The sequence below is a fragment of the Amycolatopsis coloradensis genome, from assembly GCF_037997115.1.
GTDB classification, from domain to species: domain Bacteria; phylum Actinomycetota; class Actinomycetes; order Mycobacteriales; family Pseudonocardiaceae; genus Amycolatopsis; species Amycolatopsis coloradensis_A.
In genome coordinates, this window is the sequence record NZ_CP150484.1 from 6,245,761 (window position 1) to 6,303,431 (window position 57,671).

Genomic DNA, 57,671 nt, shown 5'->3' on the forward strand with positions numbered 1-57,671 from the left:
TCCGATCTCCTTCCCTACTCTCAAGGTAGGGAAGGAGGCCTTCACGGACACGCCGTGGTCGACTTACCCGTCAAGGAGCGGGCTCACCCGTCGGCCGGTCCGCGACCACGCCGTGCTCCTCCACACTTCACAAAAGAAAGGACTTACGCCAGAAGTACATGCCGGGTTTGCCGACCAGACCCGAATCCAGCAGGAACGGCATGACCTTCTCCCCCGCCCAGCGGATGGTCTCGTGCCAGTTCGGGTTGCTCCATGCCGCTTTGGCTCCGTCACGGGGCCGGATCCCGACGGCCGCGAAGAAGTTCGGGTTGACCAACGCGCGAACCACGAGGAACGAAATCTGTGCGGCCATGGCCTGCTGGTAGAGCAATTCCGCCTTGGACAGCTGGGCCATCCCGCGGGTGAGCTCTTCGCGGGCGAAGGTGACGTGACGGGCTTCTTCGAGCACGTGGATCCGGTTGACCATCCGCACCAGGGGCTGGATGTCCGGGTTGTTCATCTGTTCACGCCCGATGCGGTCGAGTACCTCCTCCGCGACCAGGATCGCGGCATAACGCGCGGGCCCGTAGCTGAGGGTGGGCAGGAGCTTCCCCAGCTGGCGCATCCACGGTACGGGGCCGTAGACCGGGCAATCCATCCAGACGGTCAGCCGCGCGAACATGGTCGAGTGGCGGCATTCGTCCGCGATCTCGGTCAGCGCGTATTGGGCGTGCGAGCTGATCGGATCCCCCGTGTAGAGCTCTTTGAGGAGCATCTGCATCACGAGGTTTTCGAACCATAATCCCAAACCCGCGACGTTGGCCATCTCGTGTTTGCTGAGCTCGATGCGTTGCTCATTCGAAAGCGTGTCCCACAGCTTCGTGCCGTAGAGCGAAGAGCGGTGAGGAAGCATGAAGGACTTCCCCTCGACCAGTGGAGCGTTCCAGTCGATGTCGACTTCGGGGTCGTAGAATTTCCCGGCGGACGACTTGAGCAGCCGCTCGGCGGTCTTCTCACGGTTCGTTTCCTTTGTCACAGGCGACATGGCACCTTCATCTCCACTAGTTCGGCGAATAGAGCCAAGCGGGATCGTCACGTCCGGCGAAGGCATACCGGCAGGCTTTGCACCCCGTACATCTGCAGCCCCGGGTGATAGGGCAGTTCGCTTTCCGGAACGGCGAGGCTGAGTTCGGGCAGCAGCGGCAGCAGTTCCCGCACCGCCACCTCCGCCTCCAGTTGTGCCAGCTGCGCACCGATGCAGAAGTGGATGCCGAGACCGAAACCGAGGTGACCGGCGGTGTCCCGGGCCGGGAGGAATTCGTCCGCCTGCTCGAACTTCGCCGGATCACGGTTGGCCGAGAGCAACGAGACCAGCACCGCGTCCCCGCGGCGAATCACCACGTCGCCCATCTCGATGTCTTCGGCGGCGAAGCGGACCAGCGAGGTCAGCGCCGGGCTGTCGAATCGGATGATCTCTCTGATGGTGGCGGGGATCAGCGACGGGTCCTCGCGCAGTTCCCGGACCAGTTCGGGCCTGTGCAGCAGGCTGAACAGGATGTTGCCGATCAGCCGGACGGCGGGCTCGTGCCCGGTGAGCAGCAGCGACGACGCCATCGAGATCAGTTCATGGCCGTCGAGTTTGTCGTCTCCGGTGTCCTTGATCAGGGCGCTCAGGAGATCGTCCTGCGGATCGTCGCGCTTGCGGGCGATGAGCCTGGCGAAGTACTTGGTGATCGAGACGAACAGGTCGTTGTCCGCCTGCCCCGGCACGGTGACGGTGAAGAACGTGTCCGCCCACCCTTGGAAGGTGTCCCGGTCGGCAGCGGGTATGCCGAGCAGATCGCAGATCGTGGCGGTGGTCAGACCGCCGGCGAACTCGGTGACCAGATCGAAGGTTTCGTGCCGCACCATGGTCTCGCGCAGTTCCCGGGCGGCCTTCTCGATGCCCGGCCGCATCGCCTCGACGCGGCGCTTCGTGAACGGACGGGCCACGAGCTTGCGCAGCCGGGTGTGGTTCGGCGGGTCGTTGCTGGCCAGATCCTTCGACCAGAGCTGGGACGTTTCCGTCCCGGGCTGCCAGCCCGCGGGCAGACCGACCGCGGTCGGATCCTTCACCAGCCGAGGGTCGGTGAGCGCGGCGGCCCCCTCCGCGTGCCGGGTGATCAGCCAGATCGGGGCCGCGCCGGGCGGTTCGCACCGGTGCACCGGCCCGCTCTCCCGCAGTTCGCCGAGCAGGTCGAACGGATTCGCCGCGAACTCCGGTGTCCTGAGCTTGCTGTGCAAAGAGGTGTCGACGGGGCACCGTCGCTCTTGGACGGTGTGGGCGGTCGAAAGGTCATCCACCGAAGTTCCTCCGCTAATCCCGCTGGCTTCGTTGGGGGGTCGAGAGAAGCATCTCGACCACGAGGTTCACGGTCGGGTACTTCCACAGCGTGTCGACGCCAAGCACGATCCCGAATTCGTCCTCGAGGTCGACGGCGAGGGCGACCGCGCTCACCGAATCCAAGCCGTACTGGGACAGCGGCGTGTCGGCGTCGATCTCGGCGTCGTCCAACTTCGCGTACTTGGCGGCCCGGGAGACCAGCCACTCACGCAGCTTTTCTTCGTCGATCTGCTGCAGACCGTTCTGCTCGATGCTCATTTCCTGCTCTCCTGTCCTCGAGTTCAGCGGGTGTACTGATAGACCGGCTGCAGCGAGCCGGCCAGATAGCGTTCGCGCATTTCGACGCGTTTCACCTTCCCGCTGGTGGTCCGCTGTACGCCGCCCGGGCGGAGGAACGACACCCCGGCGACCTGGGCACCGAACTCGCGAGCCACCAGGTGCACGACCTTCTGCGCCAGTTCCGCCAGGTGTTCGGCCGATGCTTCGCGGACCTCGTGCGTGATGACGACCCGGTCCGGTTCGTCCTCGGGTCCAGGAAGGCGGAAGGCCGCGGTGATCCCCGGCAGTTCCGGGAATTCCGCCCGCAAGGCGGACTCGATGTCCTGCGGGTAGATCTTCAGCCCCCGCACGACGATGACCTCCTTGATCCGCCCGGTCACATAAAGCTCACCGTCGTGGCGGAACCCGAGATCGCCGGTCCGGAGATACGGTCCGTCGCCCTGGGCCGTGGTCGCGTGGAACAACTGCCTGGTCTGTTCGTCCTTGCCCCAGTACCCCTTGGCGACGCTGCGTCCGCGCAGCCAGATCTCACCGACCTGGTCCTCGCCGAGAGGCTCCAGAGTGTCCGGATCGACGAGTTCCAGATCGATCTCGTGCGGGAACCCGCAGCTGATGATCTGCTTGCCGGTCTCGGGCGGATCCGCGACCTCGAAGGCCCCGCCGTCGAGCGCGTTCCGGTCCGCGTCGAGGACCCGCAGGGTGGACGAACGACGGCTCGCCACGATCAGCGTGGCCTCCGCCAGGCCGTAAGCCGGGCACATTTCGGCCTTGAACCCGGCGGGGGCGAACTTGTCCGCGAAGCCGCGCATGGTGGACAGGTTGAGCCAGTCGGCACCATTGGTCGCCATCTTCCAGGTCGACAGGTCGAGCCGGGAGACCTCCTCGTCGGAGATCCGGTCGACACAAAGGCCGAAGGCGAAGTCGGGGGCCGCCGAAACCGTGGCGCGGTACCGGTCGATGGTGCGCAGCCAGGAATAGGGACGCCGGACGAAGGTGCCGGGATCGAGGAGATACGAGGTTCCACCGAACAACAGCGGGCTCAGCAGCTGGCCGATCAACCCCATGTCGTGGTAGAGCGGGAGCCAGCAGACCAGGCGGATCTCTTCCGGCGGCAGATCAGTGATCTCGAACAGGATCCGGGAGTTGGTCAGGATGTTGTCGTGGGTCAGCACGACACCTTTGGCGTCACCCGTGGATCCGGAGGTGTACTGCAGGAAGGCGGCGGCGTCGGGTCCGCGCTCCCGCGCGGAGAAGTCCGCCGCCGGAGCGGGGTCCACGGTGTCGGTGAACACGGGAACCAGATCGTCGAGCCCTTCCGAGGACACCCAGTCCAGTACGACGCCGCGGTCGCCCGAGTGGGCCAGCACCACCGAGACACCGGCGTCCTCCGCGATGGCCGTCAATCGCCGCTTCTGTTGTTTCGAGCGCACGGGCAACGGCGCCGGAACAGCGATCAGTCCACTGTAGAGACAGCCGAGGAAGGCCGCGGCGAAATGCGGTCCGGACGGATAGGTCAGCAGGATCCGGTCTCCCGGCCGGGCCAGTCGTTCGAGATGTGCCGCGACGGCGCTCGCCTCGTCGTGCAGCCGTCGATAACTCCAGGACACGGTGGAGTCCGGGTCGTCCGGGTCTCGAACGAAGGCCACGGCCTCCCGCTCACCGTGCTCCCGGACCCGCTCCTGGAAGACCCGCGCCACACCTGGGGCTGTGGTCACACCGGTCACGTCCCCCTCCTTTCCTGGCCGACTCCGTGGTCGGCTGTCGCTCTGCTGAGCACCGGTGGCGCAGCACGGACACCGCTGAACGCGACTACGAGACTTTCCGGCCCACGCAAACTCGGGGTCGCCTTGTAGGTGAGCCGATCGGTCAGCACCTTCGGCTCGATCACGCGGCAGGCGAACGCCGCGAACGCGGCGGCTCCTTCGATCCGGGCGAGCCCGCTGCCGAGGCAGAAATGCGGACCCGACGCGAAAGCGAGGTGCTGCCCGGCTCCCGTCCGGCCGATGTCGAACTCGTCCGGCCCGGTGAAGACGGCGGGATCGCGATTGGCCGCACCCAGCAGGAGGACCAGGAGATCCCCTGCCGCGATCCGCAGTCCACCGACGGTCAGGTCGGCGACGGCCACTCTCGTGGTGATCTGTGCGGGCGAGTCGTATCGCAGCACCTCGTCCACCACCGCGGGCGCCAGGTCCGGATCCCCGGCGAGACGCCGCAACTGTTCCGGATGCTCCAGCAGTGCCCGGACGCCGTTTCCGACGAGATCGACCGTCGTCTCGTAGCCGGCGTTGATCAGCAGCGCGCAGATACCGAGGACTTCGCTTTCACTCAGCCCGCTTCCCTCGTCTCCGGTGTTCAGCAGGGCGTCGAGGACGGGACCGTGCGGCGCCGAACGTGGTTCCGCGAGCAGCTTCTTGAAGTAGACGAGCAGGCGCCCGCCCGCCCGCGCCGCGTCGCCGGTCGCCTCCTGGTCCACCGATCCCAGCGGAAGCGGGTACAGCCCGCGGGAAAGCGTCCTGGACCAGTCGCCGACCCGTTCGTGGTCCGCGGCGGGAACACCCAGCTGGATACAGACCGTCGACAATGCCAGCGGCGAAGCGAAGTCCTTGATGACATCGAAAGGACCGTCCGGGGGTACCGCGTCGAGGAGGTCGTGCACCGTCGCGCTGATCCGCGGCAGCAGCGGCGCGAGGGCGCGCCCGGTGAAGGCCTTGGACACCAGGCGGCGGAGGCGGGTGTGGTCCGGCGGATCGAGGTCGACGAGCTTCCGGCTCGCCGGGCGGACGTCCTCGTGGAAGATGCGGGCCCGGCTCCTGTCGCTACTGACGCGTGGGTCGCGCAGGATCGCCGAACAGTGTTCGTGTTTCGCCACCACGACGACGCCGTCCGAAGCGGGATACGGCGAGGATTCCCGCAGGTGGGCGAGAACCGGGTAGGGCTCCCGCTCACGCAGGACCTCCGGTAAGCGGGTGAAGACCTCTCCGAGGTCGGTGGTCATCGGCCGGCCTCGGAGCGATAGAGCGCGCCCTCCGACCAGATGTAGCGGACCTTTCCCCAGCGGGCGGCGGAGGCGACGTCCGGGAAGAACCCGGAGCCGTTGAAGTTCGCGCTGGTGTTGCACAACACCGGTACCCCGGTCCGGCGCCGGTAGGCGGTCAGCAGTTCGTACGTCACCGGGTTCTCCGCACCGACGGTCTGCAGCCGGGCGCTGCCGTCGACGTGCACCACGGCCGGGACCCGCGCACGCCATTCCGGACGGACCTGGTGCTCGAACAACATGTACGGATCCCGGGTGCCCGGCGAGAACACGTCGGGAGCCGCGTCCTCCAGGCAGATCGGTGCCACCGGCCGGTAGGACGCGCGCTGCTTGAGCTCGTTCAGCCGGTCCAGCATCCCGGCGTCGATCGCCGGGGCGATGATGCTCCGGTGCCCGAGCGCGCGGGGACCGATCTCGGCCCGGCCGGTCAGTACGATCACCGGTTCGCCTTCGACGGCGAGCAGTTCGGCCAGTTCGTCCAGCGTGCACGGCGTCGACGTCCAGCCCTCCGGCACTTCGGTGCCGGGAACGACCTCCGGCCCCGCGAAGGCGGACCAGTGCAGGGCACTCTTCCCGGTGCGGTCGATCATCTCCGCACAGGCCGCGCCGATGGCCGAACCCGCGTCGTTGGGGAACGGCGGTACCCACACCTCGGAGAACAGGCCGGAGTCACGCACGCGGGCGTTCCACTTGATGTTCAAGGCACATCCACCGGACAACGCGAGCGGCGTGCCGCGGAACTCTTCGTGCTCGGTCACGAACCGGCGGAGCGCCTCGACCAGCAGTCCCCCAAGGTATTCCTGCATCGACGCCATCAGGGTGGCGTCGGAAAGCTTCTTCGGCGCCAGGTCGCGCAGGACGGAGCGGCTCCACAGATACATGGGCACGACGTCGTTGGGCCGGTGCCTGCTCGAAGCGGCCGCCATGGCGGCCAGGGCGTCGTCGTCCGGTCTCCCCAATGCCGCGTAGGCCATCGCTTTGCCGGAGACCGGCAGGATCACCGTCTCCAGTTTCCGGGCATCGGTGTCGAGGGCGCCGTCCCCGGTACGGAAGGGTTCGAGGTGGGTGGCGAAGATGGGGTACAGGCCACCCAAGACGTCCAACAGCCAGCGCAGCGGCCGCAAGGACCGGCGGACCGGGTCGTAGTGATACAGACAGGGCGCCATGCCGCCGTCCCACACCACGATGAGCGCGGATTCACCTCGCTGGGCGAACGGACTGCTGCAGTAGCCCGCCAGCGCGTGGCCGGTCGCGTGGCTGAAACTGCGAAACTTCACCAGGCCGTCACCGAACAGTTCGGCCGTTTCGAACGGACGGCTGAGCGGGTCGATGCCGGTGCCGGGCGAGTCACGATAGGAGGCGACCGGTACCGGGCGCCGGACGCCCGCGTCGTCGATCACGTGGACCTGGTGGGTGTCCTCCCCCGCGGTTCGTCCCCAGCCGTCCACCGCGATCGAAGTCAGCTCTTCCGGGCGCAGCCCCCGCCCGTCGAGCACGGCGACGAGGTCGCGCCACTTGTTCAGCGCCGAGTACCGGGCCCGGTTCTCCAGTTTCTCGGCCTCGATCGAGAAGAGCAGTCGATCGTCTTCGATCGCGGCCAGGGAGCCGTCGTGGGTGAGCTTCAATCCGCAGAAGATCTCGCTCATGGTGGTGCCCCTTACCCGGAGTCGATTTCCCGCTTCGCGGAAGTCAGCTGAACAGAAGAATTCCGGCCCCATCTTCGGTATGTGGAATAAAAATGTCCAACACGACCGGACGGACCTGGACTTCCCGCATAGGATCGTTGCCTCTTCGGACACTTTCCGGATGCGACCGCCCGACCTCGGTGTACGCGGTGTAAGCCGAGGGGGAATCAGGGCAACCCGGGCCGATATTCGGGCAGTTCGGGTCGCATCTCATAGAATGCCTGCTCGCCGGACAACGCCAGCACAGGCCGGACCTCCACGCGATCCGGACGCAGCTAGACGCGAGGTCGTGGTCGACTTCGGCCAGTTCCGCAACCGGCGACGCGCCTGAGTTCGTTCGTGCCGTCTCTACGCGGGTGCCCCCATGGTCGCTGCGGGCACAGCTTCGGTTGGGTCTGTCCCGTGATCGGTGTTTCCGGCGTTGTCGATCAGTAGGTTTCGGCTCCCGGCCAGCGGTCACCGAACGTGATGGCGAAGGCGTTGATCACTGGTTTCCAGCGCATCGTCCATCGGGCGCGGCCTGCCCCGGTCGGGTCCAGGCTGCGGGTCACAAGATACAGGCATTTCATCGCCGCCTGCTCGGTCGGGAAATGCCAGCGAGCGCGGATCGCCCGTCGGTAGCGGGCGTTCAGCGATTCGATCGCGTTCGTGGAGCAGATCATGCGCCTGATCTCGATGTCGTAGTCCAGGAACGGCACGAACTCGTCCCAGGCGTTGCGCCGGACACTGCCTGCGGCGGCAAGTCCCGAAGAGTCCACGACGAGCGGGCCAGCTGCTGCGGCAGGTACTCACCTCTGGTCAACAGGTCCCGGGTGCCCGCGGGACAGCGGCGTAGTCGTCGCGCCTCCAGGCGGGGCCGGGCAAATGGTCGCCTATTCCTTTTGAGTCCCGGCTCGCATACTCATCACCAGTCAAGCACTGGGAAAGCGAGACGAGTACCGCAGTCTTTCGAAGAAAAGTTGAAGGAGATTCAGCCCCGATCTCGTGCCGCAGGCAATGGGCGGGCCCTCCGGCTGTCACGCTTTGCCTGTTCCTCGACTGCCTGGTCGCCGGTTCGCGAGGAACGAGAAGGGAAGCTGTGAAGGAGAACGCAAAAGGGAAGAGCGAACTCGACCCGACACTCACCGAATTCGATATCAGGCCGGCACAGGAAAACCAGCTGCCCGAGATCAGCGTCATCATTACGGCCGCCACCCAGGCCGACAATGTCGCCTTCATCGTGCGGCGGCTTTCCCAGAAGCAACCAGGGCCGTCAATGGAGATCCTCCTCGTCGATGAGAGCGACGACGGAGCCGGACATGCCGTGCTTTCCCTTGACGGGCGGTCACGCGTCCCGGTGCGACTGTTCCACCGTGCGCCCGGCGAGCGGCATGGCGGGCTCGGTGGCGCGGTGCTCGCCTGCCTGACGCAGGCGCGTGGCGCGTGGGCCGTGTTGATGGACGGCGACCGTCGCTATCCGCCGGCGCTGGCGCCATGGCTCACGGAGATCGGCCGAGCACGAGACATGGACGTGGTGATCGCCAGCAGGTTCGCCGGACAGGACGGCGTCTCACGGCACTGGGCGTCCTTGCTGTCCACGACGGCCGCCAAGGCCTTCTTCCCACACCTGCTCGGCCGGCCGAGTGACCCGCTGAGCGGCTTCTTCGCCGTCCGTCGCGCGGCGCTCAACCTCGACCGGTTGCGGCTGGACGGGTTCAAGCCCCTGCTGGAAATCCTCGTCCGGCATCCGGGCCTGCGAGTGGCCGAGGTCCCGCTGAGGACGCAGCCACGGTCGGCTGGGCGCAGGCAGGTCTCACCGCGTGCGGGCGTGACGCTCGTGCGGCAATTGGTGCGGCTGCGGACCGCACCCCCGGGCCGGCATGCCCTTTCGCCGAACAACCGGCTGATGCGGGCCGGCGCGTTCGGGCTGGTCGGACTGTCCGGGCTGGTGGTCAACACGGCCGTGTTGTGGCTGCTGCACGGCCACTTGCTTGGCCTGCACTATCTGCTGGCCGCCATTCTGGCCACCGAGGCGTCCACGACGTGGCTGTTCGTCCTCACCGAAATGCTCGTCTACCGCGGCGCGAAATCGAGTTCGACGGTATCTCGCGCCGTTCGGTTCTTCCTGCTCAACCACGCGTTGCTGGTGCTGCGGTTGCCGATGCTCGCCCTGCTGGTCGACGCGATCGGGCTGGGCGTGCTGTCGGCCAACGCCTTCACTCTCGGCCTGTTGTTCCTGGTGCGGTTCGGGGTGACTGACATGGCGATCTACGGTCGCGGCGAACCGTCGGCGACCACGCCCACGCGCGATCCGATCAGGCTCATCGTCGATGCCACTCCCACCCGGAGCCCGGCGGGAGGCGCCCCGAACCGGTCCCCCGGCTTGGCGCGGTACCTGCCGTATCGGTACTGCATCCCGAATGTCGCGACGATCGGCTCGCAGGTTCGGCTGGCGGAACTCGATTATTTCCGTGCGCAGTGGCTCGGCCAGGACACCGAGATCCAGATCCGCGTCGGCCCGGTCGGCAGCCGCCGCCCACTGCCACGCGCGGTCGTCACCCAGTTCGCCTGGCCGCCCGCGATCGAATACTCCGAGCATCTCGGCCGGTTCGGGGCGAACTTCCGGGTCTCTCTCGGCAGCCCGATCGAGGTGATCGTCTCCCCCGGTCTCGGCCGGTCACCCCATGTGGTCTACACGAACATCCTCGAGGCACTGTTGCGGTTCGTCGCGGTATCGCGCGGCGTGATGCTGCTGCATTCGGCCTGTGTGGAGCTCGACGGCTTCGGCGTGCTGATCTCCGCGCGAACCGACACGGGCAAGACCGGCACGGTGCTGCGACTGGTCCGCGAACGCGGTGCGAAGTTCCTCTCCGACGACATGATCGTGCTGTGTGGTGACGGCAGGGTGGGCTGCTTTCCCAAGCCGCTGACGATCAGCCACCACACGCTGCGGGCGGCGCGGTCCGAGGAACTGAGCCGCCGGGAGTGGCGACGCCTGTGGCTGCAGAGTCTGCTGCACTCCCGGCAAGGCCGTCAGCTGGGACTGTCCCTCAGCCACCTCAACGTGCCGATCATGGCCACGAACGCGCTCACCCAGCGGATCGTGCCGCCGCCCAAGTACGCGGTGGACCGGCTGCTGCCGTGCGAGATCGCAGCGGAGGCCAGGGTGACCGAGCTGTTCGTGATCGAGCGGGGCCCCTATGCCGTCGCCGATATGCGCCCGGAGGACACGGCGAGCACGCTCCTGGCCAACACCGAGGACGCCTACCAGTTCCCGCCGTTCAGCCACTTCACACCGTCCATTGTGATCGGCGAAGACGACCATCGGGCGTTGCGGGAGAAGGAACGCGACATCCTGTCCGCCGCCGTCCGCGGGATGAGGGCGCGCTCGCTGGCCGTGCCCGACTTCAGCTGGGCGGACGAGATCCCCAAACTGCTGATCACCGGCACGACTGGCGAGCGGCCCGCGCCCCGCCGGTCTGCGTGATGGGTGTACCGGCGGCGCCGGACATGACGGCCGGTACCGCCACCGGTGCGCGGCACCGATGGACGGCGCGGGTGTTCGCGCGCGGCGGCGTGGTGCCGGCGATGACGCTCATCGTGGGAGCCGGTGGTTTCCTGCGGGTGTGGGCCCTGGGCGAGATCGGCTTCAACAGCGACGAGGCGGTCTACGCCGGGCAAGCCGCCGCGCTGGCTGGAGATCCCGCGCTGTCCGGGCTGTTCCCGATCTTCCGGGCACACCCCTTGCTGTTTCAGGCGATCCTGTCGCTCGGGTTCTCCGGCGGCATGGGCGACACCGGCGCGCGGCTGATGTCCGTCACTTTCGGACTGTCCACAGTGGTGGCCGTGTACTTGCTCGGCAAGCTGCTGTACGGCCCGAAAACCGGGCTGGTGGCGGCGTTCTTCATCGCGATCATGCCCTACCACGTCGTGGTCACCCGCCAGGTACTGCTCGATGGGCCGGAGACCTTCTTCGCGGTTGTCACCCTGTACTGCGTCGCGCGGTTCTGCTCCGAGCGGACCCCCGGGTGGCTCTACTCCGCGGCCGGTGTCATGGGACTCACCTTGCTGACCAAGGAGAGCGCGGCCATCCTGGTGCTCGCGGTGTTCATGTTCTTCGTGCTCCACCGCGAGTTCCGTATCCGGCCGCGTGACCTGCTGGTCGTGCTCGCGATCACGAGCGCGGTCTTCGTCGCGTACCCGCTGTCACTCAGCCTGTCCGATCGAGCCAGCACGGGGCAGAACTACCTGGTCTGGCAACTGTTCCGGCGCGCGAACCATGAGATCACATTCTACGGCGAGACGGCGGCCCCGGCGGTCGGGCCGGCGGTGCTCCTGCTCGCAGCCGGTGGCTTCTGGCTGCTACGTGAGCAGAACACGTGGCGGGAATGGCTACTGGTGTGCTGGATGTGCGTACCGCTGGTGTTCTTCCATCTATGGCCGGTAAAAGGATACCAGTACCTGTTGCCGATCGTGCCCGCCGTCGCGGCCCTGGCCGCACGAACCGGGGTTCACGCCGCGGTGCCCTGGTTGTCGGGCCGCCGTCCCGCAGTGGCCCGATGGGTCCGGGCCCTGTTGGTTCTCACCGTCGGCGCAAGCCTGCTGGCACCGGCCTGGAAGGCCGTGAACCCGGACCCGGACACCACATTCCTTGCCGGTTCCGGTGGCGTGCCAGGAGGCAGGGAGGCGGGCAGATGGATCAAGGCCGGCCTGCCCGAGGGCAGCCGGTTGATGACGATCGGGCCGTCGATGGCGAACCTGGTGCGGTTCTACGGGCACCGTAGCGCATTCGCGCTTTCCGTGAGCCCCAACCCGCTGTCCCGCAACCCATCCTATGAACCGATCGACAACCCGGACCGGGAACTGCGCAGCGGCAACCTCCAGTACGTGGTGTGGGACGCGTTCTCGGCTGCCCGCGCGCCGTTCTTCGGCGAGCGGGTGATGCGTTACGTGCACAAGTACGGCGGCGTGGCCATCCACACCGAAGCAGTCGAGGTGACCACACCCGACGGCCGGACCGCACCGGTACCCGTGATCATCATCTACGAGGTGCGGTCATGACCATGCGCCTGACAAGCGTGCTGATGGTCCTCCTCGTTCTCGCCGCGCTGGTGCCCTTGCCCGCCGGCGCCGAGCCGGCGCGCACCACGAGCACGCCGATCAAGCACTTCGTGACGCTCATGCAGGCCAACCACTCCTTCGACAACTACTTCGGTACTTATCCCGGCGCGGACGGCATCCCCGCCGACACATGCATGCCGCTTCGCAAAGACAAACCGGCCGACTGCGTCCGTCCGTTCCGGCTGGGTGATCAGTCGCCGGACCACCTCGATCACGGCCCGGCCACTCACCGGGCCCAGTACGCGGACGGAAGGATGGACGGTTTCGTCTCCACGTACCGGGAAAGAGGCCTCGACGGCGCCAAGGCAATGGGCTACTACGACGCGAACGACCTTCCCTACTACTGGAACGTCGCCGAAAAGTACACGCTGTTCGACCGGTTCTTCAGCTCCGCGACCACCGGCAACCGCCGCAACCGTTTCTACTGGATCGCCGGTGTGCCCACGCCCGGCGGCGGTGAACGCGTGCCCCCGGGCGGCTACGGCGACATCCCGACGATCTTCGACCGGCTCGAACAGGCCGGTGTCCCCTGGAAGTTCTACGTCGAAAACTACGACCCGAAGATCACCTTCCGCACGCCGGGCACCGGTCCGCGGGCGGGGCAGACGACCAGGGTCCCGCTGCTGAACTTCGCCCGGTTCCTCGACGATCCCACACTGTCCGGCAAAATCGTCGACCTGAACCAGTACTACAAGGACCTGCGCGCCGGCACGCTGCCGGCGGTAGCCTACGTCGCGGCATCGGGGTCGAGTGAAAACCCACCGAGCCGCGTCCAGACAGGACAAGCCTTCGTTCGCGAGATGATCGCGGGACTGGCGAAGAGCCGTTACTGGTCGAGTTCGGCGTTCATGTGGGCCTACGACACCTGGGGCGGCTGGTTCGATCACGTCCCACCGCCGAAATCAGACGGTGGTGGTCTCGGATTCCGGGTGCCCGCCCTGCTGGTCAGCGCCTACTCCCGGCGTGGGCACATCGAGCACACGCGACTCGATCACACCGCCGTGCTGAAATTCGTCGAGGACAACTGGCGCGTGGCACCGCTGGGCGAACGGGACGCCCGTTCGCCTGGGATCACCGGAGCGTTCGACTTCACCGCGCCACCCAGGCCACCCGAGCTGCTGGGCACCGGTCGCGCCACCGCCCCGGCGCCGCCCCACCTCGCATCGATCGTCTACCTCACGTATGGCGGCGCGGTGGTTCTCGCGATCCTGAGCTGCTTCGGCGCCACTCCGATCGGCCGGCGGCTCAAGAACTGGCGACACACCACGGGAAAGGCTGTCCGATGAGGAGGTTCAGGTGGATCGGTGTCGCCGTGCTCGCGGTCGTCCTCATGGCCGGATTCCCGTCGACTGTCTCAGCGGCGCGACCGCCGGGGCAGAACGTTCTCAAAGTGGTCACCGTGCCGCCGTTGCCGTCCGCGAAATTCGCTGTGGACGGCAAGCCACTCGTGACCGACGGCAAAGGTGTGGCGTACGCCGCTGTGGAGCGCAGCAGGGAGAAGCACCGGTTGCAAGTTCTCACGCCGCACCTGGACCTGCCCGGCGGATCCGCCGACTTCGTCCGGTGGGCGGGGCGCGGTGATACCGTTCAAGGATTCACCCCGGAGCTGCTCAGCCTCGTGATCGGGCGCACCACCCGGATCCAGGCGACGTTCCAGACCACTCGGACCGTTCGTTACGACTTCGTCGACCAGGCACGCAGACCGGTCACGCCGGACCGGATCACCTCGATGAGCATCCGCAGCGACTCCGGTCGCCAGCTGACACTGGAAGGTGTCAAACCGGTCCGCCTGACCGCCGTGCGGCCGGTGCTGGAAGCCGGTTCCGCGGTCGCCAAAGAGGTGACGTACTCCCTGCAGAGTGTCGTGATCGACGGCACGAACGTCGTCAACGCCGGGGAGCAGCGGTTGATCCCCAACCGGACCGGTGACGTCAAGTTCGTCGTCCTGTTGCGCTCAGTGCGGTTCCAGATCCGTGACTGGTTGTCGCGCGACCCGGTCGCCGGAGGCATCGAACTGACCTATCCGGACGGCCGTACCGAAAGGATGACAGCCGGTCCGGACGGTGACGTGCCGGTGGAGAACCTGGCCCGGGGCACCTACCGGGTAAAGGTCACCGGGGCCGGCTACTCACCGGCCCAGCAGATCATGTTGTCGCGTAGCCGGTATGCCGAGCTTCCCGTGATGACCTATGCGGACATCGCCATTTTCGCCGTCGCCGCACTGGCTACGCTGATCGTGCTTGTCGTGGTAGGCAGACGACGACTCCGCAAACGGCCGGGGACGGTCACGTGAGGCGAACGTTCACCGTCCTGATCGCGGCCCTGATCGCGATCCTGCCGGTCTCCCCGGCAGTAGCCGGTCCGCGGGCCGGGCTTCCGGTGCTGGCGTACTACTACATCTGGTACACCGAGGGTTCCTGGGATCGGGCGAAGACGGATTACCCAAGCCTGGGCCGCTATTCCAGCGACGACTCCGGCGTGATGCGCCGGCACATACGGGCGGCCAAGCGTTCCGGCATCACCGGGTTCATCGTCAGTTGGAAGTCCACTCCCGTCCTGGATCGTCGGCTGGCGACGTTGGCCGACGTGGCCCGGGAGGAGGGCTTCACACTCTCCATCATCTATCAGGGGCTGGACTTCCACCGCAACCCCTTGCCTGTCGATCGGGTGGCGGCCGACCTGGCGCGATTCGAGGAGCGCTACGCGGCTGACCCGGCGTTCTCCGTGTTCAGCAAGCCGCTCGTGATCTGGTCGGGGACGTGGAAGTTCTCGCTCGAGAACATCGCTCGTGCCGCCGGCCCCGTACGCGAGCGGCTACTTGTCCTCGGATCGGAGAAGAACACCGCCGGCTACGAGCGCATCGCTTCCGCTGTGGACGGTAACGCATACTACTGGTCCTCCGTCGATCCCCACCGTGACAAGGGTACGGCGGCCAAACTGGCGGCCATGGGCACTGCGGTGCATCGGCACAAGGGGCTATGGATCGCGCCGTTCGCGCCGGGCTTCAACGCACGGAAGATCGGGGGCAGGCGGGTGGTCGACCGGAGAGACGGTGAAACGCTGCGGCGCCAGCACACGGCCGCGATCACCTCGTCTCCGGACGCTCTCGGTCTGATCAGCTGGAACGAGTTCAGCGAGAACTCCCATGTCGAGCCCAGCGTCCGGTATGGCGACCGCTACCTGGCCGTACTGCGAGACATCACAGGCACACCCGCGCCACGCCTGAGCCCACTGGCGGAAGACTCCAGCGGTACGGGCGCTTCAGGCAGGTCCCCGACCGGACCGGCCGTAGCGGGCGGAACGATGCTGCTGCTCTGCGTCCTGCTCGTCCTGACGGTCCGGCGGCGGCGCCGACCCGAGTGATCATTTCAGATCTGCTAAACCAGCGCCGAACCTGAAGCGGTCAAGCCGCTCGACGTTCCCTTCCCGGAAATCGACTGGCCGATTTCCGTACATCTCCACGGTCATCTTGATCTGCGAAAAATACCTGTCGCACGCGGCAGCACAAGCACGACCATATGCTCGAGCCCACGACACGTTCACCCGGTCAGCCAACGAATTTCAGGCTGAGGACGCTGGAGGTGCCGGTTCGTTGAAGAGCAAGCTCATAGATCTGGCCGTGTTCACCGGCACGCTGCTGGGCAGCGGCTTCTTGCTGGTGTCGGGCGCGCCACCACGAGAGACACCCCCCGAAGATCTCAGCACCCATCAATGGCTCAGCGGCCGGGAGCCGCTCCAGATCGAGCTCAACAACACGCTCGTCGAAGCACGGCAACTGGTCACCCCCTTCACCCGGGCGACGACCATCTGCCAGAAACTGGAGCGGGTGTCGCGGCAGTTACTGCATGGCAGGCGCGCGCCGAGCCCACAGCTGGGCACAGCCGCCAACATAGGCATCGCACAGTTCGCCCAGGCCGCCCAGGCATGCCTGGCAGGCGAACTTCCCCTCATGCGGCGTCACATCGACGCCGGAACGACACTACGCGCGGACGCCCAGAACACCCTCGACCAGATCCTGCACGGAGGTCTCAGTGGCCACTAAATCCCGGATCGCGGCCATCTACGGTTCCCTTCTCATATTGGTCCTGGCGACCGTCGTAGCCACACCGAACGCGGCCGCGACCACCCCGTCCCCAGGCGACCCGGTGGTCGTCGCGGTGGGCGACATCGCCTGCGCACCAACCGATCCGGAATTCAACAACGGCCTCGGCACACCAGGACACTGCCGTATGAAGACCACATCGGACCTCGCCACCCAGATCTCCCCGACGTCCGTGTTCATGCTCGGGGACGCCCAGTACAACAGCGGTTCCCTCGCCGACTTCAACACCAGCTACGCGCGGTCGTGGGGACGGTTGAAGCCGATCACGCGCCCGGCGATCGGCAACCACGAGTACGGCACGCACGGCGGCGGAGGGTACTTCAGCTACTTCGGTGACGCGGGAACCCCGCAGCAACCAGGATGTGTGAAGCAGTGCAACGGCTGGTACAGCTTCAACGTAGGCGACTGGCACGTGGTCGTGCTGAACTCCGAATGCACAAGGATCAGCGGCGGCACCGGATGCGCCGTCGGATCACCGCAGCAGCAATGGCTGGCCGCCGACCTCGCCGCGTATCCGGCCAAGTGCACCGCGGTACTGCAACACCGGCCACGGTGGAGTTCCAACAGCTTCGCCTACGCGGACGTGGCGCCCCTGGTGGACACCATGTATCGCGGCGGTGTGGATCTCCTGCTGGCCGGGCACTCCCACAGCTATGAGCGATTCGCGCCGCAGAACCCGTCCGGGGCCCGGGATGACGCCAACGGGATCCGCCAGATCGTGGTCGGCACCGGCGGCTCGTTCTACAGTGGATTCTCCACAGTCATGCCGAACAGCCTGGTCCGCAAGTCCCAGATCTTCGGCGTCCTCAAGCTCACCCTGCGACCCACCAGCTACGACTGGGCCTTCGTGGCGGCGCCGGAGACACCGTTCACCGACTCCGGCACGGGGACCTGCCATTGAGCCAGGCTTGGTCGTAGCATTCGCGTGATCTGACGGAGAAGGCCCGCGCCGCACGGTCAAGGGCCTTCTCCGTCACCTGGCTTCATTCTTATGCCGGTGTCAGCCCAGCGCCGCTGGGGAATCGCCCTCGGCGATCACCAGCCGTGGCGTTCCGGAGCCGTCGGCGGGTACCGACCAGATATCGGAATGACCTACGCCGCGAGGGATCGCATAGGCGACAGTGTGATCATCGAGCCACGCCGCCTGGTCGTCGACACTGCGTGTTTCCGCAAGCTGGGTCACGGCGGATGTGGACAGGTCGAGCGCCGACAGTCGCCACCCCTTGTCCGGGTCACCGTCTACTGGGGACTTGAACGCGATACGGGTTCCGTCGGGCGAAAGCGACGGACATTCGACGTCGTCACGCACTGCGCGGACGGAGCGCGTGACGAAGTCACCCTCGACGAGATACCGGTGACCGCCGGTCGACATGGTGGCGAAGAACCGGTTGTCGTCCTTGGCGAAGGTAACACCCCAGAAATTCGAGTCGGCCGCCACCTGGGGCCGGCCGTTCACCGTCACCGTGTAGTCCTCCAGCGTGCTCGTGAGCTCGCCGGTCGCGGTGTCCAGGATGCCCACGCGGGTCGAGAATCCACCCACGTTGTAGGAATCCCCGGTGACGAACACCGTCCAGGTGACCATCCGGCCGCTCGGCGAAACCCTGGCACGGCTGGCCACCCCGAACAGTGGAACCGCTCGCCGCTCCTTGAGCTGCTCGTCGAGGACGCTCAGATGTGTCGTGAAATCATTGTCGGGCTGCAGGCAAATCCCTGTGCCACCCGCGGCATAGACCCGTGTACAGGACATCTGCGACACTGCGCGTGGACCATCGAGGTCGGCCGTGGAAACGGTGAACAAATGCCCGCGATCGGTGTCCGCGGTGCTCCGGACGAGCAGTCTCGGACCGGGGATGAGGTTCACCGTGCCGGCAGAGCCGGCCGCGGCCATGTCCCGGTTGCCTGCGGCAGCCAGTCCCACATAGACGATGGCGGCCGCCGCAAGCCCCACGACGCCGGCGACGGCGATCAGTATCCGAGTGCGGATCTTCATCGGCGTGCTTCTTTCTCTGATGCGAGCGGAACCAAGAGCACCAGGGTGATGGCTATCGCGAGCAGGGCCGCCCCTGCGGCCAATCCAGTCGCCATGCCAGCGCCCCAGACCTGCCAGGCAAGACCGAAGAGGACCGACGAGAAGAGATAGGCGAGCGCTTGTCCGGTTTGGATGAGCGAGATCCCGGTGGCGAGCAACGGCTCCGGGAGCATCCGGCTCGCCAACGCCATCAGCACACCGTCAGTGGCGGCGTAGAAGGCGCCGTACAATCCGAGCGTGATCACCAGCAATGGCCAGCCCGTCACCGGGCTCGCGAGCAGCAGGTAGACGACGGCCAGGGCGCCGTACCCGCAGAGCGTGACCGTGAGCCGGCCGACCCGATCGGCCACCGCACCGAGTGGCGCGCCCAGCAAAAGGTAAGCCAGGTTGCCACCCACGGCGAGCAGCGGAAACCACCCGGTCGCTATGTCTTCCCGACGCTGCAACAACAAGTACACGAACCCGTCACCGATGGTCGCGATGCCGAGCACACAGGCGGCGAGAAACAGCCGACGCACCTCGGCGGCGCGCACGAGAGAAAGGGCCGCGCTCAGTGACACGCTGCCGGCGACCGGGCGTACTTCCCCGTGGTCGCGCACGAACAGCACGAGCAAGAGCACGCCGACCGCGGCGATGCAGAAACCGGTGAAGAACACCGCGTTGAACGCGTCGGCGCCGGCGGACGAGCCGACCACAGCGAGCACCCCAAGTGCGACAAGGGGGCCGGTGAACGCACCCGCGCTGTCCATCGTGCGATGCACGCCGAAGGCGTGGCCGCGCATGGATTCCGGCACCGACAGGGTGATCAGCGCGTCACGCGGCGCCGTCCGCAGTCCTTTCCCGATCCGATCGACAGCGATGACGACGCCGATCGCGGCGGCAGATGCACCGGCCACGACCAAGCCCAGCTTCGCGGCCGCGGAGAGCGCGTAGCCGATGCCCGCGACGGTCTTGCGCTTACCCACACGGTCGGCAAGATAGCCACCGGCCAACCGGAGCAGCGCGGTTGCTCCGGCGTATGAACCGTCGACCAGCCCATAGACCACGGGGCTCAGGTGCAGGCCGAGAACCAGGTACACCGGCAGGATCGCGGAGACCATCTCAGCAGAGATATCAGTGACCAGGCTGACGGTTCCCAGCGCGACGACATTCGAACCGACCGTACCGAAGGTGTACCTGGACACCGTGCCGCTGCGCCCTCGACGACCGACACCGGACAGATACACGTGACTCCTCCTCGTGTGTCAGGCGGTCTCGAGAACGGGCACAATTCGATGCCGGACCATGGATCCTCCTGACACTGGATACGCCGCGTCAGCCCCCGGAACCGGAGGTGAACAGGAAAGCACCTCATGATGACCACAAAAAATAGATGTCGCGTGCATCGTTCACGTCCAGCCCGTGAGCTGAACGTAAACAACAGGGACGGGAATACCAATCTCGAGGCAAATTTCTGCCATTGGCCAGTATTGGCCACGGCAAGAATATCGCCCGCCCGCGCTCGACGAATATACTGAACCGATTTCTTGACCGACTGGCTTTACTGGCGCTGCTCGACGCAGGAGAGGGCGACTTCGATGACCGATGCGCACACGATCGGCGACATCTCATCCGGCCAACTCGAAGGCCGCCTGGCCGCTCTGACCGACAGGCTGGCCCGTAGCTATCCGGCAGTGCCGCCCGACACAGTGATCCGGCTGGTGCTGAACGAGTCCGGCCGTTTCACTTACGCGCGCGTGCGTTCGTTCGTTCACATCCTGGTCGAACGGGCAGCACGGAAACAGCTCGATCAGCGGCTGACCCGTTCATGATGTTGTTCACCAGTGGCGTGGCCGTCTGACACCGACACAAACGGCAGCCATCGGACAGCTCCGCCCCGGGCCGTGAATCCAGCGGACGACGTGGTCGTCTACCAAACCCTTCTCGCCGTACCCTGCGCACCAGCCCAGCAGGTCGGTCATTCGCCGCACACGTGGAGACGCGAGCGGTATCGCGCGCCAACGCTATCGCTACTTGCCGACGTGCGGGCCGCACCCATTGACAGGCACAGGTCGCGACGGTCAACTCAGCCAATCCGGCTCACGACCATGGGGCGGCATCACTGAGGCGATCAAACAACGCGTCGCGGAGCCGCTTTCCTGTCCACCTGACTCTCGGGGCCGCATCAACGGCCCCTTTTCCGGAGAGGTGTCCTCAAGGCACAGTTTACTGCAGGATCCCTCGGCGGCAAGAAATACAAGGCTCCGCGTTCGAGTCGCCGAGGGAATCCACCACTCTCCGACTGGGTTTCCATTCATTGAAGTTGTTGAAACCCGACAAAGTTGTTGTAACCTGACAAAGGAGAACCTTGTGAAACGCATTATTTCCGCTCTTGCCGTGGCGGCCAGTTCCGGCGCGCTGATGCTGGGGGCTTCCACCACCGCGACCGCGGCGGAGACAGCGGTCCAGCAGCAGGTGCCCGTCGTCTACATCAGCGAGGTCGCCACCCGCGGCACCGGTCCCGCCGGGGCTTCGCAGGACTTCATCGAGATCGCGAATCCCAGCTTCGCACGGGTGCCCATCGGAGGCCTGCAACTGCAGGCGATGGTCGGGCAGCAGGTCGTGACGATCCCGATCCCCACGGGCGTCGTCTTGGGGCCGCGGCAGGTGTACACGATCGCCAACGCCGCGTTCACCGGCTGCGTGCCTGACCAGGTCTTCACCGAGAACCTCTCCGGCAACAGGCCTCTCAAGCTGGTACTGGGCACGCCAGGAGGTGCTCGGGTGGACGCCGCGACGACACGTCCGCACCCGGCCAGGTTGTCGCTTCACCGGGTCGCGTTCACCGGAACTCCCAACGACTTCACCCCGGCGCCGCGGACTCCGTGCGTCCTCGACGCGAACACACCCTCCGCCCAGTGACGGACGGGTTGACCAACATCGTGAAGATCTTCATCGCCGCTTCATAATCACTCCGGGTCGCTTGACGACCGGTGAAGCTCGGGGTCGCCAACGNCACGTCGGGCCTGAGCGGGCCGGCGATGACGAACGTGCAGGCGCTGGCGAGCCGAGCTTTGCTCATTGAGACCCGACGCCCACCGGCAACCTTGTCGCGTTCGCTTCCCTCCACCTTGCCGCCCGTTGGTCCCCCCGTTACCTTTTTCGTGACTCCTGGTTGAGGGGCTCGTGGTCGCCAGGCCCGGCATGACTTATGCCCCCAGTCGCGTTCATGATCCGGGGGTGGTGTCACTGGGTTTGGTGGCATCGAGGGACCGCTGATAGGGACACGGCCGCCTCAAGGTAGGTCTCGTCGCAGGCGTGGCCGCCGGCCTTTGATGCTCGACTGGTGACCGTGCTCGACGGACGGAAGATACCTTCGATGACGGCCCCCATGACCGCGCACTGCTGGCCGCGGACAGATGATTCTTGCATTCTGATGTCAGGTTGCCGACGAAGGAGTTCGCAATGTCTCTGTCGCGTCGAACACTGCTCGGCTCAGCCCTCGCCGCACCCGCTTTCGGCTTGCTGCCCGCCACCGCCCAAACCGCCTATCCACTCGGTGACGTCGTCGGCAAGGTTACTGTCGGCTATCAGGGTTGGTTCGCCTGCCGGGGTGATCACTCTCCCATCGATGGCTGGTGGCATTGGAGCGACGACTGGAGTCGACCGCCATCTCCATCCCTCAGTTCGGTCAAGTCGTGGCCCGACGTGCGCGACTACGTCGACACCTATCAGACCGCGTTCCCGAACCTGGGCGATGGCCGGCCCGCCACGCTGTTCTCCAACTATGACAGCCAAACCGTGGATATCCACTTCCAATGGATGCGTGAAAACGGCTGCGACACGGCGGCTCTTCAACGCTTCAACCCGACCGGAGGTGAGGGCCCCATCCGGGATGCCGTCACCGCGCACGTACGGTCGGCCGCCGAGACCACGGGTCGAATGTTCTACATCATGTATGACGTGACCAACTGGACGAACATGCAGTCGGAGATCAAGACCGACTGGCTGACGAAGATGTCGGCCTACACCTCGTCCTCGGCTTACGCGCAGCAGAACGGCAAGCCGGTCGTCGGCATCTGGGGATTCGGGTTCAACGATCCCGCCCGCCCGTGGGGGCCTGAACCCTGCCAGGACGTCGTGAACTGGTTCAGGGCGCGAGGCTGCTACGTGATGGGCGGTGTACCGACACACTGGCGCACCGAGATCGAGGATTCCCGGCCCGGTTTCGGCGGTGTCTACCGGTCGTTCGACATGCTGTCGCCGTGGATGGTCGGCCGGATCGGCACAGTCGCCGATTCGGACCGTTTCCACACCGCCGTGAACGTGCCTGACCAGGCCGAATGCGATGCCCACGGCATCGACTACCAGCCGTGTGTGCTGCCCGGCGATCTCAATCAGCGCCAGCGCGTACACGGTGACTTCATGTGGCGCCAGTTCTACAACATGGTCCGGCTCGGAGCGCAAGGCATCTACATCTCGATGTTCGACGAGTACAACGAGGGCAACCAAATCGCCAAGACCGCGGAGACTTCGGCTGACGTTCCCGCGGGTTCGGGTTATCTCGCTCTCGACGAAGACGGGACTCGCTGCTCCGCCGACTACTACCTGCGGCTCACCGCGGACGGCGGCCGCATGCTCAAGGGACAACACCCCTTGAGCCCCACCAGGCCGACACTTCCGACGGCCGAGTCGCAATCGTCGTTCGGCCCGGCGTAGATCAGCATCGACGGCACTACCCTCCGCCCGGTTTGTTCGCCGCTACACGGCGCGCGCCTCGTCCCGGAGAGCACGGCGCAAGCAAGCACGGCGATCCCGGAGGGCTGCTGTCGTCGATCACCTAGATGTTGCGGCCTGCGTGGTCCACGGGACATTCGGCAGCGCCTCTAGTACCCCAAACACGAAGAAGCCCAGGCAGCGTGGCCTGGGCTTCTGCTCCCCTAATTGGATTCGAACCGAGAACCCGCCACCAGAACCCAACGACAAGGATCACGAGACGACGCTGGGCCGGCCAGCGCTGGTGGCGCGAACAGCCCCAGGCCCGCTGACAGACCGGGGCATCGGGAAGGTCCCGGAGGGGGCGTTTAGGCTCATGGGAGCGTCGAACGCCCCCTTCGCCATACCAGCTGTTTGTGCTGGTGAGGACCGGTTGCGACCGAACGTCCAGCGGTCCGGGAGCGGCCCAGAAAATCCACGATGGACAGTCCGACGGCCGGTTGACGACCCGAGCTGAACTGCTCAAACGAGAGTCTGGCTCTCACCAACTGCCGGTCATGGCGATGCGATGGTTTACCTGCGGCAGATGTGGGGCGGAGAACCCTCGCTGGGACAGCGGTGGCGTTTCCACGCTTCCACGGCCGTCGCATCGGTGTAGTCGATGTCGACCGGGGCCGGATCCGTGAACACAGTGCGCAACCGAGCGATCGTCGACCTGTCGGGCGCGAGTGAAATACCGATTCGGAAGTGGTTCGCAAACGAAGCCGCGAGAGCGGGACCGGCGTGAAGCGCACCCCCAGCGCGTTTCACGCCGCCCTCGCCCTCCCTGCCGGTCGGCGGCACCGGCCGAGGAGTTCAGGATGCCTGTCGACGTGAACGAGAGACATCCGGAGCACTGCCTACATCGCCACCGGCCATGACCAACGCGTCGGCGACGCCTGCTCGGGATGTGACGCCGAGCTTGGCGATGATGTGCTCGACATGGTGCTCGACGGTCCGGGTACTCAGGTACAGATTCGCGGCGATCTGCCTGCTGGTCATCCCCGTGACCAGCAGGTTGGCGACCTCTTTCTCCCGGGGGGTCAGCGCGGCCGGCCCGACGGCATCGCGAGGATTACGTTGTCCGGTAACGCCGCGTGGCACCCGACGACCCAGCCTGCGCAGTTCGCGAACGGCTCGCTCCCGCAGTCCGCCTGCGCCGCAGCGGGCGAACAAGACGCGAGCCTGTTCCAGTTCGTCCAGGGCGCGGGACCGTTCTCCAGCGGCGGCGGTCGCTGTGCCGGCGACCAGCCAGGCTCGGCCCGCGTCGAGCGGATTACCGCCCTTGGTGAATTCCGCGGCAGCCGTCCGGGCCGTCGTGCTGGCGCGTGCCGGGTCGCTGCAGGCGTACAGCACTCTGGCGCGGGCCAGTCGCGCGAACGCCCTGCGACCCGGCAGCGCTACCAGGCTGGTGGCCGCTGCTTCGGCGCGCTCCGCCCATTGTCCGCCCTCCGCCGTACGCCCCAAGGCCAGGGCGGCGGTTGTGAAGAACTCGAACCAGGCTGGCCGACGCGCCGGATCCACCAACGATAGCTCCGGGCTGCTACCGGCGATGTCCAGAATGGACGAACACCCGCCGGGGTCGCCGGCCATCAAGTGGGCGTGTGCGAGGAACTTGGCAGTCCACAGTGACAGCCAGTCGCCAGGTGGTTCGGCGAGGCGGCACGCTTCGCGCCCCGAACGCAGGGCCTGCTCGACCTCTCCAGTCAACGCCATCACCCGGCACCGCATCGCGAGCGCGAACGCGCGCAACCACGGGCTACGCACCAACAATGCCGCTTCTTCAGCGTCGACGAAACAGTCTTTCGCCTGCGTCAACAGCCCCTGCGATAGCAACACATTGCCACAACCGACGAGCAGCCCGGTCAGCAGAGAGTTTTGACCGGTGGCCCGGGCCAGCGCGAGGCCGCGTTCGATATGCCGCCTTGCCGTGTCACAGCGTTCCAGATCGCACTCCGCCCAACCGAGCCATGCCACGCTGTCCAGCCGCTGCGCCAGCTCGCCGTCGGTCAGTCCGTCGACCAGCAGAGCCGCATAGTCAAGATGCTCCAGCGCAGCTGGAATGTCCTCAGCGAGATAGTCGGCATAGGCCCCGAAACTGGCGGCGGTCGCCCGTGCGGGGCGATCTTCATGGCGACAGGCGAGCATGTGAGCGGTGCCCGCCCACCTACGAGCATCGGCGACGTCGCCACGGCGGAGGCTCGCCTCCGCCAGTCCGAGCTTCAGCGCCGTCGCGGCGCCATCCTCTACCTGTGGCAACCCGCGAAGCTCCGCCAGCAGCAGAGCTCGTGCCTCGGCGTGCCGACCCAGGAGGTGTTCGAGCGCGGCGCAGAACGAGACCGCCCGGACCCGCCGATCCGCCGCCGTGCGCGGCAGCAGCCGCAACACCTCATGCAGGACATCCCGAGCCGCCAGCAACTGGCCGCTGATCCCCAGGAACCTCGCCATGTCCATGGTCAACTCCAGGCGACGCATGTCGCCCTCGCCCTCATCGGGCAACAACCTCAGCGCCACGGACAGCCAATGCGCGGCATCGGCCGGTGCCCGGCCGGCTACCGCCGTGGCGGCAGCCACCAACACCGCGATCGCCTTGTCATTCCCGGGAAGCGCCGCATGCTCGACATGGGGCGCACGCCGTACCACCGAAGCCGCCCGCTCCTCCAGGGTGTTCCACACCCTGGCATGAGCTTGTACCAGCCAACCAGCGCCGGCGTCCTCGTATGCGGCAGCGCGCACTATCGGATGGCGGTATGAAAAACGGCCCGGGTCAGCCGATTGGACGAGATCACGGGCGACCAGTTCGTCTAGAGCCAGGCCGGCCTCCTGACGACTCAGTCCCGCGACCGCGGCCACGAGATCAGGCTCGAAGGGATCACCGGCCACAGCGGACGCGTGGGCCATCAAGCGGACCCGTTCAGGCAACATCGCCAGTTCGGCTTGCAGACTCGCGCGAACGACGGAGGGAACACCATCGAGCGACAACACACTGCTTCGTGATCGGGCAGTCGGCGGAGCACTCGGCCGCTGCTTCGTCCCCGCCACCGAAGGCAACCACTCCTTGGGCGCACGGGCCAGCGCTTCCAAGTAGAACGGGTTGCCGCCACTGGCCTGGTGCAGGACCTGGCACCGGGCCAGGTCGACATCGGGACCGAGGAAGTCGACGACTTCGTCAAGGCTGAGCGGACGGACCTCGATCCGGCGAACCACCCCACCCCGCGTGGCTTGAGTGAGCACGGCGGCGAGCCGGGCAGGTCGTTGTCGGGGACGGTAGGCAAGTACCAGCACTACGGGCCCGCATGGCGGGTGGCGCAGCAGATATCCCAGCAGCTCGAACGATGCGGCATCTCCCCAATGCAGATCGTCGAGGGCGAGGACCAGCCCGGACGGAGACGCCAGATGCTCCAGCAGGGCCCGTATCGCCAAGTGCAACCTGTGACGCTCGACCCCGAGGACCATGCGCTCGTGCCCGGCCTCCCCGCAGTCCCGCGGCACTGAAACATCCGGAAACACCATCGCGAGTTCACGCACCAGTTCCGTCCCGAGCCCAGCGAGCTCCGATGGGTCAAGCGAGGCCACACGGTCACCCAACGCATCCAGAAATACCCCGAAGGAATTGTGGCGTTCCAGTTCCGTGGCATGACCGGCCAGCACCATCCAACCCTGACGCCCCGCCTCCGCCCGCACCTCACCCAACAGCCTGGACTTGCCGATACCCGGCTCGCCCACGAGCTCGATCACTCGGGCCACCTTGTCGCGCGAACGATCAAGCACGTGCTCGAGCAGCCTTAGCTCTCGCTCCCGCCCCACCAGACGACGGGCACTGTCCCCGGGTACTACGCCATAACCACGCATGCCCTTCCCCGATTCTTTGTCGAGAGCGATCCTTGCTCGCTCCAGCTGTGATCGCCTCGCAGTTCAATCCCCCTGAGCTGTGGCTCGGCTGCACGACGGCTGCGAGCCGTGCAACCGAGCCACAGCCAGTTGCTGTTCCCATGACGGCAAACAGCTCGGACCACTCCTCCGAGTCCTGCCTGTGAAGGACCATTCCCGCAAAAGGAACACGATCGTGTCTGCTGTCACCGCGCCGACTCTGGCGCTTTCCCATCGCGAACTGGCCATGCTCCGCGCCGTCGCCGCAGGCCGCGCCGAAATGACCGCCAGCCGGGAACCCGATCTCTTCGTCGACGGACTGTCGTGCTGCGATCAGAGCGCATCCCGTCAACTCGCGCATACCGGCCTCATACGCGCCGCCACACCGACCGGACCGGGCCGCCGTGTTCCGGCCGAACTCACCGAGCCAGGTCGCATTCTCCTGATCGGAATGAACGACACTCGAAGCAACCACCTGGCAGCTCATGATCAGTGACACTGCGAAGTGAGCTCAGCATGGAATAGCGTCTGTTCAGGGCGACGCGGGCATTTCGCCCCTACCAGACGGTATTGGAGATTGGCATGGAGTCCCGGTAGATGAGTTCTCGCCCGCAAGATCCATGACCTGCGCGGATGACATTTTCGGCAAGCGCAGGCCTCCAACATAGAGACATCATCGGCGCCTCCGGCAACGCAAAAGCCTGCGCCATTGGCGAGTTTGTGCCATTGTCGGCGACTTCACGACATCTTGCCTCGCTATTGAATCGACTTTCAGTTCATCTTGACCCAAGAATTTCCGATAGTGTGGAGATCTCCGGGACAGCTGGACTGCCGGATTCTGGGGCTAGCCGTGTGGAGCGCGTGATGTCAGCGAATATTGATATTCGGCTGTTGGGGCCGCTGGAGATGGCTGCGTCGCGTGTTCCGGTGGTGCTGCACGGGCCTGTTCAACGCACCCTGGTGGCTCGGCTGGGGATACGGCCTGGTGAGACTGTGTCGCGGGAGGCGCTGGTCGACGCCCTGTGGGGGGAGTCGCCTCCGCCGACGTCCACGAAGACACTGCACAGCCACCTCGCACGCTTGCGGCATCAGTTGCAGAACGCGGGTTTGGCCGGGTTGATCGCCGCCCGGGGGCCTGGCTATGCGCTGCTCGCCCCGGCCGAGGCGGCCGACGTGGTTCGTTTCGAGGCTATGGTCTATCGGGGTCGGGATACGCTGGCAAGGGGTGCGACGGAGACCGCCGTGGAGTTGCTGCGCCAGGCGTTGGCGCTGTGGCGGGGTGACCCGTTGGTCGAGTGTCGGCAGGGAGAGTGGGTGCGTGCCGAAACGGCCCACCTGACCGAGGCCCGGCTGGGCGCCACCGAATACTTGATCAGTGCCCGGCTGACACTGGGTGAGCATGTCCAACTCGTTGGCGAGTTGGAGCCGTTAGTGATCCGGTACCCGTTCCGGGAGCAGTTGTGGGAACTGCTCATGCTGGCGCTGTATCGGTCGGGTCGCCAAGCTGACGCACTCGCGGCCTTTCAACGTGCCCGGACCGCGTTAGTCGACGAATTAGGGATCGAACCGGGGCGTGAGTTGCGTCGGCTGGAGGCGGCGATACTGGCGGCCGATCCCACTCTTGATCTCGAGGCCTCTCAGCGGACGACAACCGATGCGCCGGTCTGGCGCCGGTTGCCGGTGCCGCTGACCAGCCTGATCGACCGTGAGGCGGACAAGGCCGCGCTGGGGCGACTCCTGGCTGGGCGACGCCTCGTGACGCTCATCGGCCCAGGTGGCTGTGGCAAGACGCGTCTGGCCACAGCCGTGGCCGCAGAACACCCTGATCCGGTGTGTTTCGTTGACCTGACCCCGCTTACCGAGCCGGAGCTCGTGCCGCAGGCGGTCGCCGACGCCTTCGGCCTGCGCGCACAGCCTGCTGGCCGTGGCGCGGTGGAGAGCATTGTCGATCAGCTGCGCGATCATGCCCTGCTGTTGGTCCTGGACAACTGTGAGCATCTGGTCGATGCCTGCGCACACCTGGTCGATGCACTGCTGCCCGCTTGTCCCGGGATGCGGGTGCTGGCCACCAGCCGGGAGACGCTGCGCTTGCCCGGGGAAACGGTACACACGCTGCAGCCTTTGGCCACTCCCGACCCCGAAGCCGTCCCCGCGTACAACAAGCTTCTCCGCTATGACTCGGTACGGCTCTTCGTGGAGCGTACGCGGGACGCCGGTGGCCAGATCGGTACCGACGTGGCTACCGCGCGCGCTGGCCACGATCTGCGCTCAATTGGACGGGCTGCCGCTCGCCCTCGAACTAGCCGCCGCCCGCACCGCGGCACTGCCGGTGCCGCGGATCGCCGAGCAACTCAAGGACTGCTTCCCCGCGCTCTGCTCGGGCAGTCGCACCGCCCGACCACAGCATCGCGCCCTGCGCACGGCGATCCAGTGGAGCTACGACCTGCTCGACCGTGACGAGCGTGCCCTCTTCCGGCGGCTGGCCACGTTCGTCGGCGGGTTCAATCTGCCCGGCGTCGAGGCACTGTGGCCCCACCCCGACGCGGTCGAACTGCTGGGACGGCTGGTCGACAAGTCACTGGTGGTCAGGGAGCGCGGAAGTGCCCGTTACCGCATGTTGGACACGATCCACCGGTTCGCGACGGAGCAATTCGCCGACGACGAGAAGTGCGCCGACGGGCAGCAGCGGCATGCAGAGTTTCACTTGGCACTGGCCGAGCAGGCGCAGGAACACCTCGACGGGGCCGACGCCGTGGAATGGCTTGATCGGCTGGCTGCGGAACATGAGAACTTCCGGGCAGCGATGGCGTGGGCCGTCGCCCAGCCCGACTCGACCCTGGCCCTGCGATTGTCCGGCGCCCTGACCCGCTACTGCCAACTCCGCGGGCATTACCGGGACGGGCGAAGATGGCTGGCCGCGGCGCTGGCCCGAGGTGCGCACGCCCGCATGACACTGCGGGGCAACGCGTTGTACGGCTCGGCAGCGCTCACCTTTCTGCAGTGCGACTACGACGCGGCGGTGCCGCAGGCCAAGCAGGCGATGGCCGTGTACGAGTCGCTGAACGACCTGGAAGGCGTGGCGCGCACCCGCTCGCTGCTCGGTTCCATCTGCCGAGAGCAAGCCGATTACCCACGGGCACTGGAATTCCACCGCTGCGCGCTGGACACCTTCCGCAAGGCAGGCGACGCCCGCGGCATCGCCAAGGCCTTGCAGCTGTCCGCCTTCTCCGCCTGGCTGCAGGGCGATTTCGACCCAGCCCAACTGTGGGCGCAAGAAAGCCTGCACCGAATGCGGCACTTGGGCGACGAAGAAGGCACCGCCAGCGCACTCCTGCACCTGGGCGCGGTCGCCCACTACCGAGGTGACCAGGCGCGGGCGCTCCGGCTGCTGAGCAAAGCCCGTCAGACGTCCGAACGGACCGGCTGTCAGGAGGTCATCGCGTGGGCACTCAACCTGCTGGGCCTGGTTCACCATGCAACCGACCCGGCCGGCGCCACCGCGCTACTCCAGGAGAGCCTCGCCGTACACCGAAAGCTGGGCGACCGCTGGCGGATGGCCAGCGTGCTGGAAGCGCTCGCCGCGATCGCGTGCGACGAGCGCCACTGGGAGCACGCAACCCAACTGCTGGACGAGGCCGCTGCCCTGCGGGCGGCGATCAACGGCCCGGTGCCGCCGTGCGAACGCCCCAGCCACGAACGCACCCACGCCACGCTCGCCGCCGCAGAGCAGATCGACGCGTCTCCGCCGCTGACCCGAACATCGAACTCGAGCGGGGCAGGCATCAGGACCCGGCGGGGCGTAGTGGAACCGGGTGCTGCCGTGCGTTGTGGTCAGACAACGAGTTCGAGGGCGGCCTTGAAACCCAGGTCTTCGAGTTGATGGACGTGGTGCGTTTCTCATGTTCGGGCGTCACGCGCAGGGTGCAGAAGTCCGAGCCGAGGTCGGCGAAGCGGGCACCGGGGATCCGACAGCCCGATCGTGCGACACGCGTTTGATCGAGGACCCCGAACATGACCACCCGAGACCTGCTCTTATAGCCGTCTTACGAAATCTTGTACGAGCTGGCCTTGTTGTTCATGCCGTAGACACCCAGGTTGGCACTGGAATCGATCCAGGGCGTACGGTGTCCCGTGAAGTCGATTCCGTCATAGAGCCTGAAGTCGCATCCGGCCGCGGTGATCAGCGAGGAAACCCGATTGTTCCAGTCGCTGTCTCTGAGATCGCTGTCAGAGTGGTCGACGTCGTTGTTGGCGTGCGAACACACGCGAGACGCAAAGAAGATCAGATATCCCCCACGAGGATCCATGTTGACTCTGTCGAACCAGGTGCCGAGCCGAACCCGCATAACGTCGGCCGACATCGCGGTCTGCAGCCCAGACTCCGTCGAGAAGCACGACATCGCGTCAGTTTCGACGTTGAGGGCGCAGTAGTCGTGCCGGGGCAAGCCGGCGAACGAGGTTCCCGGAATGGAAACAGTCAAACCCGTCACGCAAGCCATCATCGCCAAAAGAGAAGTTCTCGGTTTACGCATGTTGTCCACCTGAATCATTCAACTTCCTTGCTTGCCATTTCCCCTGCCCGATGCAGATTTCCCCGCCGCGAAGCATGAAGGAGACAAGATTACGATTTCAGTGCATGACTGAAGCGTACGACCGAAACGCTCGCGGGGTAAGGGGCCGTGGTTGGCCACAACGCGTCGAAGGCACACGCGTGCCAACTGGTGAAGTGGCCACGCGCCGGGGAGGCCCGCTGTCCGGCTCCGGCATCGAGACCACTACGCCCTGCTGGCTGAGCGAGCGGAGCGGGAGTAGCCGGGCCGACGAGCTGGCCTGCTTCGCCTGACTCCAGCGTGAGCACGCCAACCTGCGGACCGCACTGGAATTCTGCTTGACCGAACCCGGGCAGGCGCTGGTGGGGTTGGAGATCGCGGCCTCGCCGTGGAACTACTGGACACGCTCAGGCTGGTTCACCGAGCCCCGTCACAGACACCATCCGGTATGTGGGCGGCGCGAACCTCATCCGTCCCCGGACTGTAGGGGGTTCTACCGATGTTCTGCCCCTCATCGCTACCTAATGTTCTCAGGTAGCAGCTTTCCGAGCGACGCTGGCCGATCCGAAGATCGTCGACTGTCAGTGACGCGAGGTCAACTGGTTCGATTTCAAGGGAGGTTTTCCATGCATGAGCGGATCGCCGTCCAGTTTCCGACAAATATCTCCTGATGAGGTATGCGGCAACGGTACGACTCTTTAAATGCCCGTATCCAAGAAAGGACGGGCCCCAGTGGGCTCGCCATCTACACCACATATGAAAGAGGTGGACATGTACAACCGTGCATGGAAAGTGTGCGCCCGGACGGCGGTGGCGATCGCTGTCAGCGCCATGGCCTTGGTCGCGGGAGGAACCGTAGCTTCCGCCAGCCCGGTCGGCGCCGTCGACGTGTCACGCTCGTCCACAATCGATGTGACCCACCGCCAGTTCGACCTCATCCTTCCCGATGCTCGGGCCGGACGCCCCACCGGGGCACTGGCGGCCGCCGACGAGGTCACCGCGTTCCACGGTTTCAGCACCTTCCGGAGCATCAAGATCCAGTCCGTAGGTTTCGATCTTGAAGGGCGCATTCAGGGTAAGCTTCGGAGCCACAATTTCAAGAGCCTGTGGCAGGTCTACAATCTTCCGTCGTCGTCCAGCTGGAAGGTGTGGGTGGCCAGCTTCAAGCGGGACACCAGCCAGAGCGTCCTGAAGGAGACACTCCGCGACGAGCAGCTGATCGATATCAATATCGACATCAAGTTCAAAGTCTCGGCTGCCGCGTTGCAGGGCGTGTCCACCCTGCGCATCGGTTTCGAGACGTTGAGGCTGAACTCCAACGGAACGACCAAGGACTTCACGGTTGTCAATGGGGCGTCCGGCGGCGCCAAGGACCAGAACAACAACGACGTCCCGGTGGACTTCGAGCCGGTCTGACCGAGAATTCTCGGCCGGCCGATGATGCGTTGACGATGGCGGCGAGTGGTGCCGGGCAGATACCGCACCAGTCGCCGCCGGGTTCTTGCAAGGGTGGCCCGTGGCGCGTGGAATGTCCCATGAACCGGCCTGTCCGCCCCAGAGCAAACCTGTGAGTACTTCGGTCACCATGGGCGGCCGCGGCAAGCTCGGGAACGAGCCACCTTTCCTATCCATATTGATACCGAAAGGGGTCAGCATGCTTTCCACCAGGAAAACTCCTGTGTTGATCACCAGGCGGCAGCCGGGCGATCAACACAGGACCCGCAGATCGTTGGGGGCGGCACGGCAGGTTCTGGCGAAATTCGCCGCGGCCGCCGCGACAACCATGGCGGTCCTCGCAGCGCTCCTGGTCGGCGGCTCCAGCGCCGCTTTGGCGGCTGGTGGGCACTTCGTGCCGGGGGCCACCGAAGCCAGCTGGGACGGCGTCGTCGCCACCGTCTCGTTCCGGGAGGTGGATGTGGAGGTGGAGGGCGGCGTGACCACGATCTCCGTCAAGGTAACCGCCGACGTAAATGTCGTTTGCACACAGGGCGAGTCGACTCTCAACATTCGCAGGTCCGCGACCGCCTTGGATGTGACGGACTATTCGATCAGTGACGACGGCGCCGTCGCAGGTACCGCCAGGTTGCCACTCGAAGTGAGAGGATTGCTGGTCCCCGGCTATTCGTGCGTGACACGGCACTTGTCGGTCACCGCCGTCCTGGAGGACTTCTGGACCGGCGCGACCCTGGTCCACAGGGCCTGATCCGTCAGCGCCGGCCCTGGCGTGAGCCGCGGCGGCAGAACAGGCCCGCACCGGCGACCACGTGCTGTCCGGCCGATCCGGACGCCGCGCGACTCGCGGGGTCCGGCCGTCGAGTCCGGTCAGGCGTGCCAGCCGGAGTAGCGTGCCGCGAGCGCCGAGGATTCATCGAGCTCGTAGGGCGGCCACTGCGTGTCCACTTCGAGGCGTGTGGTCCGTGTGTCCGGCCACGTGGACTACTACCAGACCCTGCAGCCGCAAACGCCTGGTGATCACCGGGGCTCCAGGAGCGGGTAAGACCGTGCTCGCGCCGGAGCTGCTGCTGGGGCTGCTGGAGACCCGTAGCCCCGAGCAGCCGGTGCCCGTGCGGATTCCGGCCCCCGCCTGGGACACCAGCCACCCGTTAAGCGACTGGCTCGTCCACCACCTGGTGACCGCCTACGTCGCCACCACCGCCTGGACCGACAACCACCCCGACGCCGTTCCCGCGTTCCAGCGAGCCCTGCACAAAGTCGCCAAAGACCTCACGGAAGCCCTGGGCGCACGGGAGGACCTCGCGGTGCGCCACCTGTACATCGCACCGGACACCGCCACCCGCATGGACTTCCCCGTCTATCCGACCAGCGGGCCCTCGGTCTCCCAGCTGCAACGCGTCCAGAACCTGATGCACCGCTCCGCATCCTCGCCGAGCGATACTGGGTCACGCGGCTGGTCGTGGCCGACAGCAACTGACCCTGAAGCATGGCCGCATCGCGCCATCGACCATCAGGAAACATCGCGATCTTCACGATTCCACAAACAACCCAGCCTCCTCACCTGCGGAAAGTGACCTTGCCCCACCGACGGGCAAGTCAACCCATGTTGACGTCCCGGCGGGTTTCTGCACCAACAGCAGAGCCGCCGGAGAGCTCATCGTTGTCGGAGAGGGAGTCGGTGCCAAGGCAGTCTGCGCGACTTGTGTGCCTCCCGGACCGCGAAGAAAGCCCAGAACAGGAGTGATCCCACACAGAAGGCGGCGAACAGCCAGAACGACCGTAGGACATCCCCCCACGTCGTCCCGCTCCGCCAGTGGATGAGCACCACGGTGAACAGGATTAAGACCGTCGCATACACGGCCAGCCAGATGCGGCGGTTCCACTGGCGCAGGATCGCGCCGTGTAGGAACCGCACCGGCACCAGGCCGATGACCAATGTTTCCAGGCTCAGCACGACGATCTGCGACAGCAGGGTGTCGAGCGCGACCAGCGCCGCGGGTGCACCCGGCTTCTCGGCGGCGGCCCGGACACCGAACTGCCAGAACAGCCACGCGCACGCGGCAAGTGCCACCAGCACGACCACACCACGCAGCACGGCCTCCGCCTTCACCCGGACGTGCCAGGTACCTCGGGCCCGCACGATGGTGTATCCCAGAAGCAGTCCATACACGTAACCCGGTTGAAATGAAAAGAATCGCGACACCGCCGCGCAGACGATGGCGATCACGAGAGCCATACCGATGACCCGCAGCCGGGCCGCGTCGCCGCCGAAGGCGCTCCGCAGCCGCTGCTCGATCGCGTACTCGTAGGCCAGCACCACCAACGGAATCGCGATGAAATAGCCGAACGCGACGGGGGCGAACTGCCGCGGCGACGTGACGTTCACCTGGACCGTGGTCATCAGGAGCGCTGCGACTCCCGCGAAGGCGACCACGACCGGCCACGAGGTTGCGCGCGCCGGGCGTTCCTTCGGCAGGAACGGCAGCCATCGACGGATGGTGCTCTCGTTCTCACGGTAGGTGGTGTTGAACAGCTCGGCGGGCCATCCGATCAGGAACCATCCCAGCAGCGGAACGATAACCAACGCGAGTGCGCCACCGCTCGTCAGGAATTCCCACACTTGCCCAGGTGTGGGGATCGCGTCGAGAAACCCGGGCCGCTGCCATGGTTCTTCGGATTCGTCCTCGGCCTTGGTCATGCCTTCTTCGCCCTGTGCCGACTGCCGACCATCGACACCGGGTCCAGGAGTTGAAGGCGAGGCCGAAGGTGCGGGCGGCCGGCTGGAATCGACCGGTGGCGTGGACGGCGGACCGGAGCTGGCCGGTGGTATGAAAGGCGTCCCTCCGGGCTGCTGCTGTTGGCCCCTGGCCACGTCAGTCGGCGGTGTCGTGGTCGTGCTGCCCACCGCTGGTACTACGGAGAACGTCGCGCGCGCCCACTCACCACCGTCCACACAGCGCCCGTAGACCAGGTGCTCACCGCCGGCAGCGTCGGCAGGAACCGGCAACGGCGCGGTGAACGTGCCGTTCGCGCCGATCGGCACCGACACCCCGGTGCCGTACCCGTCCCACAACACGTCCGCGCGCCGCGTGCCGTGGTCGGGACACGTGTCGAACCCGCGGCCCCGCACCGTGACCTTGCTGCCCGGCGCACCGGTCGTTGATGACAGGGTCACCGCAAGTGAGACCGGAGCGGTCACCTTGACCACCGCCCGAGCCCAGTCGCCGCCGTCCTGGCATTGCCCGTACACCCAATGGTCTCCGACCGGCGTGCCAGCGGGAACGACGAACGACGTGCTGAACGTGCCGCTGGAGCTGATCGGCGCCGACACTCCCGTGTCTTGTCCGTTCCACAACACGTTGACGGTGCGGTTGCCGTAGTCCGGGCAGGCCCCGTATCCGTCTCCCCGCAAGGTGACCGCGGTGCCGGGCAGGCTCCGCGCCGGGTTCGGTCGTATCGAGAGGCCTTGCAGAGTCGAGTTCTGTTCCGCTGCTGTGGGCGTGCCCCACAGCAGTATTCCAGCCATGACAAAGAGCAGGGCGACCAGTCCACGCGCCATACAGACTCCCAAGTGAAGACTCGACAAGACGAGTCTGGTTGGGCCGGGTGGCGTGGCGCGTCATGGAAAACCAGGATGTTTAAGTGTCCGCTCTGAAGTGGTCGCGGAGCATCAGCTCGCGGCGGTTGCGCACACCCACCTTGGTATAGATTCGTCTGAGGTGGGTCTCCACGGTGGTCACCGCGACTGTCAGGATCGAGGCGATCTCGGCGTTGCTGTGCCCCGCCGCAGCTAGGTCGGCCACGCGCCGTTCCGCGGGCGTCAGCTCCGAGGGCGGCCGGCTACGGCGCCGGCCACCCGCCTTCGACAACTGGTGCCTCGCGCGTCGGGCCAACCACGGCGACCCGAACCGCTCCGCAATGTTCAGGGCTTCGGCGAATTGGGCGCGTGCTCGCCGCGGCCGCCCCGCCCGGGACGACCACTCACCGTCAGCCAGCAACGCCTCGACGAGCTCCAACGGCTGCCCGGACTGTTGAAGCGATGCGACAGCCCGGTCCAACCAGGGTTCCGCGGCCTCGGCGCTGGACGCCGTCACCGCCCTGCCGAGGTCTGCAGCGCTGCGTGGCCACACGCACGGGACCCGTTCACAAGCTGCGTCCAGCAAACCCACCACTCGCAGGACATCGCCTCGCCGCCCGGCACGCGCATAACCCAGGATCGCGTCCCGTGCCCACGGCACCACACAAGGTTCACAGAGACCCGCATCACTGGTGGTCTCCTCGACCAGCTCGAACCGTGCGCACGCCCTCGCTAAGTCTCCCTCGTGCAACGCTCGGCGACCCTGGAGCCACCACACGGTCAGCAGGCTGCCCAGATCCCGAAGCGGACGGGCCTCGGCCTCCAATCGCTCACACAGTTCCTCGTCCCACTCGTCCAGCAGGAGCAACAGCCACACCTGGGAGGTGGTCGTATAGCGCCTCACCAAGGGGGCGAGATCACCTAGTTCCAGTGCTCGCGCCACGTCCGCCCCGGCGGCATCGAGTCGACCGGTTCGGATGTACAGTTCGGTCCGCGAAGCCAGCAGAAATCCCGTTGAGCTGGCCGCTCCGAGCCGGTCCGCCGCGGTCAGCGCTAGTTCGAAGCAGCGTTCGCTGTCTTCGAACCGGTCGAACCACTTGGCCGCATAGGCATAACTGCTCAACGCACCCCAGCCCCACGACAAGTCGGCTAGCTGCGCGGCCGGGTCGGCAGCGACCTGCTCGGCTGCCTCCGCCACCGCGGCCAATCCCGCACCGTCGCCATTGATGCACGACAGGTAGCCCCAGGCGGACTGAGCGCGCCTACGCGTCACCGGATCGACGCGATCGATCAGCTCGAGGGCCTGCCGCGCCGGCTCCAACGACGCCGCCACATCGTGCACATGACCCGCCGTGGCCTGGTCGAGCAACGCCTCGACCGCGACGCCGGGTGCCACTACCTGCACCAACTCGACGGCGCGCGCGAAGTACCGCGCCGCGTCGTGCGGCCGGCCCAGCTGGTAGGAAGCGCGTCCCAACTCCCGCGCAAGCTGTGCCCGCACCAGATCATCACTCGGTTCCTCGGCCGCGGCGAGCACCTCGACGGCATCGTCAGCGCGACCGGCGGCGAGCAACGCCCGACCGGTGAGCAGCAACAGAACGGCGTCCGCCGCATCGCCGGCGAACACACACGCGGCGTTCAGGTAGCGCACCGCCGTGGACAACGCGCCGGCCTCGAACGCGGCACGCCCGGTCCTGGTCAGCACCGCCACAGCCCGCTCGTCACCAACAAGGTCCCCCAGCACTGCATGCTCGGCCGCCTCATCAGGCCGGTCGCACGCGTCGAGCATCCGAAACGTGTTGCCGTGCAACCGAAGGCGGGACACCGCCGGAAGGTCGTCATACAGCAGTTGACGGATCAACGGATGCGTGAACTCCACCTGGCAGCCGGGGGTCTCCCGCAACACCTGGTGGGCCAGCAACCCGTCGAGAACCGCATCACCGTCCGCGGCCGACAACCCCGCCAGCTCGACCGCCGCCGACGGGCGGAACCGCACCCCCAGCACCGCAGCAGCCCGCGCCAGTCCCATCCCGGCCTCGGAAAGATCGGTAAATCGCCGTAACAGCAGCCGGCGGCGCACCGTGTCGGGCGGCGTGTCGAGCCGCGGCAGGTCCGCACCCTCCGCGAGCACCGAGGACAAGTGCACCAGCAACAGCGGATTGCCAGCGGTCAGGACCTGCGCGGTATGGACGACCGACGTGGGCAACGCTCGCCCGACACGGTCGGCCAGCAGCGCCTCCGCTCCGGCCTCGGTGAGCGGCGGCAACGTCACCGACCGCGCGTGGTCATCATGCGCCAGCCCGGCCACGATATCGGCCGCCTCCGGTGGCCACGGCCGCAGCGTCGCCACCAAACCGACCGGCAGCTCGGCCAGCCTTCTGGCCAGAAAAGAAAGCACCACCAGCGAGTCACGGTCTGCCCAATGCAGGTCGTCGGTGGCCACCAGGAGGGGCCGGTCGTATCGCCGCAACCATTCCCGCACCCGATACAGATGATCCGCCGCCGTGCCTTCCCCCAACCGTTCGGCAACACCGAGTCCGTCGAGAACCTGTGAGATCAGAGCGAACGGCACACCGCTCTCGACAGGTGCAGCCGCAGCCCGGACCACCTCGACCCCGGCTCCCGCACGCCGCTCCGCGTCCTCGAGCAAGGCGGACTTGCCAACCCCCGCATCACCCACTAGAAACAATGCCCCGCCTCGACCCCCGCGCACGCCGTCGAGAAGCGCGCCAATGGCCTCGATCGCTGGCTGTCTCTCCCACACGCGGTCGATCGTGGCAGAGCCAGCCAACAGCACGAAGATGCGTCAGCCGAACGGTCGAGTGAAATCTGGGGACACTCACAGAACTCGCGGATCAGCGACTGCGTCCTCCGCAGCACCACCAGCTGGTCGCGGTTGAACGTCAAGATACAGCCATCACGGGATCAGCTCAGCTAATCGCCGACATCCACCAACACGTCGAAAAAATAGCCCCGCGTCAGATCAGGAGGTACACCTCAGGGACTACCACCCTGGGAACACCGGACAGAGCAGATTCACTGAACCTTCTACTAAAACTTGTCGCGCAACAACAATTCCGCACATTATGCCGAATTCCGCAATGAGAAATGAATCTCATCTCGCCGGTATCGTTCGCATCATCGTCAGTGAGCCCATTTCAACTTCCCGTCCTGGTGACATTGTGAAGGACCGTCACGGCCTTGACCAGGCTGGTGATCCGGGTGGTACTGCACCGGAGCTTGCGCAGGAGACGCCAACCCTTCAGGGCTGCGTTGGCCTGCTCCCCTACGGCCCGGATCCGGGTGTGTGAGCGGTTGGCCGCCTGCCGGCCTGCGGAGAGATTCGCCCACCGCCCCCAGTAGGGCACGTGCACGGTGCCGCCGGCGCCGCGGTAGCCCTTGTCGGCCCAGCAGCGGATGTCGGCGGCGGTCAGTGCCTCGATTATCTCGTGGGCACGGGCGGCCTTGATGTCGTGCACAGCGCCGGGCAGGGCGGGCGAGGCCCCACAACACACGGCCGAGCGGATCGGCCAGGACCTGCACGTTCATCCCGTGTTTGCGGTGCTTTCCGGAGGAGAAGGGGCGGTCGGCGGCGATTTGGTCGATCGGCCGCTGCCTGCCATGCGGCGAGCACGGCCTCGGCCGCGCGGTGCCTGCCTCGGCCTATAGGAGGGTGGTCACCCGCTCGATCGCGAGTCGCAGCTCGCGCAGCAAGGAAATCTTCTCAGCTGCCCACGCCGGCACCTCGCGCCTAACGCGGGCGCATCGAGCGATGTCGGCGAGCGGTCGCGCCTCGGTCTCAATGAAAAGCGCGAGAATGTCGCAGGCGAGCTGCTTGACGACTTCGGCAGGGCAATGCCCGTCGGCGGTTGCCATACCACGGAGTCCCCCCGTGGACACACCTTAGCTACGACGCAAGCAAATCAAGATGAAGTCCCGCAACGACAACAGAGAATGCGATCCAACGAGCGCGATGTCCTGGCCTGCTGGTTTAAAGACCAAGGCCAAGGCCAGTACGGGAAGGTGGACCCTGGAAATTACCCGGTCCACTAGTGCAGCTGCGAGGACTGCCGGTGCCGCAAATGCCAGAATACCCTTAAGCCATAAAGGAGCGTAACTTTCTTCATTTAGAAGATATTTGCCCAGGTCGAAGTAATCCACCACCACCAAGAAAGCGCCGACCAGTGTGCCGAGCACCATGAGGGCACCTGCAGCCTTTCCGATCCTGCGCATCTTCTCACTTGCTTTATCCGTTAATTCCGGGTTCCGTTGGTAGCGGGATATGGACGGGGTGCAGTCCCGGCGGTCCTGGCTGCGAGCACTGCCACCCGGCGCCGGGGAACGTGTCACGCAACGCGAGGCCGAAGGCGTCTTCATCCTCGGGCAGCAACCAGGTGCCGACGTTCATGGTCCGGGAGCCCGCGTTCGTCATCGCCCGGATGGTAGATCCGGGGCGAATCTGCCGTCCTCCCAGGGGCCGGCGAGCCGATGGCAGCGTCGTCGAGCCCGCGCGCTGTGGACGTGCCCTTGGCTGTTCGTCTCGACTTCGCCGCGGGAGCAGTGTGGTTTGTCGCCGCCATGCCGGAGCCGCCGGAGTGGCGGCGCGTGTTCGTCGGAGGCGACGAGATCATGGTTGTCTTCTCGCCCGAGAAGATGCTCGACATGGGCTTCGGCGATACCCCGTTCCTTCGATAGCACGGTTAAACGCTCGTTGGCGTGAGCGTGCCTGATCGTCTTCGGCCGACTCGCGGCATGGGCAGACAGTCACGTCCGAAGGAACGTGTCCGTCAAGGAAAGCGTCGGTTGAACCCGCACGAAGGTCCGGCCGCGGCATCCTTCCGCGCAGTACTCCAACACGACGACGGGACCGGTCTTGCGGTCGTCGACCGTGAGAAGGGTCGCCTGTTCGCGGTAAACATCGACGATGAGGTCCGATGCCCGGTGTACCGAACGCGGACGCTCTGCTGAACCACATCCCAGGTGAGGTGGAGCTCCTCGGTCACGGAGACGGGCACCCGCACCTCCCGCACCCAATCGTCGCCCGACGCCTCTTCAGCCTGCGGCAGAACACCGAACGCGGAGAGCCAGACGTCGTCATCGGCAACGACGAATTCCACGCGGGAAGGCTATCCGCTCCCCGAATACCACTCTGATCGCGGCATAGACAGATGTTCTGCGTGTCGGTGCTCGACGAAGGAACGTCCCCCTGATGCGCTGTCGGGCTTGGTGTCCCATCGCACGAGGAGGACGTTCATGGGTAACAGTAGTGGGATCTCCCGAGGTGACCGCAACCGCAACACCCGACTGGCCCGGCTCCGCGCGCTGGTCCCCGCCCAGAACGCGATCGTGGGCATCGACCTCGCCGACACCAAACAGATGGTCGTCGTCACCGACCACGACTCGAAAGTACTGGCACGTAAAACATTCCGCTGCCGCGCTTGGGATCTCGGGACTGCTTTGGACTGGGCAGCCCAGCGGGCGAGCACGGCCGGGCACACCGGAATCACCGTGGCATGCGAACCGACCGGACACCGGTGGCGGGTACTGGGCCAACTCGCCGCCGACCGTGGCATGCCGTTCGTCTGTGTCCAACCAGCGATGACCTCCTGGTCGCGGCGCGCCGAAGACCTCACCCACGACAAGACCGACGAGAAGGACGCCGTGCTGATCGCTCGACTGACCGCGCAACTTCGCTGCTATATCCCCGAACCTGTCGACGAGGTCTGGGGCAGGCTGCGCCACCTCGGCGCCCGTCGCGAGCAGCTGATCGTCGACATGGTCAGCCAGATCCAGCAGATCCGTGCCCTGCTCGAATGCGTGTGGCCCGCCGCCCTGGACACTGCCCGCCGGCCCTTCCGATCCCGCACCTGGGTGGCAGCCATCAGCGTGATCTGCGGCCGTGACCACGGCGAGCTGACCCGAACCCGCCGACTGGGCCCGGCCCGCTTCGAACAGGTCGTCCGCCGCGAGATCACCCGCCGCGGCGGCCAGAAACCATCGTTGCGGATCGTGCGTGAGCTGTTCGCCGCGCTCGAGGATCCGCGCGGTGTGATCGCCCACCGCGCAGGCGCGCTGGAACGGGTGCACCTGCTGCTGGCCGACTGGGCCGAGGACCAGCGTCGACTGGCCGACACCGAGACCCGCATGCTCACGGTGCTCGACAAGCTGCGGCTGACCGACCTGGTCACCTCCATCGTCGGCCTCTCCGCGATCGGCGCCGCGGCGATCCTGGCCGAGACCGGTGACCTCACACGATTCACCTCGGCTCGCGCCGTGGTCAAACACGCCGGCCTCGCGCCCCGCGAGAAGACCTCCGGCACCTTCACCGGACGGACCAAACTCACCGGTCAGGGCCGACCCAGTCTGCGCTTGGCCGCGTGGCGCGCAGTCTGGGGCGCCCAGCGCGCCAATCCCGTCTACGCCGCCCGCTACCAGCACCTGACCAGCCGCACCGAGAACAAGCTCACCCCCACCCAGGCGCAAGCCGCGATCGCCGCGAGCATCCTGCGCCACCTGCACGCCGTCATCACCACCGGTTGCCGGTGGGATCCCCAGACCGCAACACACGGCACCCGAATCTCGACACCATCGGCTATCGCCGCCTGAGCGAGGCGGCCACCAAGCAGACGGTCGGGGCGAGCCCCACGCGGCATTGAGACACCTCGTGATCTCGACGCTCATCATGGGCAGCCCGTCCGTCGTCGAATCAACCCGATTACACGCTGCTGGGATCACCCCCATGACCGCTATGCAGGGACCGACGACGGACGAGGCACCGACCATCCGCTTGACACAGAACGCCTTACGCTGATGAGCGGATGTTCGTAGTAGGACGAACAGGTGGACTGCCTCGGTCTGCGCGAGGAGGTGTCGGGTCGGCGTGTGTCGGTGCTCGTTGCGCTTGTCGCCCATGGAATAGTGCCGAGCGTGTTCGCTTCGCTACTGTTGTCGTGGAATCGGCGGTAAAGCGAAGGGTCCTCACCATTCCGTTGATCGGCTTCGTGGCATCCCTGTTCCTGCCGTTGTTCGCGGCTCTATCTCGTTCCCTGCTCTGGCCCCTGACCTCCCCGATCATGAGGCACCTCGCCGTCACCGGGCTCTGGCTGCCTGCGCTGCTGGCAGTAGTTTCGTTCGGCCGGTTAGGCCTGGCTGCCACCACCTGGCTGCTCATTCCGTTGTGCGTCGCCGTGGGAGCAGCGCTGGTGGTACCCGCCGTGTTGGCCGTTGCCGCCTACCTCATCGGCACCACCGTCGGCGGCATCCTCCGCACCCTCTTGGTCATGGTCACCGGCGAGTGGGCAGCGCCACTCGCCTATGCGGCGGCCAGTCGTTGGCTGGTCGACTCTAGGTGCGTCGCCTGAGCTCACTGCCGACACCAAGGACGACTGTCAAGCGCAGGCCGCCGCCCTGCAGCCACTCGGCCGGGGACCAGTCGTCGTGCATGTACGTCAGGTTCGGTTCAGTCCCCCACCCGGCCGGTGTCGTACGCCCACATCGCGATCTCGACCCTGTTTCGGGCGCCGATTTTGGCCAGCAGGCTGGCGACGTGGGTCTTGGCGGTCGTCAAGCCAATGAATAGCTCGGCGGCGATCTCTGCGTTCGTGCGGCCGCGGGCGACCAGCGTCAGCACCTCCTCCTCGCGTGCGGTGAGCGGCTCGATCGGTTGGGTCCGTCGGCTCGACGGTTCCCTGGCGGCGAGCGTGGCTAGCAGCCGCCGGGTGATGTTAGGCGCGATCAGGGCATCGCCGACGGCGGCGGCATGGACGGCCTGGACGAGCAGCTCCGTCCCGGCGTCCTTGAGCAGAAAGCCTCGGGCGCCGGCCCGGAGCGCGCCCTGGACGTACTCGTCGAGGTCGAATGTCGTGATCACAACTACTGCGATCGGGTCCGGGACGCCCCGCCCTGCGAGGAGCTTGGTCACCTCGATGCCGTCGAGCCCGGGCATCTGGATGTCGACCAGGCACACGTCGGGGCGGAGCCGATGCGCCAGCTCGACGGCGGCGTGGCCGTCGGCGGCCTGGCCGACGACCTCAATGTCGGGCTGCGCGTCAAGGATCATCGACAGGCCGGTGCGCACCAGATCTTGGTCGTCGGCCACCAGCACGCGCACCGTCATCGGCGTACCTTAGTCGGCAGTTCGGCATCGACCGTCCACCCGCCCTCGGGCGCCGGCCCGGCACGCAGCGTGCCGCCGAGCAGCTGCACACGCTCGGTCATCCCCAGCAGCCCGAAGCCGTGGTTCACCGACCGTGCCGGGTCGATCTGTCCGTCGTCGGTCACGCGTAGTCGCAGCGTTCCCGCGCCGTCCACGACCCGGATCTCCACACGCGAGGCGTTGCGGGCGTGCCGCAGGGCGTTGGTCAGCGCCTCCTGCGCCAGCCGGTAGACCGCCGCGTCGATCTGGGGCGGAAGTTCGTCCAGGTCATCCGGCAACTCCACGTCGACGACCGGGATCGGGGCGCGTCTGGCGAGGGACACCAGGTCGGCAACGCCGGGCTGGGGGGCGTACCCCGCCGGCGCTCCGTCGCGCAGCACGCGGACCATCGCCCGCATCTCCGCGAGCGTCCGCGACGCTTCCCCTTCGATCGCCGCCAGCACCTCGAGTGCCGCCTCAGGTCGCTGGCCGGCCATCGCCCGGCCCGCCTGCGCCTGCACAGCGATCGCCGAGACGTGGTGGGCGACGATGTCGTGCAACTCGCGCGCGAGGCCGACCCGCTCCTGGCCGCGGATCTGGTCCAACTCCCGGCGCCGGCTCTCGGCGCGGTAGCGGAACGCCGCTCCGCCCGCAGCCGCCGCCGCGAGGATGGCGAACCCGCCGAAGATCTCGGTCGGCCCGATGTAATCGGGGACCATACCGATTCCCGCGGCGACCGCCACCACCGCCAGCCCGATCACGATCTCGCGCCCTGAGCCCCAGCGGACCAGCGCGTAGACGAGCACCAGGACGTAGATCATCGTGTCGAGGCCCACGCTCGGGGCCCCGCCCAGCAGGCTCGCCAGTCCCAACGCCATCGCGGTGCCGAAGGCCACCACGACACAGGCCAACGGGTGGGTACGCCGCCACAGCAGCACCGGCGCGAGTCCGACCGCCACGATCGTCGCGAACGGCCGCCAGGCGACGTCGTCTCGGAGGACTCCCTCGAGCAGCGCCGTCACCATCAACGCACCGACCAGCACCCAGTCGCGCGCCACCCGTTCGGGAGCGTCCGTGGCGCGCGGCTCGGCCCACAGCGAGCGCAGGGTGTTGGTGGTCACGCACCCAGCCTAGGGACCGCCGAGGCGTCGGGGACCGACCGAAAGAACGAGACGCCGCTCCTCCCCACGGCCGGGGCGGGTCCGGCCTCGACGACGATGTGCCCGCCGCCGGGCTCGGCGATCGTTGGCCCACCGGTCCTCACCACGACAACGGAGCCCACGATGAGAACACGTCAACCCACCACGACCGCACTGGATGAGCAGCGGATCCCGGTGAGAGCCAAGCTCGCCGCAGCGTGGACGAGCCTCGTGCTCCTGTACGCCTACGTGGACATTCTCGCCTTCTTCAAACCCGGCGTCATCAAAGACATCGAGGCCGGCGTCGTCTTCGAGTTCGACATCAGCCAGACGTTGTTCACCGTCTTCCTCACGCTCATGGCGATCCCGATCCTCATGGTCGTGCTGTCGATGACCCTGCCCGCCCGGGCGAACCGCACCACGAACCTCATCGTGGCCTCGGTACAGGTCCCCTTCGCGGCGTTCAACGCGGTGGGCGAGTCCTGGACGTACTTCTACAGCCTCGGCGTCGCACTGGAATTGATCGTTCTCGCCCTTATCCTGTGGTACGCCTGGACCTGGCCCCGCACCGCACCGTCGGCGACCACGGCGACCAGCCCGGACCGTGAAACCGTTCGCGCCCAGTAGCAAGCGTGAACCCAAGCCCAGTCCTGTTCGGAGCCATCTGCCTCGGTGCCGCGGTGTGGGCCTGCAGGCGGTGGGACACCAACTACCACCAGACGTCGCGTAGGGGCCTTCCAAGGCCCCTACCGGCAGGCGCGATCGTCCACGATCTCGGCCACCTCGTGCACCCTTGCGATCAGAGTCGCGCGGATATGCCGGGCGGTGGCGCGATCGGAGACCCGGACCACGACCAGGGCTAGCCGACGGTGTCAAGGAACCGGTTGTGGCGTAGGCGGAGTGCGCGTTCGATGCTGGCCAGTCCGGCGCCGATGGCGATCAGGGAGTTGAGCCATGCCGGCAGGGAGACAGGCGAGACGAAGGTCCCGAAGCGCGCCGCGACGGGCGGCAGCTTGAAGGCAACCTCGATGAGCTGCGGGATGAGCAGGAGCACCGAGATCACGAGCAGGATGATCGACGTGACACTGATTACGCGGCTCAGCGCGGGATGCTTGCGGGCGAGGTGAGCACGTCGTCCTTCGGCCGAGGCGTGATCCGGAATCAGCGGATGCTCGTCTCCTCCTGCTGTGACGTAGTGGCAGCGCTTCAGCCCGAATGGGGACTCTGCGACTTCGATCGTGCCGCCGGGGATGGGAAAAGCGGCGGGGAGCTTGGATTCGGCCTGATGACGGCCGTCGAGGTAGAGGTCGGCTATGCCTTTGCCGTCGTTCGACCAGAATCGCCGACGATGAGGTACGTCAACGGTGTACACCACCTGCCTCCCGTCGTCGTGTCCGAGTACGAGCGAGTACAGCGATCGCGAGAAAGGCTGCCACCAGCGGAACGGCTTCAGCTCCCGCCCAGTGCCGGGCTTCACCCGCTTCGCCGCGCGACGTCGGCTCCACTCGTGCATGACAGCTTCTCCTTACCCCCGTCGGCATCGCCGGCGGGGATCGATTCGGTGAGACGGGAATGCGTCAAGACAGACACAGTGGTCGACACTGATCACTGTGCGCAGCCCGGCATTGTGTGAGTCGTTGCCGGCGGTCGGCGCGCAAGGATCAGGAGCCGAGCACCAGTGGCACGAGGAAGTAGATCTCGATGGCCTCATACACCGCGCCGACGACGAAGAGCGCGAGTGCCGGAAGCCAGAGCCAGCCAAGCCGGGTCAGACCGCGCACGTATCCATGTCGGCGCGTGGGGGCGTCGACTGTCGCGGGCCGGAGCCATGACCTGCCGAGCAGGTATGCACCGAACATCACTAGCGCGTAGGCCTGGAACTCGATCAGCAGCGTGAGGGAGTGCGGGATGAGGATCAGTCGCGAGGTCGCGTCGACGGGGGCGAGCGTGATGCCCAGATCGATCGTTTTGACCGCGAAGACCGCGAGCCCGGCGAAGGGGACCACGAGTGACGGGAGGGTGATGAGCAGCAGCGCGGTCGGGAACACGTTGACGAGGAAGATGACCGTGCCGAAGACCCAGCCGTTACCGACCACCGCGTCGACAAGCGCCCCCTGGCCGCCTCCCGCGAACGAGGCGACCCGCGCCGCGCGCAGCCCCGGGAAGAGCGATCCCAGCGCCATGCCGAGGAGCAGCATTCCGTAGACGAACACGTTGACGAGGAGATACGCCCGAAGATCAGCGCGGATGATCTGGAATGGCCTGCGGAGGCGGTGCATGGGTTCACGTCCATTTCGTTCGTCGGGCAACCGCATGTCGACTGATTCGACACAGCCTCTAATACACTGTGCTAGTGCGGTCAGCGGCGACAGTATCACAGCGTGCTAGTACAGTGTGTTAGAGGAGGTGGCAGTGGAACAGGAAACGAGTGTCGGCAGCCGGGACAGGGTCCTTCAGGCGGCCATGGCGATGTTCGGGGAGGATCCGGGTGCGCGGCTCAGCGTGCGGGCGGTTGCAGCACGGGCCGGGGTGAGCACCGGCTCGCTCAGGTATCACTTCCCGACGCAGCGCGCACTGCAGGACGCCGTGCTCACCGCCATCTACGACGTGGTCACCCCCGCCGACAGGATCCACGACCGATCGGCACCGGCACGGGACCGGCTGATCGATTGCCTGCGGCAAGTGCTCGCTCTTGCCGGAGTGGGCGAACAGGCACGAGCAGGATGGGGCGAGATCTTCAAGACATACATCGAGCCCGAACCGACCGACGAGAACCGCGCAGCGTATCTCGCTATCGAGCGGGAAGCGCAACGCCGTGTCGAGCACTGGCTGACCGTCCTGAGCAACGAAGGCGCGCTGGCCGAGGGCGACAACCGGCGACGTGCCAGATTTCTCGTGACCGTCCTCAACGGACTCTCCATCGCGAGAGCCTTACCCTCTGACGAATCGATCCTGGCCACCGAAACCGAGACGCTGCACGCAGCCGTCGACCACGTCCTCAATTCCCGATTCTGACGACCGAGGCTCACAGCCGCTTGCCGCACAGCCCGACAGTGGATCACGAAACCGATCGCACGTTGGCGTTCGCAGCCGCATACGGGAAGACTGACGACCGGCTGGGACACGGCTCCCGGTAAGACAAGCCCAGGGATGAAACACTCAGCGGGCCAACATGACCCACTCGGCGCATTCCACGGGTCGACTGCCCACTACCCGCCGTTACGGCGGTAACCACACCGAGACCGAATGTGCGACAGCGGAGACGGCGGGCTCGACAGCCGTTGGCGGCCTCCCCCATCGGCCGCACGGTCTCAGTCGAGTTACGAACTCCGAGAGCAGGTCTTCTTTCTGTCGCACGTGAACACCGCGACCGCACCCACAGTACGCCCCATGTCAGCTTTCCCTCAACAGCACCGTAACCCGCATCCGAGTGGTCCTACTAAGACACTTAGCGGACAACCGATCGACCGGGTTTCATTCGGTGGCTTGGCTTGTCGCAACGAGGTTACTTGGCCATGTGCTTACCTAGGCCGCGTTGGTCTATACCTTATGGGCGCATGCAGTCCCACTCGCTCGAGTGACGCGTAAGTGCACCACCACAGGGCTACGCTTGACGGTCGGAGGCATCTCCGGACTCTGCCGGATGGCACGTCGTGTGGCAGCGCCGCAGCCCCTCGTTCGCGAGGGAGACGCTATGCGAAAGTCCGCGTCCGGCGACATCCTCCAAAGCAGCGAAGCGGCGGGAAGATCCGTGTCGCACTTACGCAGGCGAATCCACCATGGAACTTCGTCGAAGGATCGGGCGTCCCGGCGGGGTATGACGTCGACGTCGCGCACGATCTGACCCGGCGTCTGGGGGCCAGCGGCGTCGAGTTGTGCAGGCCAGTTTCCCGACCTTCATCTCCGGGCAGACCATCACCGCCGAACGCAAACAGCAAGAGGACTTCTCGTGTCCCTATGAGGCAACGGGATCTCGATCTTCTTCTCCGCGGGGAACACTTCGATCAGCTCACTAGCCGACCTGACAGGGAGTGCGACTACGCGGCGAAGATCGGGATCGGTGTCGCGATCGACCAAGCGCTGGGCTGGGGGCTCGGGAGCATCCGCGACCGGGTCTACCAGCTGGCGGATGACCTGGGTGATTGTCTCGGCGGCATCGCGAGCGTCAAAGTCAGGGACGTCGGGCGCTGGGCGGTGCGACATCACCTCCTTTACGGCGGAAGGCCTGTCCGGCGAGGAGATCAAGGCGTTCATGGCGAGGCTGTTCTGCCAGCCCTCGCGGAGGCGGTAAGGCCCTGACGTGTGACGTTGCCTGCTGGAAGATCGAGGTCTGAGGTGTCCAGAGCCCGGCGGTTAGCGCCCTACGCTGCCGAGGGTGCCGGCAAGCTCAGCGGTGATGTTCGGCGGCGGGCGGCGGCACGCTGAGATCCCTGATCTCGATTGTCCGTGCGATGTCGGCTGGGGTGACGATACCGACGAGTCCGCCGTTGTCGAAGACGAGCACTCGCCCGCCGGTGGCCGGGGAAAGGTGTTCGAGCAACTCGCTGAGCGGCTGGTCCGGTGTCGCCGTCGGCACGTCGGCGAGCGGGATCGCGATGTCACGCACAGAGGTCGTGGCTCGCTCAACGCGGGGAACGGCCCGCAGTTGTGCCAGGGTGATCAGTCCGTCTATCCCGCCGTCGGATCGCTCGACCGGGTAAGCCGAGTGCTGATGGCCCAGCACGTAGCGTTCGATGAACGCGTCGACGGTGAGCCGGCCGGGGCCGGTGTGCGGGTTCGCGCTCATCACGTCCGCGACACGGACTCCGGCCAGCGCCTGCCGGGCGAGCACGTCCGCTTCTTCGGCGCGGGCGGCGGTGAGCAGGAACCAGCCGATGAACACCATCCACAGGCCACCCATGCCGTAGCCGACCAGGAACTGGAATAATCCGAGCGCGAGGAGCCCGAACGCGATGCCACGTCCCGTTCGTGCCGCGCCGAGAGCGGCCCGCGTGAAGTCCCCGTTCCGGCGCCACAGGTAGGCGCGCAGGATCCGCCCGCCGTCCAGCGGTGCGCCGGGCAACAGGTTGAACAGTGCGATCAGCAGGTTGATACCCGAGAGCCACCAGCCGGCACTGACGGCGATGTGCGCTACCCCGAACGCGTCGAGCCCGGCGGCGACACCGGCGAAGACCGCCGCGAGCGCGAGGCTCGTCGCCGGGCCGGCCGCGGCGATGCGGAAGTCTTTCCCCGGAGTCTTCGGTGTGGAGCCGAAGATGGCGATACCACCGAACATCCATAGGGTCAGACTCTTGACCTTCACACCGCAGCGGCGGGCGACGACGGCGTGGGCCAGCTCGTGAGCCAGGATGGAACCGAGGAACACCACCGCACCACCGAGACCGGCCAGCCAGTACGTCGCGGGCGCATGCCCCGGCGCGTCGACTGGCAGCGTGTAACTGGCCAGGCTCCACGTGAACAACCACAGGACGACCAGCACGCTCCAGTGGAGGCGTAGCGGGAAACCGGCCACGTGGCCGAGTTTGATGTCTTCTCCCATGCCTGGACTCCGCTCGCCGTCGATCGACACAGGTGACGTCATCACGTCTCCAAGGACATATTTCAGAGTCACCGCGCACCTCGTTGAAGCGCAGGGCACAACGTCGCCGCCAGAACGGCCCAAGGTCCCATACCACGTCAAGCGCCATCACCGGGAAGGCTCTGCTATCCGAGATAGTAGACGTGCGTCAGAGGCCTTCGTCCGCAGCGGACGGGGACCTTCGGATTTCCCGTTCGCGACAACCAGCCCTGATGCCGGCCGGTGCAGAAGGTGACGCTCGAAGACAGCCAACGAAACGAGGACATCATGAAGCGCCAACACCTCGGGCTGTACGCGGTCGCCCTGGCGATCTTGATCGTCGGGCTCGCCTACGCCGGAGTTCCGCTCACCACGATTCTGATCGGCCTGGTCGTGCTGACCTGCCCCCTGATGATGCTGTTCATGATGGGCGGACACGGGGGGCACAGCGGATCCGGTGACCAGGACCGCCATCATCACCACACCTCCGGCCGGCCGTAATGGCCGACGCGGCGTACGGGCTGTGGCCTCTGGTCGTCCTGAACATCGCGCTGTTCGTTGTGTTCGCGATGAGCTTCTTCCGGCCGCACACGAACCGCGACTGGCGGGCGATGGGCGCGTTCGCCGCGTTCCTGGTGGCGTTGTTCACCGAGATGTACGGCATCCCGCTGACCATCTACCTGCTGGGCAGCTGGCTCGGCTCGCGCTTCCCGCTGCTGCGCGACACCCACGCGGGCGGGCACCTGTGGAACGACCTGATCGGCTGGACCGGCGATCCGCACCTGAGCCCGTTCCACCTCGCCAGCTACCTGGCGATCGCCGGAGGGTTCTGGTTGATCTCGGCGGCCTGGGTGCGGCTGCACGAGGCGGCGCGGGAGGACCGGCTGGCCACCACCGGGCCCTACGCGCGGGTCAGGCATCCGCAGTACGACGGCTTCCTGCTGGTGATGATCGGGTTCCTGCTGCAATGGCCGACCATCCCCACCCTGATCATGTTCCCGATCCTCGTGGTGGTCTACACGCGGCTGGCGCGCAGCGAGGAACGTGAAGTCGCGCGACGGTTCGGCGAGCAGTGGACCGCTTACGCCGCGCGTGTCCCGGCATTCCTGCCCCGGCCGCGAACGACGCAGGATGAACGATCCCGGAGGTAGCGATGAGCACGAACGCGGTGCGTGCGGGGCTCGCCGGAGCCGGGGCCCTCGCACTGTTCTACGCGGTGGTCGTCGGTGTCGCAGGCGGACTGGAGCACCTGGGTCGGCAGGCGGTCGAGGACTGGCCGTGGCTGATGCTGATCCTGGGCGGATTCGGCACCCAGGTCGGGCTCTTCGTCGAACTGCGCCGACGCAGGCGGCTGCACGCGGATGTGCGTGCCGCGACCGGTGGTGGCGCGGGAGCGTCCGCGGTCGGCATGGTGGCCTGCTGCGCGCACCACATCGCCGACCTCGTCCCGATCATCGGCGCGTCGGGTGCCGCGGTGTTCCTGACCGACTACCGGACTCCGATCATGGCGGCCGGAGTGGCGATCAACGCGGCGGGTGTGCTCTTCGCCGTGCGCAGGCTACGCCGCGTCTCAGTCCCGTTAGGACGGTGAGATTCCATGGTGCACATCACCACATCATGGCGCGGAGTCGCCATCCTCGGCGCGATCGCGCTCGTCGTCGTCGGAGTGGTCGCGTGGTCGCTCACTCGTTCTGACGAGGCGCCGGCGGCGGGTCTGGGCACGCGGACCGTGCGGGCGGGCGAGGTCGAGGTGACGATGACGGCGCTGACCCTGGACCGCTCCGGCGCCGTGTTCGAGATCGAATTCGACACGCATACGGTGGACTTGGGCCTGGACCCGGCCGCCGCGGCCCGCCTGACAGTGAACGGCACGTCCGCGGGCGGAGCGGGCTGGGACGGCCAGGGGCCCGGCGGGCATCACCGCGAGGGCACCCTGCGGTTCAGCACGCCGATTCCACCGGCCGCCGCGGTCGAGCTCCGCATCACCGGGCTCCCCCAAGACGCCACGGGCACCTGGATCGCGCCATGACCACCGTCGAACGACCGGTACGGACCTTCGTTCTCGACGCGGCGGGCATCGAGAAGAGCTATCGGCGCGGACTGCGGCACCGGCAGAACATCCTGCGGGGCGCGGACATCACGCTGCGTCCCGGCGAGGTCGTCGGGCTGGTCGGCGAGAACGGGTCGGGGAAGTCGACGTTCATGAAAATCCTCGTCGGGGCGCTGCGCGCGGACGCGGGCACCGTCGTGGTCGACGGCAAGCTCGGGTACTGCCCGCAGGAACCGGTGTTCTACGAGCGGCTCACCTGCGACGAGCACTTCGAGTTGTTCGGCCGCGCCTATCGGATGAGCCCGGCCGCGGAACGGCGAGCCCGGCGCGAACTGTACGCGGCGCTCGGTTTCGAGCGGTACGCGTCGACCCGAGCCGACCGGCTCTCGGGTGGCACGCTGGCGAAGCTGAACCTGGGCTTGGCGCTGCTCGCCGATCCGGAGGTGCTGCTGCTGGACGAGCCCTACGCCGGGTTCGACTGGGATACCTACGTCAAGTTTTGGCAACTGGTCGCCCAGCGCCGCGAACAGGGGCGCTCGGTTCTGATCATCAGCCATTTCGTCGCCGACGAGGAACGCTTCGACCGGATCGTCCAGCTACGCGACGGACGGGCGGAACCGAGATGACGACGCTGTTGTTCGTGCGCCGGTTCCTCGCCGACTACGTCCGTAACCCGGTCAACCTGCTGGTGCTCGTGCTGGTCCCGGTGGTGTTCGTCGTGATCGCCGCCGGGTCGATGGCCGAGGCGGCGAAGCTGCTCGGTGGCACCGGTCCGTCGGTGGAGACGGCCTCGGCGGGCTGGGCGGCCGGATTCCTGGCCGGTATCGCCATGTACTTCCAGCTGAGGTCGGCGCGTGCGGCCGACCGCCGGCTGGTGCTCGCCGGCCTGCCCGCCGATCGTCTGGTCGCCGCGCGCCTGACGACCGGGCTCGCACTCGCCGCGCTGGTGTCAGCCGCCGCTCTCGTCGCGCTGCTGCTCCGTACCGGCATCGATGCTCCCTGGCGAGTGATCGCGGGCACGCTGATGTTCGCGGTGATCTACCTGGCGATCGGGGCTCTGGCCGGCGTGCTGGTACCCAACCCGGTCAACGGCACCGTGGTGATCCTCTTCATCTGGATCGTGGACGTGTTCTTCGGTCCCGCGGTGGGCTCACCCGACCGGTTGGCGACCCGCTGGCTGCCCACTCACTACGTCACGCTGTGGATGGTCGACCTGCCGTCCCGGCACGGCGGCGCGCTCGGCGACCTCGGTTGGGCACTGGTCTGGGTGCTCGGCGCGCTGGCGGTGGCCTGGGTCGTCGTGATGTCGACGACGCGGATCGCGCACCACCGCACGGTCCGCCGCGGGCAGTTCGCAACCGCGCTCCGCATGGGGTTGCGCGACTACCGCCGTAACCCGGTGCTCTGGGTGCTGCTGGTCGTCGTGCCGGTCGTGTTCATCTGGTTGTCCAAAGTGACCACCCCTGACGAACCCATGGTGCTGTCCCTTGTGGACGACGGCCGCACGGCGCCGTTCTCGTTCTGGCTGCCGGACGTCCACGCCGGCACCATGACTCCGATCGCCATCGCCTCGCTCGCCACACTCGCCGGGCTGTTCATCGTGCTCGACGCCCGCTCCGGCGATCAGCGGCTCACCCTGGCCGGGCTCCGCACCGGCACCCTGTTGTCGGCGCGGCTCGGCGTGATCGGTTTCGCCGTCCTGCTGGTGACCGCCGCGTCCCTCGCCGTCACCGTCACCGTTTTCGACGCCGCGCAGTGGATCGTCTACGCGGGCGGCAACGTGTTGCTGGCCGCGATCTACGCCCTCATCGGCGTGTGCATCGGCCCGATCTTCGGCCGCGTGTCCGGCGTGCTCATCGCGTTCCTCGTGCCGTTCCTCGATGTCGGAATCGCGCAGAGCCCGATGCTGCGCGGCGAACCACCGGACTGGGCCAGGTTCCTGCCCGGCTACGGCGCCGACCGCGTGCTGCTCGACGGCGGACTGACCGCCAGCTTCGACGAGACGGGACCGTTACTGCTCGGACTCGCCTGGCTGCTCGGGCTCGGGCTGCTGGCGACCCGATTGTTCCGAAAGGCCGTCGCATGAGCCCGTTCACCCGCCGCGCCTTTCTCGGCGCCGGCGCGCTGGCCGTCACAGGCCTGACCGCCTGCACGACCGAGAACCGGCTGATCCTGCCCACCGACCCGCTGGTGGGCAGGACCGAGACCGCGCGTGGCGGCACCGGCCGCACCCGATCGGTCACACTCACCGCGGCCACGGGCCAGATCGACCTCGGCGGTCCGGTGGTCGACCCGTGGACCTATGACGACGTCGCGCCCGGCCGCGAAATCCGCGTCACCGCGGGCGACCTGCTCGAAGCGCGTCTGGTCAACCGGCTGCCCGTGGACACCTCGATCCACTGGCACGGCCTGGCGTTGCGCAATGACATGGACGGAGTTCCCGACCTCACCCAGGCTCGGACCAAGCCGGGCGAGGCGTTCACCTATCGGTTCATGGCGCCGTCGCCGGGCACGTACTGGTTCCATCCGCGCACCGGCACGCAGCTCGACCGCGGACTGTACGCGCCCGCTGATCGTCGAGGACCCTGCCGAACCCGGCGGTTACGACGCGGAGTGGACGGTCGTGCTCGACGACTGGATCGACGGCACCGCACCACTCCAGACCGGGTCCTCGCGACTCTTCAGCGGGGCGGCGGTCACTCGATGCACGGCATGGGCGGCCGAACACTGGACGGAGACGTCACCTACCCGCACTACCTGTTCAACGGCCGCGTCGGCGGCGCACCGGCGACGTTCACCGCCAAGCCCGCGCACCGCGTGCGGATCCGGTTCATCAACGCCGGCTCCGACACCGCGTTCCGGGTCGCGCTCGGCGGCCACCGCACGACCGTCACCCAGACCGGCGGCTTCCCGGTCACACCGGTCGACACCGATGCACTGCTCATCGGCGTGGGCGAGCCCTCGAGCAACTCGACACCGGCAAGGACCTCGCCGACCACTCGCAAAGCCACTGCCCCCACCAAGAAGACAGCGGCCGCGGTTGTCGGTCCACGATGACGATCGCGATCCAGGGAACCGAAAACACGACCGGTCACAGCTGAGTCATCACTTCTCTGGCACGCAAGGCACGAACGAACTGTGGCCCTGCCCATGGAAGCGGAATCGGCAACGGGCGGGCGCGAACCGTCACTCGCCCAGCCGGTCGCATACCCTCCGACACTCTACTAAGATTTATAGTAGAGCACTGGGCCGAGACCGAGGAGGCGCGATGGCCGGATTCTGCCCACTCGGCATCTCAGCGGCGGCTTACCTGATCGGCATTCTCGACGAGATCGAACGAGCGGGCTTCGAACGACACCTTCGGTTTTGCCGGAGCTGCCGCCAGGAAGCCGATGACCTGACGCCGGTCGTCCGGCTGCTCCAGGCCATGAAGGCCGACATGACAACGAAGAAGCGCCGGCCTGCCCGGAGCCCTTGACCGTCCAGTCCGTTCACCCTTCCCCGGAACGACGAACGCCACGTCGGCGATCTACCTACTATAACCCGTAGTAGCGAGGTCGGCGCATGATCCGCCTGGCAACGTGGACGACAGCGAGGAGCGACAGTGACGGTCTTCGGCACCCACGTGCCCATTTCGAGCTGGACGCTGGTCGCGCTGGTAGCCGGCTGCCTGGTCAGCGTGCCACTGGCCAAGCTGCTCGCGGCCCGCACCGGCTGGGGCAGGAACGCGACGCTGACAACTCTCATACTGCTCGCCGCCGGCCTGGCCATCACCCTGACTCCCGGCGAAGACTCCGGCTTCAGTGAGTTTCACCCTTGCCTGTCCATCGGTACCGCAGACCCGATCGACGGGCTCCTGCACTCCGGTGGCGGGCTCGGCGGCACTCTGCTGAACGCCCTGCTGCCGCTTCCCCTGACCTGTGCGGCGACCCTGGCGACCGAACGCGCGCTGCCGACGTTGCTTTTCGCGTTCCTGCTTCCCGCGCTCATCGAGCCGTTGCAGATGCTGATCCC

General features: G+C 66.6%; 49 protein-coding genes and 2 pseudogenes (1 of these 51 running past the window's edge). 30 read left to right on the top strand and 21 right to left on the bottom strand.

Going from position 1 to position 57,671, the window contains the following annotated elements; genetic code table 11:
• Window positions 1–127 precede the first annotated feature (127 nt).
• The 7 genes and pseudogenes from LCL61_RS29180 to LCL61_RS29210 all read right to left on the bottom strand — a co-directional run.
• Window positions 128–1,024, bottom strand: coding sequence for a diiron oxygenase (locus LCL61_RS29180; RefSeq protein ID WP_340682719.1), 897 nt, complete (start codon window positions 1,022–1,024; stop codon window positions 128–130).
• A gap of 47 nt (window positions 1,025–1,071) precedes the next feature.
• Window positions 1,072–2,322, bottom strand: a complete 1,251-nt coding sequence (locus tag LCL61_RS29185) for a cytochrome P450 (protein WP_340682720.1) — start codon at window positions 2,320–2,322, stop codon at window positions 1,072–1,074.
• Between the two features lie 13 nt (window positions 2,323–2,335).
• A complete protein-coding gene (locus tag LCL61_RS29190; protein WP_340682721.1) occupies window positions 2,336–2,620 on the bottom strand; it encodes an acyl carrier protein in 285 nt (94 codons plus the stop codon).
• Window positions 2,621–2,643: 23 nt separating this feature from the next.
• Window positions 2,644–4,365: a fatty acyl-AMP ligase gene (locus tag LCL61_RS29195; protein WP_340682722.1), complete on the bottom strand. Its 1,722-nt coding sequence runs from the start codon at window positions 4,363–4,365 to the stop codon at window positions 2,644–2,646.
• Entirely contained in the window at window positions 4,362–5,636 is a 1,275-nt protein-coding gene (locus LCL61_RS29200; protein WP_340682723.1) for a cytochrome P450, read from the bottom strand. The genes LCL61_RS29195 and LCL61_RS29200 overlap by 4 nt, the downstream gene beginning before the upstream one ends.
• Entirely contained in the window at window positions 5,633–7,321 is a 1,689-nt protein-coding gene (locus LCL61_RS29205) for a carbamoyltransferase N-terminal domain-containing protein (protein ID WP_340682724.1), read from the bottom strand. The genes LCL61_RS29200 and LCL61_RS29205 overlap by 4 nt, the downstream gene beginning before the upstream one ends.
• A gap of 467 nt (window positions 7,322–7,788) precedes the next feature.
• A pseudogene (locus LCL61_RS29210) lies at window positions 7,789–8,076 on the bottom strand (transposase); the annotation flags it as partial.
• 362 nt (window positions 8,077–8,438) lie between these two features.
• On the opposite strand from LCL61_RS29210, the gene LCL61_RS29215 reads away from it, so the two are divergent.
• From LCL61_RS29215 to LCL61_RS29245, 7 genes are all read left to right on the top strand, one after another.
• On the top strand, window positions 8,439–10,826 hold the full coding sequence (locus tag LCL61_RS29215; protein WP_340682725.1) for a GtrA family protein: 2,388 nt from the start codon (window positions 8,439–8,441) through the stop codon (window positions 10,824–10,826).
• Window positions 10,827–10,849: 23 nt separating this feature from the next.
• Window positions 10,850–12,400, top strand: a complete 1,551-nt coding sequence (locus LCL61_RS29220) for an ArnT family glycosyltransferase (protein ID WP_340682726.1) — start codon at window positions 10,850–10,852, stop codon at window positions 12,398–12,400.
• Complete coding sequence (locus LCL61_RS29225; RefSeq protein WP_340682727.1) at window positions 12,397–13,746, top strand: alkaline phosphatase family protein; 1,350 nt, start codon at window positions 12,397–12,399, stop codon at window positions 13,744–13,746. Before LCL61_RS29220 ends, LCL61_RS29225 begins: the two co-directional genes overlap by 4 nt.
• Window positions 13,743–14,753 (top strand): hypothetical protein, encoded by a 1,011-nt coding sequence (locus LCL61_RS29230; RefSeq protein WP_340682728.1) that lies wholly within the window; start codon window positions 13,743–13,745, stop codon window positions 14,751–14,753. The genes LCL61_RS29225 and LCL61_RS29230 overlap by 4 nt, the downstream gene beginning before the upstream one ends.
• Window positions 14,754–14,839: 86 nt before the next feature.
• On the top strand, window positions 14,840–15,823 hold the full coding sequence (locus tag LCL61_RS29235) for a hypothetical protein (protein ID WP_340682729.1): 984 nt from the start codon (window positions 14,840–14,842) through the stop codon (window positions 15,821–15,823).
• Window positions 15,824–16,052: 229 nt separating this feature from the next.
• A complete protein-coding gene (locus LCL61_RS29240) occupies window positions 16,053–16,502 on the top strand; it encodes a hypothetical protein (RefSeq protein WP_340682730.1) in 450 nt (149 codons plus the stop codon).
• A complete protein-coding gene (locus tag LCL61_RS29245) occupies window positions 16,492–17,463 on the top strand; it encodes a metallophosphoesterase (protein WP_340682731.1) in 972 nt (323 codons plus the stop codon). The genes LCL61_RS29240 and LCL61_RS29245 overlap by 11 nt, the downstream gene beginning before the upstream one ends.
• A 99-nt stretch (window positions 17,464–17,562) precedes the next feature.
• Here the strand turns inward: LCL61_RS29245 and LCL61_RS29250 are convergent, their stop codons facing one another.
• Both LCL61_RS29250 and LCL61_RS29255 read right to left on the bottom strand, forming a co-directional pair.
• Entirely contained in the window at window positions 17,563–18,552 is a 990-nt protein-coding gene (locus LCL61_RS29250; RefSeq protein WP_340682732.1) for a hypothetical protein, read from the bottom strand.
• Complete coding sequence (locus LCL61_RS29255) at window positions 18,549–19,817, bottom strand: MFS transporter (RefSeq protein ID WP_340682733.1); 1,269 nt, start codon at window positions 19,815–19,817, stop codon at window positions 18,549–18,551. Before LCL61_RS29255 ends, LCL61_RS29250 begins: the two co-directional genes overlap by 4 nt.
• A gap of 351 nt (window positions 19,818–20,168) precedes the next feature.
• Here LCL61_RS29255 and LCL61_RS29260 point away from each other — a divergent pair, with 351 nt between their 5' ends.
• From LCL61_RS29260 to LCL61_RS29270, 3 genes are all read left to right on the top strand, one after another.
• Entirely contained in the window at window positions 20,169–20,402 is a 234-nt protein-coding gene (locus tag LCL61_RS29260) for a three-helix bundle dimerization domain-containing protein (protein ID WP_340682734.1), read from the top strand.
• Window positions 20,403–20,940: 538 nt separating this feature from the next.
• Window positions 20,941–21,492 carry a lamin tail domain-containing protein gene (locus LCL61_RS29265; protein ID WP_340682735.1) on the top strand — a complete coding sequence of 184 codons (552 nt, stop codon included), beginning with the start codon at window positions 20,941–20,943 and terminating at the stop codon, window positions 21,490–21,492.
• A 543-nt stretch (window positions 21,493–22,035) separates the two neighbouring features.
• A complete protein-coding gene (locus LCL61_RS29270) occupies window positions 22,036–23,289 on the top strand; it encodes a glycoside hydrolase family 71/99-like protein (protein ID WP_340682736.1) in 1,254 nt (417 codons plus the stop codon).
• A gap of 852 nt (window positions 23,290–24,141) precedes the next feature.
• Here the strand turns inward: LCL61_RS29270 and LCL61_RS29275 are convergent.
• Window positions 24,142–27,177, bottom strand: coding sequence for a helix-turn-helix transcriptional regulator (locus tag LCL61_RS29275; RefSeq protein WP_340682737.1), 3,036 nt, complete (start codon window positions 27,175–27,177; stop codon window positions 24,142–24,144).
• A gap of 265 nt (window positions 27,178–27,442) precedes the next feature.
• Here LCL61_RS29275 and LCL61_RS29280 point away from each other — a divergent pair, with 265 nt between their 5' ends.
• The 3 genes from LCL61_RS29280 to LCL61_RS29290 all read left to right on the top strand — a co-directional run bounded on the left by LCL61_RS29280 (window position 27,443) and on the right by LCL61_RS29290 (window position 31,075).
• Window positions 27,443–27,691, top strand: a complete 249-nt coding sequence (locus tag LCL61_RS29280) for a hypothetical protein (RefSeq protein ID WP_340688702.1) — start codon at window positions 27,443–27,445, stop codon at window positions 27,689–27,691.
• 368 nt (window positions 27,692–28,059) lie between these two features.
• Window positions 28,060–29,652: an AfsR/SARP family transcriptional regulator gene (locus LCL61_RS29285; protein ID WP_340682738.1), complete on the top strand. Its 1,593-nt coding sequence runs from the start codon at window positions 28,060–28,062 to the stop codon at window positions 29,650–29,652.
• Window positions 29,653–30,142: 490 nt separating this feature from the next.
• Window positions 30,143–31,075 (top strand): tetratricopeptide repeat protein, encoded by a 933-nt coding sequence (locus LCL61_RS29290; protein ID WP_340688703.1) that lies wholly within the window; start codon window positions 30,143–30,145, stop codon window positions 31,073–31,075.
• Between the two features lie 163 nt (window positions 31,076–31,238).
• Here the strand turns inward: LCL61_RS29290 and LCL61_RS29295 are convergent, their stop codons facing one another.
• The gene (locus LCL61_RS29295; RefSeq protein ID WP_340682739.1) at window positions 31,239–31,745 is read right to left on the bottom strand and encodes a hypothetical protein; all 507 of its coding nucleotides are present in this window, start codon (window positions 31,743–31,745) and stop codon (window positions 31,239–31,241) included.
• Between the two features lie 771 nt (window positions 31,746–32,516).
• Between LCL61_RS29295 and LCL61_RS29300 the strand changes: the two genes are divergently transcribed.
• The 3 genes from LCL61_RS29300 to LCL61_RS29310 all read left to right on the top strand — a co-directional run bounded on the left by LCL61_RS29300 (window position 32,517) and on the right by LCL61_RS29310 (window position 34,774).
• Window positions 32,517–33,161 carry a hypothetical protein gene (locus tag LCL61_RS29300; protein ID WP_340682740.1) on the top strand — a complete coding sequence of 215 codons (645 nt, stop codon included), beginning with the start codon at window positions 32,517–32,519 and terminating at the stop codon, window positions 33,159–33,161.
• Between the two features lie 238 nt (window positions 33,162–33,399).
• A complete protein-coding gene (locus LCL61_RS29305; RefSeq protein ID WP_340682741.1) occupies window positions 33,400–33,948 on the top strand; it encodes a hypothetical protein in 549 nt (182 codons plus the stop codon).
• A 298-nt stretch (window positions 33,949–34,246) separates the two neighbouring features.
• A complete protein-coding gene (locus LCL61_RS29310; protein ID WP_340682742.1) occupies window positions 34,247–34,774 on the top strand; it encodes a hypothetical protein in 528 nt (175 codons plus the stop codon).
• Window positions 34,775–34,854: 80 nt separating this feature from the next.
• Here LCL61_RS29310 and LCL61_RS29315 read toward each other — a convergent pair whose 3' ends face one another.
• The 5 genes and pseudogenes from LCL61_RS29315 to LCL61_RS29335 form a co-directional block, all read right to left on the bottom strand.
• The gene (locus tag LCL61_RS29315; RefSeq protein ID WP_340682743.1) at window positions 34,855–36,759 is read right to left on the bottom strand and encodes an FGLLP motif-containing membrane protein; all 1,905 of its coding nucleotides are present in this window, start codon (window positions 36,757–36,759) and stop codon (window positions 34,855–34,857) included.
• 79 nt (window positions 36,760–36,838) lie between these two features.
• Window positions 36,839–39,541 carry an AAA family ATPase gene (locus tag LCL61_RS29320; protein ID WP_340682744.1) on the bottom strand — a complete coding sequence of 901 codons (2,703 nt, stop codon included), beginning with the start codon at window positions 39,539–39,541 and terminating at the stop codon, window positions 36,839–36,841.
• A 394-nt stretch (window positions 39,542–39,935) separates the two neighbouring features.
• A pseudogene (locus LCL61_RS29325) lies at window positions 39,936–40,398 on the bottom strand (transposase family protein); the annotation flags it as partial.
• 42 nt (window positions 40,399–40,440) lie between these two features.
• A complete protein-coding gene (locus LCL61_RS29330; RefSeq protein WP_340682745.1) occupies window positions 40,441–40,653 on the bottom strand; it encodes a hypothetical protein in 213 nt (70 codons plus the stop codon).
• Between the two features lie 27 nt (window positions 40,654–40,680).
• Window positions 40,681–40,977: a hypothetical protein gene (locus tag LCL61_RS29335; protein ID WP_340682746.1), complete on the bottom strand. Its 297-nt coding sequence runs from the start codon at window positions 40,975–40,977 to the stop codon at window positions 40,681–40,683.
• 315 nt (window positions 40,978–41,292) lie between these two features.
• On the opposite strand from LCL61_RS29335, the gene LCL61_RS29340 reads away from it, so the two are divergent.
• The 3 genes from LCL61_RS29340 (at window position 41,293) to LCL61_RS29350 (ending at window position 44,138) form a co-directional block, all read left to right on the top strand.
• Window positions 41,293–41,472 (top strand): hypothetical protein, encoded by a 180-nt coding sequence (locus LCL61_RS29340; RefSeq protein ID WP_340682747.1) that lies wholly within the window; start codon window positions 41,293–41,295, stop codon window positions 41,470–41,472.
• Between the two features lie 558 nt (window positions 41,473–42,030).
• Entirely contained in the window at window positions 42,031–43,383 is a 1,353-nt protein-coding gene (locus LCL61_RS29345; protein ID WP_340682619.1) for an IS110 family transposase, read from the top strand.
• A 344-nt stretch (window positions 43,384–43,727) separates the two neighbouring features.
• The gene (locus tag LCL61_RS29350) at window positions 43,728–44,138 is read left to right on the top strand and encodes a hypothetical protein (RefSeq protein ID WP_340682748.1); all 411 of its coding nucleotides are present in this window, start codon (window positions 43,728–43,730) and stop codon (window positions 44,136–44,138) included.
• A gap of 98 nt (window positions 44,139–44,236) precedes the next feature.
• Here LCL61_RS29350 and LCL61_RS29355 read toward each other — a convergent pair whose 3' ends face one another.
• Both LCL61_RS29355 and LCL61_RS29360 read right to left on the bottom strand, forming a co-directional pair.
• Window positions 44,237–44,893 carry a response regulator transcription factor gene (locus LCL61_RS29355; RefSeq protein WP_340682749.1) on the bottom strand — a complete coding sequence of 219 codons (657 nt, stop codon included), beginning with the start codon at window positions 44,891–44,893 and terminating at the stop codon, window positions 44,237–44,239.
• Entirely contained in the window at window positions 44,890–46,032 is a 1,143-nt protein-coding gene (locus LCL61_RS29360) for a sensor histidine kinase (RefSeq protein ID WP_340682750.1), read from the bottom strand. Before LCL61_RS29360 ends, LCL61_RS29355 begins: the two co-directional genes overlap by 4 nt.
• A gap of 162 nt (window positions 46,033–46,194) precedes the next feature.
• Here LCL61_RS29360 and LCL61_RS29365 point away from each other — a divergent pair, with 162 nt between their 5' ends.
• Complete coding sequence (locus LCL61_RS29365) at window positions 46,195–46,677, top strand: DUF6326 family protein (protein ID WP_340682751.1); 483 nt, start codon at window positions 46,195–46,197, stop codon at window positions 46,675–46,677.
• Between the two features lie 232 nt (window positions 46,678–46,909).
• Here LCL61_RS29365 and LCL61_RS29370 read toward each other — a convergent pair whose 3' ends face one another.
• On the bottom strand, window positions 46,910–47,563 hold the full coding sequence (locus tag LCL61_RS29370; protein ID WP_340682752.1) for a hypothetical protein: 654 nt from the start codon (window positions 47,561–47,563) through the stop codon (window positions 46,910–46,912).
• A gap of 148 nt (window positions 47,564–47,711) precedes the next feature.
• Complete coding sequence (locus LCL61_RS29375) at window positions 47,712–48,329, bottom strand: stage II sporulation protein M (protein ID WP_340682753.1); 618 nt, start codon at window positions 48,327–48,329, stop codon at window positions 47,712–47,714.
• Window positions 48,330–48,513: 184 nt separating this feature from the next.
• Here LCL61_RS29375 and LCL61_RS29380 point away from each other — a divergent pair, with 184 nt between their 5' ends.
• Entirely contained in the window at window positions 48,514–49,065 is a 552-nt protein-coding gene (locus tag LCL61_RS29380) for a TetR/AcrR family transcriptional regulator (protein WP_340682754.1), read from the top strand.
• Between the two features lie 1,372 nt (window positions 49,066–50,437).
• On the opposite strand, the gene LCL61_RS29385 is transcribed toward LCL61_RS29380, so the two are convergent.
• Window positions 50,438–51,589, bottom strand: coding sequence for a site-2 protease family protein (locus LCL61_RS29385; RefSeq protein WP_340682755.1), 1,152 nt, complete (start codon window positions 51,587–51,589; stop codon window positions 50,438–50,440).
• Between the two features lie 270 nt (window positions 51,590–51,859).
• Between LCL61_RS29385 and LCL61_RS29390 the strand changes: the two genes are divergently transcribed.
• From LCL61_RS29390 to LCL61_RS29430, 9 genes are all read left to right on the top strand, one after another.
• A complete protein-coding gene (locus LCL61_RS29390; protein ID WP_340682756.1) occupies window positions 51,860–52,108 on the top strand; it encodes a DUF2933 domain-containing protein in 249 nt (82 codons plus the stop codon).
• On the top strand, window positions 52,108–52,758 hold the full coding sequence (locus tag LCL61_RS29395) for an isoprenylcysteine carboxylmethyltransferase family protein (RefSeq protein ID WP_340682757.1): 651 nt from the start codon (window positions 52,108–52,110) through the stop codon (window positions 52,756–52,758). The genes LCL61_RS29390 and LCL61_RS29395 overlap by 1 nt, the downstream gene beginning before the upstream one ends.
• Before the next feature lie 2 nt (window positions 52,759–52,760).
• Complete coding sequence (locus LCL61_RS29400; protein WP_340682758.1) at window positions 52,761–53,198, top strand: hypothetical protein; 438 nt, start codon at window positions 52,761–52,763, stop codon at window positions 53,196–53,198.
• A gap of 6 nt (window positions 53,199–53,204) precedes the next feature.
• Complete coding sequence (locus LCL61_RS29405) at window positions 53,205–53,636, top strand: hypothetical protein (RefSeq protein ID WP_340682759.1); 432 nt, start codon at window positions 53,205–53,207, stop codon at window positions 53,634–53,636.
• Entirely contained in the window at window positions 53,633–54,283 is a 651-nt protein-coding gene (locus LCL61_RS29410; protein ID WP_340682760.1) for an ABC transporter ATP-binding protein, read from the top strand. The genes LCL61_RS29405 and LCL61_RS29410 overlap by 4 nt, the downstream gene beginning before the upstream one ends.
• Entirely contained in the window at window positions 54,280–55,743 is a 1,464-nt protein-coding gene (locus LCL61_RS29415) for an ABC transporter permease (RefSeq protein ID WP_340682761.1), read from the top strand. The genes LCL61_RS29410 and LCL61_RS29415 overlap by 4 nt, the downstream gene beginning before the upstream one ends.
• The gene (locus LCL61_RS29420) at window positions 55,740–56,714 is read left to right on the top strand and encodes a multicopper oxidase domain-containing protein (RefSeq protein ID WP_340682762.1); all 975 of its coding nucleotides are present in this window, start codon (window positions 55,740–55,742) and stop codon (window positions 56,712–56,714) included. Before LCL61_RS29415 ends, LCL61_RS29420 begins: the two co-directional genes overlap by 4 nt.
• A gap of 211 nt (window positions 56,715–56,925) precedes the next feature.
• Complete coding sequence (locus tag LCL61_RS29425) at window positions 56,926–57,135, top strand: zf-HC2 domain-containing protein (protein WP_340682763.1); 210 nt, start codon at window positions 56,926–56,928, stop codon at window positions 57,133–57,135.
• A 126-nt stretch (window positions 57,136–57,261) separates the two neighbouring features.
• Window positions 57,262–57,671, top strand: the 5' portion of a protein-coding gene (locus LCL61_RS29430) for a VanZ family protein (RefSeq protein ID WP_340682764.1). It continues 160 nt past the right edge of the window; the window shows 410 of its 570 coding nt (coding positions 1–410); the start codon lies at window positions 57,262–57,264; the stop codon falls past the right edge of the window.

Excerpts from the sequence above, each read along its gene's own strand:
- LCL61_RS29405 (WP_340682759.1), top strand. The coding sequence starts at position 53,205 with ATGGTGCACATCACCACATCATGGCGCGGAGTCGCCATCCTCGGCGCG.
- LCL61_RS29270 (WP_340682736.1), top strand. The coding sequence starts at position 22,036 with ATGTCTCTGTCGCGTCGAACACTGCTCGGCTCAGCCCTCGCCGCACCC.
- LCL61_RS29305 (WP_340682741.1), top strand. The coding sequence starts at position 33,400 with ATGCTTTCCACCAGGAAAACTCCTGTGTTGATCACCAGGCGGCAGCCG.
- LCL61_RS29370 (WP_340682752.1), bottom strand. The coding sequence starts at position 47,563 with ATGCACGAGTGGAGCCGACGTCGCGCGGCGAAGCGGGTGAAGCCCGGC.
- LCL61_RS29300 (WP_340682740.1), top strand. The coding sequence starts at position 32,517 with ATGTACAACCGTGCATGGAAAGTGTGCGCCCGGACGGCGGTGGCGATC.
- LCL61_RS29365 (WP_340682751.1), top strand. The coding sequence starts at position 46,195 with ATGAGAACACGTCAACCCACCACGACCGCACTGGATGAGCAGCGGATC.
- LCL61_RS29375 (WP_340682753.1), bottom strand. The coding sequence starts at position 48,329 with ATGCACCGCCTCCGCAGGCCATTCCAGATCATCCGCGCTGATCTTCGG.
- LCL61_RS29400 (WP_340682758.1), top strand. The coding sequence starts at position 52,761 with ATGAGCACGAACGCGGTGCGTGCGGGGCTCGCCGGAGCCGGGGCCCTC.
- LCL61_RS29260 (WP_340682734.1), top strand. The coding sequence starts at position 20,169 with ATGACCGATGCGCACACGATCGGCGACATCTCATCCGGCCAACTCGAA.
- LCL61_RS29220 (WP_340682726.1), top strand. The coding sequence starts at position 10,850 with ATGACGGCCGGTACCGCCACCGGTGCGCGGCACCGATGGACGGCGCGG.
- LCL61_RS29410 (WP_340682760.1), top strand. The coding sequence starts at position 53,633 with ATGACCACCGTCGAACGACCGGTACGGACCTTCGTTCTCGACGCGGCG.
- LCL61_RS29330 (WP_340682745.1), bottom strand. The coding sequence starts at position 40,653 with ATGGCAACCGCCGACGGGCATTGCCCTGCCGAAGTCGTCAAGCAGCTC.
- LCL61_RS29415 (WP_340682761.1), top strand. The coding sequence starts at position 54,280 with ATGACGACGCTGTTGTTCGTGCGCCGGTTCCTCGCCGACTACGTCCGT.
- LCL61_RS29425 (WP_340682763.1), top strand. The coding sequence starts at position 56,926 with ATGGCCGGATTCTGCCCACTCGGCATCTCAGCGGCGGCTTACCTGATC.
- LCL61_RS29285 (WP_340682738.1), top strand. The coding sequence starts at position 28,060 with ATGTCAGCGAATATTGATATTCGGCTGTTGGGGCCGCTGGAGATGGCT.
- LCL61_RS29380 (WP_340682754.1), top strand. The coding sequence starts at position 48,514 with ATGGCGATGTTCGGGGAGGATCCGGGTGCGCGGCTCAGCGTGCGGGCG.
- LCL61_RS29420 (WP_340682762.1), top strand. The coding sequence starts at position 55,740 with ATGAGCCCGTTCACCCGCCGCGCCTTTCTCGGCGCCGGCGCGCTGGCC.
- LCL61_RS29180 (WP_340682719.1), bottom strand. The coding sequence starts at position 1,024 with ATGTCGCCTGTGACAAAGGAAACGAACCGTGAGAAGACCGCCGAGCGG.
- LCL61_RS29250 (WP_340682732.1), bottom strand. The coding sequence starts at position 18,552 with ATGAAGATCCGCACTCGGATACTGATCGCCGTCGCCGGCGTCGTGGGG.
- LCL61_RS29225 (WP_340682727.1), top strand. The coding sequence starts at position 12,397 with ATGACCATGCGCCTGACAAGCGTGCTGATGGTCCTCCTCGTTCTCGCC.
- LCL61_RS29345 (WP_340682619.1), top strand. The coding sequence starts at position 42,031 with ATGGGTAACAGTAGTGGGATCTCCCGAGGTGACCGCAACCGCAACACC.
- LCL61_RS29315 (WP_340682743.1), bottom strand. The coding sequence starts at position 36,759 with ATGGCGCGTGGACTGGTCGCCCTGCTCTTTGTCATGGCTGGAATACTG.
- LCL61_RS29205 (WP_340682724.1), bottom strand. The coding sequence starts at position 7,321 with ATGAGCGAGATCTTCTGCGGATTGAAGCTCACCCACGACGGCTCCCTG.
- LCL61_RS29335 (WP_340682746.1), bottom strand. The coding sequence starts at position 40,977 with ATGGTGCTCGGCACACTGGTCGGCGCTTTCTTGGTGGTGGTGGATTAC.
- LCL61_RS29290 (WP_340688703.1), top strand. The coding sequence starts at position 30,143 with ATGACACTGCGGGGCAACGCGTTGTACGGCTCGGCAGCGCTCACCTTT.
- LCL61_RS29395 (WP_340682757.1), top strand. The coding sequence starts at position 52,108 with ATGGCCGACGCGGCGTACGGGCTGTGGCCTCTGGTCGTCCTGAACATC.
- LCL61_RS29280 (WP_340688702.1), top strand. The coding sequence starts at position 27,443 with ATGCTCCGCGCCGTCGCCGCAGGCCGCGCCGAAATGACCGCCAGCCGG.
- LCL61_RS29190 (WP_340682721.1), bottom strand. The coding sequence starts at position 2,620 with ATGAGCATCGAGCAGAACGGTCTGCAGCAGATCGACGAAGAAAAGCTG.
- LCL61_RS29200 (WP_340682723.1), bottom strand. The coding sequence starts at position 5,636 with ATGACCACCGACCTCGGAGAGGTCTTCACCCGCTTACCGGAGGTCCTG.
- LCL61_RS29230 (WP_340682728.1), top strand. The coding sequence starts at position 13,743 with ATGAGGAGGTTCAGGTGGATCGGTGTCGCCGTGCTCGCGGTCGTCCTC.
- LCL61_RS29295 (WP_340682739.1), bottom strand. The coding sequence starts at position 31,745 with ATGATTCAGGTGGACAACATGCGTAAACCGAGAACTTCTCTTTTGGCG.
- LCL61_RS29355 (WP_340682749.1), bottom strand. The coding sequence starts at position 44,893 with ATGACGGTGCGCGTGCTGGTGGCCGACGACCAAGATCTGGTGCGCACC.
- LCL61_RS29385 (WP_340682755.1), bottom strand. The coding sequence starts at position 51,589 with ATGGGAGAAGACATCAAACTCGGCCACGTGGCCGGTTTCCCGCTACGC.
- LCL61_RS29275 (WP_340682737.1), bottom strand. The coding sequence starts at position 27,177 with ATGCGTGGTTATGGCGTAGTACCCGGGGACAGTGCCCGTCGTCTGGTG.